General features: G+C 36.5%; 56 protein-coding genes (1 of these 56 running past the window's edge). 32 read left to right on the forward strand and 24 right to left on the reverse strand.

From position 1 onward, the window contains the following. Nucleotides 1-166: 166 nt before the first annotated feature. Nucleotides 167-865: a RadC family protein gene (gene radC / locus ACXAGS_RS14810; protein WP_474907858.1), complete on the reverse strand. Its 699-nt coding sequence runs from the start codon at nt 863-865 to the stop codon at nt 167-169. A gap of 83 nt (nt 866-948) precedes the next feature. Here radC and ACXAGS_RS14815 point away from each other — a divergent pair, with 83 nt between their 5' ends. The 11 genes from ACXAGS_RS14815 to ACXAGS_RS14865 all read left to right on the forward strand — a co-directional run bounded on the left by ACXAGS_RS14815 (nt 949) and on the right by ACXAGS_RS14865 (nt 7,943). Then, a complete protein-coding gene (locus ACXAGS_RS14815) occupies nt 949-1,395 on the forward strand; it encodes a DUF1569 domain-containing protein (RefSeq protein WP_474907860.1) in 447 nt (148 codons plus the stop codon). Further along, a complete protein-coding gene (locus ACXAGS_RS14820; RefSeq protein WP_474907862.1) occupies nt 1,396-1,977 on the forward strand; it encodes a Crp/Fnr family transcriptional regulator in 582 nt (193 codons plus the stop codon). It begins immediately after the preceding gene. A gap of 2 nt (nt 1,978-1,979) precedes the next feature. After that, entirely contained in the window at nt 1,980-2,666 is a 687-nt protein-coding gene (locus tag ACXAGS_RS14825) for a hypothetical protein (RefSeq protein WP_474907863.1), read from the forward strand. 148 nt (nt 2,667-2,814) lie between these two features. Then, nucleotides 2,815-3,909, forward strand: a complete 1,095-nt coding sequence (locus ACXAGS_RS14830) for a DUF695 domain-containing protein (RefSeq protein WP_474907864.1) — start codon at nt 2,815-2,817, stop codon at nt 3,907-3,909. 94 nt (nt 3,910-4,003) lie between these two features. Further along, entirely contained in the window at nt 4,004-4,540 is a 537-nt protein-coding gene (locus ACXAGS_RS14835; protein ID WP_474907866.1) for a hypothetical protein, read from the forward strand. 318 nt (nt 4,541-4,858) lie between these two features. Next, the gene (locus ACXAGS_RS14840) at nt 4,859-5,197 is read left to right on the forward strand and encodes a hypothetical protein (RefSeq protein ID WP_474907867.1); all 339 of its coding nucleotides are present in this window, start codon (nt 4,859-4,861) and stop codon (nt 5,195-5,197) included. A 182-nt stretch (nt 5,198-5,379) separates the two neighbouring features. Further along, nucleotides 5,380-5,706: a hypothetical protein gene (locus ACXAGS_RS14845; RefSeq protein WP_474907869.1), complete on the forward strand. Its 327-nt coding sequence runs from the start codon at nt 5,380-5,382 to the stop codon at nt 5,704-5,706. Between the two features lie 196 nt (nt 5,707-5,902). Next, nucleotides 5,903-6,331: a cbb3-type cytochrome c oxidase subunit I gene (locus ACXAGS_RS14850; RefSeq protein ID WP_474907871.1), complete on the forward strand. Its 429-nt coding sequence runs from the start codon at nt 5,903-5,905 to the stop codon at nt 6,329-6,331. 216 nt (nt 6,332-6,547) lie between these two features. Further along, nucleotides 6,548-6,889, forward strand: coding sequence for a YciI family protein (locus tag ACXAGS_RS14855; protein WP_474907872.1), 342 nt, complete (start codon nt 6,548-6,550; stop codon nt 6,887-6,889). A gap of 11 nt (nt 6,890-6,900) precedes the next feature. Continuing rightward, nucleotides 6,901-7,422 carry an SRPBCC family protein gene (locus tag ACXAGS_RS14860; RefSeq protein WP_474907874.1) on the forward strand — a complete coding sequence of 174 codons (522 nt, stop codon included), beginning with the start codon at nt 6,901-6,903 and terminating at the stop codon, nt 7,420-7,422. A gap of 119 nt (nt 7,423-7,541) precedes the next feature. Continuing rightward, nucleotides 7,542-7,943: a DoxX family protein gene (locus tag ACXAGS_RS14865; RefSeq protein ID WP_474907876.1), complete on the forward strand. Its 402-nt coding sequence runs from the start codon at nt 7,542-7,544 to the stop codon at nt 7,941-7,943. A 63-nt stretch (nt 7,944-8,006) separates the two neighbouring features. Here the strand turns inward: ACXAGS_RS14865 and ACXAGS_RS14870 are convergent, their stop codons facing one another. Further along, on the reverse strand, nt 8,007-9,359 hold the full coding sequence (locus ACXAGS_RS14870) for a UDP-N-acetylmuramate--L-alanine ligase (RefSeq protein WP_474907877.1): 1,353 nt from the start codon (nt 9,357-9,359) through the stop codon (nt 8,007-8,009). A gap of 76 nt (nt 9,360-9,435) precedes the next feature. Between ACXAGS_RS14870 and ACXAGS_RS14875 the strand changes: the two genes are divergently transcribed. Together ACXAGS_RS14875 and ACXAGS_RS14880 are read left to right on the forward strand one after the other, a co-directional pair. Next, the gene (locus ACXAGS_RS14875) at nt 9,436-9,747 is read left to right on the forward strand and encodes a cupin domain-containing protein (RefSeq protein ID WP_474907879.1); all 312 of its coding nucleotides are present in this window, start codon (nt 9,436-9,438) and stop codon (nt 9,745-9,747) included. Between the two features lie 4 nt (nt 9,748-9,751). Further along, nucleotides 9,752-10,537, forward strand: a complete 786-nt coding sequence (locus tag ACXAGS_RS14880) for an SDR family oxidoreductase (protein WP_474907880.1) — start codon at nt 9,752-9,754, stop codon at nt 10,535-10,537. On the opposite strand, the gene ACXAGS_RS14885 is transcribed toward ACXAGS_RS14880, so the two are convergent. The 8 genes from ACXAGS_RS14885 to ACXAGS_RS14920 form a co-directional block, all read right to left on the reverse strand. Continuing rightward, on the reverse strand, nt 10,538-11,272 hold the full coding sequence (locus ACXAGS_RS14885) for a LytR/AlgR family response regulator transcription factor (RefSeq protein ID WP_474907882.1): 735 nt from the start codon (nt 11,270-11,272) through the stop codon (nt 10,538-10,540). Then, on the reverse strand, nt 11,269-12,342 hold the full coding sequence (locus ACXAGS_RS14890) for a sensor histidine kinase (protein WP_474907883.1): 1,074 nt from the start codon (nt 12,340-12,342) through the stop codon (nt 11,269-11,271). Before ACXAGS_RS14890 ends, ACXAGS_RS14885 begins: the two co-directional genes overlap by 4 nt. Nucleotides 12,343-12,365: 23 nt before the next feature. Next, complete coding sequence (locus ACXAGS_RS14895; RefSeq protein ID WP_474907884.1) at nt 12,366-12,650, reverse strand: hypothetical protein; 285 nt, start codon at nt 12,648-12,650, stop codon at nt 12,366-12,368. Nucleotides 12,651-12,653: 3 nt separating this feature from the next. Further along, complete coding sequence (locus tag ACXAGS_RS14900; RefSeq protein ID WP_474907885.1) at nt 12,654-12,842, reverse strand: hypothetical protein; 189 nt, start codon at nt 12,840-12,842, stop codon at nt 12,654-12,656. Nucleotides 12,843-13,145: 303 nt separating this feature from the next. Then, nucleotides 13,146-15,455, reverse strand: a complete 2,310-nt coding sequence (locus tag ACXAGS_RS14905) for a S9 family peptidase (protein WP_474907886.1) — start codon at nt 15,453-15,455, stop codon at nt 13,146-13,148. A 143-nt stretch (nt 15,456-15,598) separates the two neighbouring features. Beyond that, nucleotides 15,599-16,123 (reverse strand): DUF4136 domain-containing protein, encoded by a 525-nt coding sequence (locus ACXAGS_RS14910; RefSeq protein ID WP_474907888.1) that lies wholly within the window; start codon nt 16,121-16,123, stop codon nt 15,599-15,601. A 60-nt stretch (nt 16,124-16,183) separates the two neighbouring features. Then, the gene (gene obgE / locus ACXAGS_RS14915; protein WP_474907890.1) at nt 16,184-17,185 is read right to left on the reverse strand and encodes a GTPase ObgE; all 1,002 of its coding nucleotides are present in this window, start codon (nt 17,183-17,185) and stop codon (nt 16,184-16,186) included. A gap of 22 nt (nt 17,186-17,207) precedes the next feature. Beyond that, a complete protein-coding gene (locus ACXAGS_RS14920; protein ID WP_474907892.1) occupies nt 17,208-18,314 on the reverse strand; it encodes an adenylate kinase in 1,107 nt (368 codons plus the stop codon). Between the two features lie 119 nt (nt 18,315-18,433). On the opposite strand from ACXAGS_RS14920, the gene ACXAGS_RS14925 reads away from it, so the two are divergent. The 7 genes from ACXAGS_RS14925 (at nt 18,434) to ACXAGS_RS14955 (ending at nt 28,026) form a co-directional block, all read left to right on the forward strand. Beyond that, nucleotides 18,434-19,588 (forward strand): 5-(carboxyamino)imidazole ribonucleotide synthase, encoded by a 1,155-nt coding sequence (locus ACXAGS_RS14925; RefSeq protein WP_474907945.1) that lies wholly within the window; start codon nt 18,434-18,436, stop codon nt 19,586-19,588. A gap of 201 nt (nt 19,589-19,789) precedes the next feature. Beyond that, nucleotides 19,790-19,927: a RhuM family protein gene (gene rhuM / locus ACXAGS_RS14930; RefSeq protein ID WP_474907946.1), complete on the forward strand. Its 138-nt coding sequence runs from the start codon at nt 19,790-19,792 to the stop codon at nt 19,925-19,927. An 18-nt stretch (nt 19,928-19,945) separates the two neighbouring features. Then, nucleotides 19,946-21,415, forward strand: coding sequence for a hypothetical protein (locus tag ACXAGS_RS14935; protein WP_474907893.1), 1,470 nt, complete (start codon nt 19,946-19,948; stop codon nt 21,413-21,415). Beyond that, on the forward strand, nt 21,416-21,907 hold the full coding sequence (gene purE / locus ACXAGS_RS14940; protein ID WP_474907895.1) for a 5-(carboxyamino)imidazole ribonucleotide mutase: 492 nt from the start codon (nt 21,416-21,418) through the stop codon (nt 21,905-21,907). It abuts the gene before it with no gap. Between the two features lie 87 nt (nt 21,908-21,994). Beyond that, nucleotides 21,995-24,025 (forward strand): M3 family metallopeptidase, encoded by a 2,031-nt coding sequence (locus ACXAGS_RS14945; protein WP_474907897.1) that lies wholly within the window; start codon nt 21,995-21,997, stop codon nt 24,023-24,025. Nucleotides 24,026-24,227: 202 nt separating this feature from the next. Then, nucleotides 24,228-27,623: a PAS domain-containing protein gene (locus tag ACXAGS_RS14950; protein ID WP_474907898.1), complete on the forward strand. Its 3,396-nt coding sequence runs from the start codon at nt 24,228-24,230 to the stop codon at nt 27,621-27,623. Beyond that, nucleotides 27,616-28,026 carry a response regulator gene (locus ACXAGS_RS14955; RefSeq protein WP_474907899.1) on the forward strand — a complete coding sequence of 137 codons (411 nt, stop codon included), beginning with the start codon at nt 27,616-27,618 and terminating at the stop codon, nt 28,024-28,026. The genes ACXAGS_RS14950 and ACXAGS_RS14955 overlap by 8 nt, the downstream gene beginning before the upstream one ends. A gap of 14 nt (nt 28,027-28,040) precedes the next feature. Here the strand turns inward: ACXAGS_RS14955 and ACXAGS_RS14960 are convergent, their stop codons facing one another. Together ACXAGS_RS14960 and ACXAGS_RS14965 are read right to left on the reverse strand one after the other, a co-directional pair. Further along, nucleotides 28,041-28,949, reverse strand: a complete 909-nt coding sequence (locus ACXAGS_RS14960; RefSeq protein WP_474907900.1) for a hypothetical protein — start codon at nt 28,947-28,949, stop codon at nt 28,041-28,043. Next, complete coding sequence (locus ACXAGS_RS14965; protein WP_474907901.1) at nt 28,930-31,494, reverse strand: toxin-antitoxin system YwqK family antitoxin; 2,565 nt, start codon at nt 31,492-31,494, stop codon at nt 28,930-28,932. The genes ACXAGS_RS14960 and ACXAGS_RS14965 overlap by 20 nt, the downstream gene beginning before the upstream one ends. Before the next feature lie 215 nt (nt 31,495-31,709). Here ACXAGS_RS14965 and ACXAGS_RS14970 point away from each other — a divergent pair, with 215 nt between their 5' ends. Next, nucleotides 31,710-33,215: a PAS domain-containing sensor histidine kinase gene (locus tag ACXAGS_RS14970; RefSeq protein WP_474907902.1), complete on the forward strand. Its 1,506-nt coding sequence runs from the start codon at nt 31,710-31,712 to the stop codon at nt 33,213-33,215. After that, on the forward strand, nt 33,208-33,621 hold the full coding sequence (locus ACXAGS_RS14975; RefSeq protein ID WP_474907904.1) for a response regulator: 414 nt from the start codon (nt 33,208-33,210) through the stop codon (nt 33,619-33,621). The genes ACXAGS_RS14970 and ACXAGS_RS14975 overlap by 8 nt, the downstream gene beginning before the upstream one ends. A 199-nt stretch (nt 33,622-33,820) precedes the next feature. On the opposite strand, the gene ACXAGS_RS14980 is transcribed toward ACXAGS_RS14975, so the two are convergent. Further along, nucleotides 33,821-34,246 (reverse strand): hypothetical protein, encoded by a 426-nt coding sequence (locus ACXAGS_RS14980; RefSeq protein ID WP_474907906.1) that lies wholly within the window; start codon nt 34,244-34,246, stop codon nt 33,821-33,823. Nucleotides 34,247-34,451: 205 nt separating this feature from the next. On the opposite strand from ACXAGS_RS14980, the gene ACXAGS_RS14985 reads away from it, so the two are divergent. Together ACXAGS_RS14985 and ACXAGS_RS14990 are read left to right on the forward strand one after the other, a co-directional pair. Next, the gene (locus ACXAGS_RS14985; protein ID WP_474907908.1) at nt 34,452-35,003 is read left to right on the forward strand and encodes a sigma-70 family RNA polymerase sigma factor; all 552 of its coding nucleotides are present in this window, start codon (nt 34,452-34,454) and stop codon (nt 35,001-35,003) included. Further along, nucleotides 34,994-35,242, forward strand: coding sequence for a hypothetical protein (locus tag ACXAGS_RS14990; RefSeq protein WP_474907910.1), 249 nt, complete (start codon nt 34,994-34,996; stop codon nt 35,240-35,242). The genes ACXAGS_RS14985 and ACXAGS_RS14990 overlap by 10 nt, the downstream gene beginning before the upstream one ends. On the opposite strand, the gene ACXAGS_RS14995 is transcribed toward ACXAGS_RS14990, so the two are convergent. Next, nucleotides 35,239-35,961 carry a UbiA prenyltransferase family protein gene (locus tag ACXAGS_RS14995; RefSeq protein WP_474907911.1) on the reverse strand — a complete coding sequence of 241 codons (723 nt, stop codon included), beginning with the start codon at nt 35,959-35,961 and terminating at the stop codon, nt 35,239-35,241. The two genes, ACXAGS_RS14990 and ACXAGS_RS14995, sit on opposite strands and share 4 nt — an antisense overlap. Before the next feature lie 220 nt (nt 35,962-36,181). On the opposite strand from ACXAGS_RS14995, the gene gcvP reads away from it, so the two are divergent. The 4 genes from gcvP to ACXAGS_RS15015 all read left to right on the forward strand — a co-directional run bounded on the left by gcvP (nt 36,182) and on the right by ACXAGS_RS15015 (nt 41,697). Further along, nucleotides 36,182-39,022 (forward strand): aminomethyl-transferring glycine dehydrogenase, encoded by a 2,841-nt coding sequence (gene gcvP / locus ACXAGS_RS15000; RefSeq protein ID WP_474907912.1) that lies wholly within the window; start codon nt 36,182-36,184, stop codon nt 39,020-39,022. A gap of 164 nt (nt 39,023-39,186) precedes the next feature. Beyond that, the gene (locus ACXAGS_RS15005) at nt 39,187-40,245 is read left to right on the forward strand and encodes a 3-oxoacyl-ACP synthase III family protein (RefSeq protein ID WP_474907913.1); all 1,059 of its coding nucleotides are present in this window, start codon (nt 39,187-39,189) and stop codon (nt 40,243-40,245) included. Nucleotides 40,246-40,302: 57 nt separating this feature from the next. After that, nucleotides 40,303-40,830 (forward strand): class I SAM-dependent methyltransferase, encoded by a 528-nt coding sequence (locus tag ACXAGS_RS15010; RefSeq protein ID WP_474907947.1) that lies wholly within the window; start codon nt 40,303-40,305, stop codon nt 40,828-40,830. 15 nt (nt 40,831-40,845) lie between these two features. Beyond that, the gene (locus ACXAGS_RS15015; protein WP_474907914.1) at nt 40,846-41,697 is read left to right on the forward strand and encodes a glycosyltransferase family 2 protein; all 852 of its coding nucleotides are present in this window, start codon (nt 40,846-40,848) and stop codon (nt 41,695-41,697) included. A 46-nt stretch (nt 41,698-41,743) separates the two neighbouring features. Here the strand turns inward: ACXAGS_RS15015 and pafA are convergent, their stop codons facing one another. After that, the gene (gene pafA, locus ACXAGS_RS15020) at nt 41,744-43,420 is read right to left on the reverse strand and encodes an alkaline phosphatase PafA (RefSeq protein WP_474907915.1); all 1,677 of its coding nucleotides are present in this window, start codon (nt 43,418-43,420) and stop codon (nt 41,744-41,746) included. A 115-nt stretch (nt 43,421-43,535) separates the two neighbouring features. Between pafA and ACXAGS_RS15025 the strand changes: the two genes are divergently transcribed. Continuing rightward, complete coding sequence (locus ACXAGS_RS15025; protein WP_474907916.1) at nt 43,536-44,273, forward strand: MlaE family ABC transporter permease; 738 nt, start codon at nt 43,536-43,538, stop codon at nt 44,271-44,273. Continuing rightward, nucleotides 44,273-45,040: an ABC transporter ATP-binding protein gene (locus tag ACXAGS_RS15030; protein ID WP_474907917.1), complete on the forward strand. Its 768-nt coding sequence runs from the start codon at nt 44,273-44,275 to the stop codon at nt 45,038-45,040. Before ACXAGS_RS15025 ends, ACXAGS_RS15030 begins: the two co-directional genes overlap by 1 nt. Before the next feature lie 29 nt (nt 45,041-45,069). Here ACXAGS_RS15030 and ACXAGS_RS15035 read toward each other — a convergent pair whose 3' ends face one another. Genes ACXAGS_RS15035 through ACXAGS_RS15045 form a run of 3 tightly spaced genes read right to left on the reverse strand, consistent with a single transcriptional unit; the run spans nt 45,070 to nt 48,219 of the window. Then, complete coding sequence (locus ACXAGS_RS15035) at nt 45,070-46,518, reverse strand: DUF389 domain-containing protein (RefSeq protein WP_474907919.1); 1,449 nt, start codon at nt 46,516-46,518, stop codon at nt 45,070-45,072. A 3-nt stretch (nt 46,519-46,521) separates the two neighbouring features. After that, entirely contained in the window at nt 46,522-47,604 is a 1,083-nt protein-coding gene (locus tag ACXAGS_RS15040; RefSeq protein WP_474907920.1) for a mannose-1-phosphate guanylyltransferase, read from the reverse strand. Between the two features lie 9 nt (nt 47,605-47,613). Then, nucleotides 47,614-48,219 (reverse strand): SprT-like domain-containing protein, encoded by a 606-nt coding sequence (locus tag ACXAGS_RS15045; protein WP_474907921.1) that lies wholly within the window; start codon nt 48,217-48,219, stop codon nt 47,614-47,616. 97 nt (nt 48,220-48,316) lie between these two features. On the opposite strand from ACXAGS_RS15045, the gene ACXAGS_RS15050 reads away from it, so the two are divergent. Both ACXAGS_RS15050 and ACXAGS_RS15055 read left to right on the forward strand, forming a co-directional pair. Next, complete coding sequence (locus tag ACXAGS_RS15050) at nt 48,317-49,165, forward strand: metallophosphoesterase (protein WP_474907923.1); 849 nt, start codon at nt 48,317-48,319, stop codon at nt 49,163-49,165. Between the two features lie 73 nt (nt 49,166-49,238). Beyond that, entirely contained in the window at nt 49,239-51,641 is a 2,403-nt protein-coding gene (locus ACXAGS_RS15055) for an alpha-L-rhamnosidase-related protein (protein WP_474907924.1), read from the forward strand. Between the two features lies 1 nt (nt 51,642). Here ACXAGS_RS15055 and ACXAGS_RS15060 read toward each other — a convergent pair whose 3' ends face one another. The 6 genes from ACXAGS_RS15060 to porV all read right to left on the reverse strand — a co-directional run. Further along, complete coding sequence (locus ACXAGS_RS15060) at nt 51,643-52,323, reverse strand: SDR family NAD(P)-dependent oxidoreductase (RefSeq protein ID WP_474907925.1); 681 nt, start codon at nt 52,321-52,323, stop codon at nt 51,643-51,645. After that, nucleotides 52,323-53,375, reverse strand: a complete 1,053-nt coding sequence (locus tag ACXAGS_RS15065) for a M28 family metallopeptidase (protein ID WP_474907926.1) — start codon at nt 53,373-53,375, stop codon at nt 52,323-52,325. Before ACXAGS_RS15065 ends, ACXAGS_RS15060 begins: the two co-directional genes overlap by 1 nt. A gap of 78 nt (nt 53,376-53,453) precedes the next feature. Beyond that, nucleotides 53,454-55,091, reverse strand: coding sequence for a pyruvate dehydrogenase complex dihydrolipoamide acetyltransferase (locus tag ACXAGS_RS15070; RefSeq protein WP_474907928.1), 1,638 nt, complete (start codon nt 55,089-55,091; stop codon nt 53,454-53,456). 4 nt (nt 55,092-55,095) lie between these two features. Then, nucleotides 55,096-56,094, reverse strand: a complete 999-nt coding sequence (gene pdhA, locus ACXAGS_RS15075; protein WP_474907929.1) for a pyruvate dehydrogenase (acetyl-transferring) E1 component subunit alpha — start codon at nt 56,092-56,094, stop codon at nt 55,096-55,098. Nucleotides 56,095-56,175: 81 nt separating this feature from the next. Then, complete coding sequence (locus ACXAGS_RS15080) at nt 56,176-56,667, reverse strand: cytidine deaminase (protein WP_474907930.1); 492 nt, start codon at nt 56,665-56,667, stop codon at nt 56,176-56,178. A 76-nt stretch (nt 56,668-56,743) separates the two neighbouring features. Then, on the reverse strand, nt 56,744-57,671 hold the 3' portion of the coding sequence (gene porV, locus ACXAGS_RS15085; RefSeq protein ID WP_474907931.1) for a type IX secretion system outer membrane channel protein PorV. Its footprint extends 218 nt past the window's final position; the window shows 928 of its 1,146 coding nt (coding positions 219-1,146); its start codon lies beyond the right edge, outside the window; its stop codon occupies nt 56,744-56,746.

Consider the following 57,671-nt stretch of genomic DNA (forward strand, 5'->3'; position numbering starts at 1 on the left):
TGGTTGATGGTTGATGGTTGATGGTTGATGGTTGATGGTTGATGGTTGATGGTTGATGGTTGATGGTTGATGGTTGATGGTTGATGGTAAGCTGTATTTTTTTAGCTAATTAGCAAAACATCCTCCATTTATTATTCAATAAACCCATAAGCCACCCCAATCCAAACTACAACACCCCTTCATCTGCAAAGCTAAAATAAGCGGTTTGGGTTATAATTAAGTGGTCCAATACTTTTATGTCCAACACCTCAGCAGCTGTTTTTAATTTTTGGGTAATTTGTTTATCTGCCGTGCTGGCTTTTAGTGTACCAGAGGGGTGATTGTGGGCTAGAATAAGCCCCAAGGCTCCTTGCTCCAAAGCATTTTTCATGACCAACCGTACATCTACCAAGGTTCCCGTAATACCACCTTTACTCAGTTGTTCTTTAAATAGCACTTTATTGCTGTTGTTTAGGTAAACAATCCAGAATTCCTCATGGTGTAAATCGCCCAGCAAAGGTTGTAACAAATCAAAAACATCTTTGCTGCAGGTAATCTTGGTAATTTTTGCCGCCGCTTCTCCCCTACGCCTACGGCCAATTTCCAAGGCCGCAGCTATGCTAATAGCCTTAGCTTCACCAATACCTTTAAATTGCATTAATTGTTTTATACTTAGTTTTCCAAGTTCGTTTAAATTGTTATCCGCGGCAGCCAATATACGTTTAGACAATTCTACGGCAGACTCTTCCCTATTGCCAGAACCAATAAGTATGGCAATAAGTTCCGCATCTGAAAGGGCCGTTCTACCTTTTGCTACTAATTTTTCTCTAGGCTTATCATCGTCTGACCAGTGTTTTATGGAAAACGATTGTGCTTTTTCTTGCATAGGCTAAATATAACCGAAATTTAATTTTTGCCCAGATAATTTATCGCTATTTTGTAATTTGAAGCACTAAATACCAGCACCTTATGAAATCTATTTTTGATACCGAAGCTTACGAAGAACTAATGGCAAGAGCCAACCAACTTACCCCAGATTCTCCACGCGGTTGGGGCAAAATGAGTGCCGCACAAATGGCTTGGCATTGCCAATACCCGTTACAACTAGCGGTAACGAATAAAAAAACAAAGGTGAACGGTAAGTTTTTTTTGGCAAGGTGGTTTTTTAAAAAATCGTTATATAATGATAAACCCTGGCGTAAAAACCTGCCAACCGCACCCCAATTGGTTGCTAGGGAAGAAAAAGATTTTACTACCGAAATTGAAAAACTGAAAGCACTTATAACCGATTGCCACGAGGTAAAAACAAGAGAAACATGGAATCCGCACCCATTCTTTGGCACTTTTACCAAAGACCAATGGGGACAATTAGAGTACAAACATTTAGACCACCATTTTAAACAATTTGGCGTGTAAATGGATAGCACCTGTTTCTTGCATCAAATTTTTAAACCAGAAAACTTTTCGGAGTCAGATTTACAACTGATTACAGCACAATTTACGGAAGTCGACTTTGCTAAAAATGACACCTTGATTGAAAGTGGCAAAACCGCCAATTACTATTATTTCTTGGAAAGCGGTTATTTACGGTCTTCCATTTACGATACACACGGCAATGATATTACCACCAAATTTTTCTGCCCACTGGATATTGTAATCGACTGGAATGCCTATTTTTTAAAAAAGCCATGTAAAGAGCGCATAGTAGCGCTCACAGAAGGCAAAGCGTGGCGTATTACCTTCGCCAACTTTATGAAGTTATTTCATATTGAAGCCTTTAGAGAAGTGGGCCGCACCCGATTAGTTAACAGCTATTTTGAGCTAAAAAGCCATTCCCTAGCAGTAATTGCAGAACCCGCAAAGGATAGGTATTTGCGTTTAATGCAGCAGCAACCAGCGTTGCTGCAACATGCCCCCTTAAAACATTTGGCAACCTATCTAGGTATTACGGATACGTCTTTAAGTAGAATTAGAAAAGAAATAGCAAAATCACCTTAACCATGATTACAGACCAAGTGCCGTTAGGGCTAAACATTTTATTTTTAATAGCGTTTTTGGCTCCGCTATTCCTAATTGTGCAGCTGGTACGCCAGTATAGCAGTAACACCTATGGCGTATTGGTTCTGTTGTTTTATCTCTTTTTTCTATTGGGCGTGCTCCTACTACAATACAACGGGTATTTTAATGAGTTAAGCTTACCTCCCAGAATCATTGTATTAACCACGCTACCGCTTTTAGCTTTTTACCTTGTAATAATCCATCAAACTACATTTTATAAAAAACTAGTACAGAACACGCCCCTAACAGCTTGGGTACAATTGCATCTATTTAGATTAATTGGAGGTTTTTTTATAGTGCTTTGGGTGTTAGATACCCTACCCAAGACGTTTGCGCTTATTGCTGGCACGGGAGATATTATCACCGCATTGAGTTCCCTATTTGTAGCTAGCGCAATTAGGCAAAATAAAAGCTATGCCAAACGCTTAACTTGGATTTGGAACACCTTTGGTTTGTTAGATATACTTGCCACCTCTTTTACCGCAGTGTTATTGACCAAATGGAATATAGAAACGGGCACCATGGGAGTGGATATTCTTACCACCTTCCCCTACTGTTTTATCCCCGCATTTGCCCCAGCTACAATTATTTTTCTGCATGTTACTATTTACAAAAAGCTATTGAAGTAAGAGACTACTTTTGATGTATCAAAACCGTAGCTAAAAAAAGGAGCGTTTGCCAACTTAAATTTTAGTAGTTTTATACAAAACAGATATGCGTTTTATGACGGATATCTGATTGTTATTTGCAAGACTAAAAGAAAACGAACTAATAAATATGAGTTTTTTAAAATCACTATTTAACACCAAAAAGCAACCAATAAACTCATACGCCGATTTCTGGAATTGGTTTGAACAAAACGAACAAAAATTTCATAAGGTTTTAAAAAACCAAGGCAACATAAACAAAGTTTTCTTCGATAAGTTAGCTCCAAAACTAAATGAATTAAAAGATGGATTCTGGTATCTGGCTGGAATGTATGACGAGAATACTTCTGAATTAGTCATTACACCAGATGGAGCAATTAAAAATATTGTTTTCGTCGAAGAACTTATTCAAAAGGCACCTAAAATTACCAATTGGAAATTCACCGCGTTAAAACCAGCACTTGATATAGAAAATGTAAGAATTGATATGGCGGGTTATACTTTTGACAGCGAAAATTTATCATTTTATTCTATTGACCATAAAAATTATCCTGATGAAATTGATATTGTAATTGCTCATAATGAATACAATAAACAAAATGAATCAACTATAGTAAATGGTACGTATATTTTTCTGGATAATTATCTTGGAGAATTAAACTCGGTAACTACTATTGATAACTTGAAAGTAATTTCAAAGAATCAAGCAGAAAAAGAACTTATCCCAATTTCAAAATTAAAAGATTTTCTAATCTGGAGAGAGAAAGAGTTCGTGGAGAAATATAAAGGACTAAGACACAATACAAACGATGATAATTACTCAAGCCTAGAAGCTACATTAAAAAATGGGCTGCCATTACTTGCGACAGTAAATTCAGATTTATTGAACTGGGACAGTAAAGCTTCACATCCTTGGGTCTCAGTATTGGAAATTAAATATGACGGGGGAAATAATAATGGAATGCCAAATGATTCCGATTATCAACTTTTAAATGAAATAGAAGAAAAGATAATGCTTGAATTAAAAGATTCTGACGGATATCTAAATATTGGGAGACAAACAGCGAATTCTATAAGAGAAGTTTATTTTGCTTGTATTGACTTTAGAAAACCATCTAAAGTACTTCACAACATCAAAAACGAATATAAAAATAGAATTGAGATAGACTTTGATGTTTATAAAGACAAATATTGGCAATCATTTAATAGATTCATAACCAATTAAAAAAGCACATAACAATTTGTTTATTGCACATGCCACCTTCGGCAGGCAAACGCAACATAAAAGAAACGTTGTGTAATATTTGAGAAAAAATATAATGAGGAAAAATATACTTTTTTTACTATTGTTAAGCATTTTTTATTCTTGTGAATCTGACAACAGCTCTATAAATCAAGAATTTTCTGCTTCTGAAAAAATTATTGGAGAATGGACTTTGAAATACTACTATAGTGACTCGTTTTCATCAATTGAACAAACGGGACGAATAGAAGAAATTGTTCCCGAAGAAACCGATTATGGAATTGAATTCACAATAAATCCACAAAAAATAATTCTTTCTGGTTTTTTGAGATATTCTGTTCAAGAATATGAAATTGTCAATAATGATAAGGTTATTACATCTGAACACACCAATTTTATGGACTCAGAACATGGAGAGGGATACCATGTAAATGAATGGCGCATTGAAAATGACCTTCTAATTACAGAAGATCCAACTGGAGACGGAGGTGAACCTTATATTTCTATCTCGGAAATTGAATTTTCAGGAAATCTCTTAAAACTAACGTTAGAGAATTCTCAGTTCAACATTAATCGATCAGGTCAAACTTTTCTGGAATACGAAAGAAAGTAAAAACGTTTTACAACAAGATGTGTAGCTAATTACGGTTTAATTTCCTATATTTATTCCCAACCGTGATTTCCTATCTTTATTCCCAACCGTATGGTGCGCGCTCTTTTGGGCGCATCTCGCCATACATTTAACCTTATGGGTAGGTTTAAAACGGCATAGTGGACACAAACAGACGGAAGCAATGACAATTAGGAATGTAAGTCCTTATCTGATATGACTGACAATTACCTAAATATAAAAATTGGAGACTAGAGACCACTTGACAAAAACCGGGGCGACACCGAAAAGATAAACGAGTTGGTAACTTAAATCAAAAATATGGCTGAAATTAAGAACATTGAAGGTCTTTCTGTAGCAGACATTAATAGAGAATTGAGTAATGGGGCAAAATTTGTTGTTTTCAAATACTGTTTTTCTATAATCGTAATGACATTTAAAAGGGGAAGTGATATTTATTTTATTAAAGCAGGAGAATCAACGGTAAGCTATAGTTTTGGCTTTACTTTAATAACTTTTTTCTTTGGCTGGTGGGGGATACCTTGGGGACCTATTTATAGTATTGGTTCATTATACACTAACTTAACAGGCGGTAAGGACATTACGCAGCAAGTTTTAAACTCAATGAATTCTAATAACAAACGAAAAACTAGCATATAACGTTTTGTATATACAGGGCGAGCTAAAGTGTATATTTCAGCGTTGGTAAACCGCCCAGGCAGTAGCTCGGTCTGACAGAAAAGCACCACGCAACCCGCCCCGAAAATATACAATTTACCGTTCTCTATAATTAGATTAAATCAAATAAAAACAAAGAAATGAAAAAAGCGATTAACTTGTTAATGACTGGATTAGCTGTATTGGTATTCAACTCTTGCGGTAAAAAAATGACTTTTGAAGAACAAATTCGGAAAGATGTTTACGAAAAAATAGCTGCGGGGTACTGCGAAAGTGACTCAATTGCACGTGATGCTGAAATTAAGAACTTTCAAATAGGCGAAATTACTCCAATCGGTGAAACTGGAATGATAGATGTTTCATTAGAATTCGATGTGGTTTCGGACGGTACCGAAAAACATGTGAAAGACGCAATGCTCTATTTAGACAATGGAAGGGGCAAAAAAATGTTAGCCATTTTTGGTGATTATGACTACAGAGAAAACAAGTAACTTATTTATAAATAACAGAATTTCAATCTGGCGTTCAGGATTTTGAACATCAAATTGAATGTATAACACTTTCAACATATCAAAACGAACAGAAAAAAGTTAAGACCACTTTATATAACAAATAGGGTGTTAGGTGGGTTAGAAAAGTTCAGTGGTTATTTGTAACCCCGCCAAATCGTTGATTTACCTTTCAAGAATGAAAAAATTAATTGAAAAACCATATCTAATTTTTATACTCTCAATTCCCATAATAATGCTCATTGGAGTTTTGAGTGGAGACTCAGTTTTTGACATAAACTTTCATGACACTTATTTTGTGATTGCTCATTTGCATTTTGCTATACTGATTTCAATACTTTTTGGAATAATTGGTTTTGGATATTGGATTATGCAAAAAACGGAAAGGAAATTATTAAAGTGGTTAAACTGGACTCATATTGCACTAACCTTTGGCGGAGGCATAATCGTGTGGATTTTGACTAAATTTTACCGGCCTGAAATAATGGAATATGAATTTAACAACAACCTGACAATAACAATCTTGTTAATTATACTGCTTATTATTATTGGACAAATATTTTTCCTAGTAAATATCATTTACGGACTTATAAAAGAAAAAGATTAATAACAAGATTCATAAAAGAACTGAGTTAAAAAAGTTCTTTTTCGCAAGGTAGCCCTCCCTTAAACCTAAACCTTCCTTTTTCAATAGTTACACTAAAACGTTTAGCGACCCTTTAGCTTAGCTACCACAATATCTAATTGCCTTTCTTGTCTTATGACAAGTTTTTTCTGTTAACGCTCTTCTAGTTTTGGCTCGTAATCATTTAAAAACAATCAAATGAAAAACGAGACTTTATTTATGATGCTTTTTAAGTATCAACCAGATGCCGTAAAACTATCTGCGGAAGAAGAAGAAACAGTAGCTAATGCTTGGGGGAAATTTATTGGCAACATCGCCCTTAAAGAAAAATTAGTGAGCACTTATCAATTGGGCCAACATAAACAATTGGTAGGCCACCAGACTAAAAGCAGTACACCAACATCCAAAGAAATAATTGGTGGCAACATGGTCATCAGTGCCAATTCTATGGAAGAAGCCTGCGCTTTAGCCCAAAACTCACCCATACTACAACTGGGGGGTTATGTAGAAGTAAGAACTATAATACCAATGCAAGATTAAAGATGAAAAAGATGATGTATATAATACTATCCGTTGTACTGGCAGCTATTGTGGTGGTGCTAATAGCCTCTAACAATACCAAACAAATCTACTTAGAAAACAGCATCACTGTTAACGCACCGATAGAACGTGTTTTTAATCAGGTACGGTATTTAGAAAAATTCCCAGAGTGGAGTCCTTTTTTAGAAATAGACCCAACCCAAAAGATAACCGTAACCGGTACAGATGGTACTATTGGGGCACAATACCACTGGGTTGGCAACCAAGGTAAAGATGTAGGCTACCAAGAATTAGTAGCTATTGAAGAACAAGCCAAGCTGGTATTTAAATGTACTATAGAAAAACCCTATACGGCAGCACCCCAATTTACCTACCTATTTGTACCCTTAGGTAATACCACCAAGGTTATTCAAAAATTTGAGCTAAAATCAGGAACCGTGAACGCCATTTTTATGTGGGTATTTGGCACTAAAAAGCAAATGCAACAATTAAATGCCAGGGGTTTGCAACTTTTAAAAAAAACATTGGAATAGAAAAAACACGGTTTACCCTACCTATTTTACACTTGAACGTTACATACCTAAATCACAACTATATTGGGCAATATATAAGCGTTTAGCATTGTAATTTAAGAGCACCAAATCGTATTGTTATGAATAGTAATAAAACAATGTATCGAATTAGTCTAGGAATATTTTGTTTGGCCATATTAGGTGCGGTAGCAAACTCAATAGTAAACTATAGTGCTGTGGCAGAAACGTTCTTAAAACTGGGTTACCCGTCTTATTTAATAGAAATTTTAGGGGTGGCACAAGTTATTGGGGTAATTCTTTTAATCCTAAACAAAGGACGATGGTTTATAGAATGGGTCTATGCCGGCTTCTTTTTAAACCTTATCCTAGGTTTTATTGCGCACCTAGTATCTAATTACGGTAACGGGGCCTCTGCAGTACTTTGTCTAATTCCGCTTCTGGTGAGTTATATTTTATACAAACGCATGGAACAGACGGAGGTTGCTAAAAATAAAATTGGCGATATTACTTATAACGTTTAAAATGCAGTTCTTTAAACGTTAAAACCCGTTCCTAAAGAGTCATCAGGAACGGGTTTTATTTTTTTAAAATAGTTTAGCTACCTCTTTAAAATCCAAACCGCCGTAATTTCCAGAACTCATGAGCAATAACGCCATATTTTCCATGGAATGGGAAAATAGAAATTCTTTAAAATCCGCTGGATCGGTATAGATAGCCAAATCTTCGCGCTCAAAAGCAGCTGCAATATCTTGTTCAGAAACTTCTTCTAACTGTTTTATTTTTACCGCTTCCGGTGAATAAAAAACCACCGCTTCGTCTGCCGCTTGTAAGGCTCCTTTGTATTCCTTTAAAAATTCAGAATTTAAACTGCTATAGGTATGCAATTCTAGGCAAGCTAATACCTTTTTATTGGGGTACTGTTCTTTTACCGCATTGGTAGTGGCCTTTACCTTACTGGGCGAATGTGCAAAGTCTTTAAAAGCTACCGCATTCTTATTTTCTCCTATTTTTTCCAGACGCTTGCTGGCTCCTTTAAATGTTGAAATAGCCTCATAGAAATCTACCTCATCTACACCCATTTGTTGGCAAATCCATTTGGCGCCCGCAAGATTGTTTAAATTATGCTGCCCAAATATTTCTAACGGCATGGGGCCATCTTCTGTTTCTAAATAGGTTATACCATTGTCCAAGGTATATTCTGGCGTTTGGTACGGAAATTTACGAATGGTATTTTCAGAAGCTTCTACCACCTCTTTTACTGCTGTATCTTCCGTATTGTACGTAATACTACCACCACTTACAATGCCATCTACAAAAATTTTGAATTGCTCTACATAGTTTTCGTAAGTAGGAAAAACATTAATGTGGTCCCAAGCTATGCCAGACAGTAGGGCAATATTGGGTTGATATAAATGAAATTTAGGGCGCCTATCTATGGGGGAAGACAAATATTCATCGCCCTCTAAAACTATAAAATCGTTTTCCGTAGTTAAGTGTACCATTCTATCAAAACCTTCTAACTGCGCTCCCACCATATAATCTACCGCTATGTTATTATAGGCCAATACGTGCAAAATCATAGAAGTGATGGTGGTTTTACCATGGCTACCGCCTATTACCACACGGGTTTTGTCCTTAGACTGTTCGTATAAAAATTCGGGATAAGAATAAATGGTAATCCCCAACTCCTTGGCTCGCAACAACTCTGGATTATCTGGTTTGGCATGCATCCCGAGGATTACCGCGTCTAAAGATTCGTTTATTTTTTCTGGGTACCATCCAAATTCTAAGGGTAGCAATCCCTTGTTTTCTAACCTACTTTTAGAGGGTTCGTAGATGATATCGTCACTTCCTGTTATTTGGTATCCTTTATGCTGTAGGGCCAAAGCTAGATTGTGCATAGCACTGCCCCCTATAGCGATAAAATGTATTTTCATTGCCTTGTAATTATAGCCCAAAGATAACCAATGCGTCTTAGGATTATTTTTATCTTGATGGCTAAATAACACCAAAATGAACTTAAAAGACATAACAGCTAAAGAAATACTACCGGGCCTACATGGTAAATTAATTCATGGCGATGCGTTGAGCTGGGCCTTCTGGGAGGTAGAAGCCGGTGCAATAGTGCCAGAACACCATCATATTCACGAACAAATTATGCATGTGGTAGCAGGCAAATTTGAATTTAGCTTAAACGGTGAAAGCAAAACCTATGTTGCAGGAGATGTAGTGGTTATCCCTTCTAATGTACCGCATGGGGGCAAAGCTATAACCCATTGCAAACTCATGGATGTATTTACCCCAGTTAGGGAAGATTATAAATAAGCGTATGGAAGTATCAGTTAAAGGAAAAAAAGCATTGGTAGGTGGTAGCTCTAACGGTATTGGTTTGGCTATTGCCAAAGAGTTAGCCGCAAGTGGTGCTAGTGTAACCCTAATGTCTCATCGTGTAGAGAAACTCCTAGCTATATTAAAAGAGCTGCCTACGGACCAAGGACAACAACACCAATATCTTTTAGTAGATTTTACGGATTTTGAGAATTACCAACGAATCATAAATGCCTATTTTGAACAAAACACCGTAGACATTCTGGTAAACAATACACAGGGCCCTGCTGCAGGCGGTGCGTTAGAAAAAACGGTAGCCGATTACCAACAGGCGTTTGATTTGCTATTTAAAACCGTAGTCTACACCACGGAGAAGGCGTTACCCAAAATGCAAGAAAATGGTTGGGGGCGTATTATTAATGTAGCTTCTATCTCTGTTAAAGAGCCTTTAAACTATTTGGCCTTGAGCAATACGGTACGCGCGGCAGTGACCACTTGGGCCAAAGGTTTATCTTTAGATGTTGGCCAGTTTGGCATAACCGTAAATAACATCCTTACCGGATATTTTGATACGGACCGTATAGCACAATTAAATGCTAAAAAAGCAGAAAAGATGAACGTTTCCCAAGAAGAAGTACGCAGTACCATGGAGAACATGGTTCCTGTAAAGCGTATTGGCAGGCCAGAAGAGTATGGATATTTGGTTACTTTTTTAGCTTCTGATAAGGCCGCTTTTTTAACGGGCACCAACATTCCGTTAGACGGCGGACTATTAAAAAGTATGTAGTTACAAGCTTAACTTGTCTTTAAACAAATACGATTGGCGGCGAGATACTTCTATCTCGTCTCCATTTTGCATGCTTAGCTTTAGTTTGCCATTAAACCACGGAATTACCTCTTTTATAAAACCAATATTTACAATTTGCTGCCTGCTTACCCTAAAAAATTGTTCTTGTGGTAGCTTATCTTCCACTTGTTGCAAAGATTTATACAGCATTGGTTTTTGGTCCTGAAAAAACACGCGGGTATAATTGCCCACTATTTCAAAATGCGATATTTCCCCAATCTTTAGCAACCAGCATTTTTCGCCATCTTTTATAAAAATCTGACTTTGTAGATTTAAGCGAACAGTAGGCGCATTGGTTTTTGCTTCTATCTGTGTTTCTTGCAAAATGCCCTTTACTTTTTCTATGCTCTTATCAAACCGTTTTTGATTTATGGGTTTTAAAAGATAATCTAGTGCATTGTATTCAAAAGATTTAATAGCATACTCATCAAAGGCAGTCGTAAAAATGGTGATGGGCACTTCATCCAACATTTCCAACAACTCAAACCCATCTTTTTCTGGCATATTAATGTCCAAAAACAGCAAATCTGGGTTGGTTTCTCTTATCAATTCAAAACCTTGGTCCACATTTTCTGCTTCGCCTAAAAGCTCAATATCCGTGTGTTTCTTCAATAGCTCTTTAAGCTCATTACGCGCCAAACGAGAATCTTCTACAATGACCGCTTTTATCATCATACCAAAGGAATTTTTATTAAAGCCACTACCTCATCTCCTGCTTCCGTAAGTGAAAAACTGGCCTTTGCACCATAGAGCAATTGCAAGCGTTGCCTAATATTTTTAAGTCCCAAATGAGTGCCATCTTTTGCTAGTTGTAGCTTTCCAGAATTACGCACCTCTATAAGCAAATCGCCAGCTTCTTTTTTAGTGTTTAGAGCGATGGTACCGCCGTTTTTTAAATTAGAAATACCGTGTTTTGCCGCATTCTCTACCAGCAATTGAATAATCATAGGCGGTATTTGCAAACCCTTGGTCTCTGGCGCTATGTTAGTCACGAATTGCAAACGTTCTTCAAACTGGATTTTGGACAAATCGATGTAATTAGCCACCATTTCTAGTTCTTCTTCTAATGCAATTGAGTTTTTGGCATTTTGGGTCAAAGAATACCGAAGCATCTCGGACAATTTGGTAATCATATCCCTAGAACGTTCTACATCTTCTAGCATTAATCCCCTTATGTTATTTAAACTATTGAACATAAAATGCGGATTAATTTGTCCTTTAAGGGTATTTAACTGCGCTTGTTTTAAATTGCTGTTAAGCTCTGTACGTTCTAAATGGTCTTGGTTAGATTTGAGCATCAACTTAATAGCAAAGTAGAGCATGGTCCAACCTAAAATGGTGATAAAAGAATTGGCAATAATTACGCCCCAACCGGCATTTTTGTAGATATCCGGAACTTTAGTAACGTCAGATTCAAAAAATTGATGTGATAAATAACCCGCAGCGTAAGAAAGTAACGCATAAGCGGCAGCACAAACCACAACACTAACAAATATCCAGAGCCAATAGCGCTTTTTAAAATCGTTCAATTGAATTTTTCGCTTTAAATAAGCTCTAAGCAATCCGGTACAAAACAGACCAATAACAAAGCTGGTTGCTAAAGAAAATTTTAAAAAACCAGAAGATTTAAACCCGTCTACATCTGGTGTAAACACATAGGCAAAACCTAAAATAGCACCCCAAGAAATTACTTGAATGCTCCAAAACAAAAGGTTTCTATACCTATCCCAAACGCTTTTTGCCATGTATATGAGTTACCGTTTTCTAATTATCCTATCCAAAGATAGGCAACTTTACCTACTGCCGTACCAACGCCAAAGCACAAGGCCGCCAAAGCGATTAGCACTAAAATCTTACGAAAGATATTCCCTTTTGTGAATAGACAATGTAACGCCCTTTTGTCTTTAAAAAAAGTATAAACCAGCGTACCTATACCTCCTAAAAGCATTACAGAACTAATAATAAGTTCATTGTTAGCTACATTAGAAAGTAAAACAGCTGCCAACAGAATGGCAGCTGCTAGTAATAATGATTGGTTGATGGTTAATTTCATAAACTACGCTTTTGTAAAATTAGTTGTACTTTCTTTATGCAACACTACGCTGCCAATAAGTATAAAACCAGTGTAAATAGCAAACGCAACTGTCATTGTTGCCACACCGGCAAAAATTCCGAAAGTTCCTGAAAGGATAGCTAAACTACCTATGCCTAATACTGTTTTCTTTGTGATGTCCATTGTTTTCATGATTGTTGTTTTTTGATGATTGATAATTGATTTTTGATTGATAATTGAATTGTGATTGATGCTTTACATAAATATGCCCACTAAAAGGCTTACTATTAATTTGATAACTGTTACCATGCTGTTCGTTTTTATTTATACAGCTAAACTACTACCCCAATGGGGGTTTTGAAACTAAATTATGACGAATGGTAAGTTCCCTTGCCCGAACGGTAAACATAGATTACCCAATTGAAAATCAAATACTTTACAAAACAAAAAAAGGGAGCCGAAGCTCCCTTAAATTCTTTAAAACGACTGTGTTTACTAGCCTTTTACCGCTTTCTTAACCGGTTGTGAGGTATTTAAATGTTCTGCAAAAAAGCCCATCATAGCCTTGTACAACTCAATACGGTTTTCTTCTTTGCCAAACCCATGGCCTTCATCATACTTTACCATATAAGGTACTGCTTGGCCTTTAGCCCGTAAGCCCTCTACAATTTGGTCAGATTCGTTAATATTAACCCTTGGGTCATTGGCCCCTTGTACAACAAATAAGGGCTTCTTGATTTTATCTATATGATTAACGGGTGAAACCTCTTCCATAATTTTCTTTTCTTCTGGAACATTGGGGTCGTACCAAATCTCCTGTACAATTTCTAAATAAGGTTTCCAGTACTCTGGGAAAGAATCCATAAACGTAAACAGATTAGACACCCCAACATAATCCACACCACAGGCATATAAGTCTGGTGTTTTGGTTAACCCACGTAATACCGCATAACCACCATGGCTACCGCCATAGATTGCTGCCTTATCCTTATCTACCCAACCTTGGTCTACCACATACTGTAAGCCATCTTCTACATCGTCCATAGCTTTTCTTCCAATTTGCTTAAAGCCAGACTCTAAAAATTCTCTACCGTAGCCTCCAGAAATTCTAAAATTAACCTGTAAGGTTGCGTAACCTCTGCTGGCAAATAATTGTGCTTCTGGATTAAAGCCCCAACTATCTCTAATACCTTGTGGGCCACCATGTGGGTTTACTATAACCGGTACTTTTTGGCCTTCTAAAGCCGCTTTAGGCAAGGTAATATAACCGTGTATGGTTTTACCGTCCCTACTTTTAAACGTTATTGGCCGCATTTCTGCCATATCTTCTTCCTTGAGCTGCGGCATTAAATCGAACAGAAAAGTAAACTCGTCTTTGGCTACATTGTAAGAATAATATTCACCATACAACTTATCACTTGTAATGTACAGCAACACCTGGTTTTCATCTTCTGTAGCATCTGTAAGGTAGAATTGTTGATTTGGAAATTTTTGAGCAATGCGTTTGTGCAGTTTTTTAAAAGAGGCACTAACTGGTACGATCTGGTATTTATCTCCCTCATAGGCAACATAATCTAACTCGTAACCGCGCTTTTTAGAAATAGATAAACTAGACACATCATAATCTGGATGTAGGTACACCTCTTCCAAGGTTTTTCCCGTCTTAAAATCGAACTTTATAATTTTGGTCTTATCGCTCTCCAAATTGGTAAGTACATAGGCATCATCTGGGTTGTCCGTAGCATAGTCAAAAGCCAAAACAGAAAAAGTATCTTTCCAGTTAAGCTCTTTAAATAGGGTATAACCGCCGTTACCATCTGTATAGTAATACTGCATATCTACGCCATTTACCATTTTAGTATAGCCTTTTAAGTTGCCATCCTTATCAAAATCGTACCCCATTATTGGGTTTTGTGGGTCTTCGTTCTTAAATAATTGCTCCAAAGCCCCTGTTTCTATATTTACCTTAAATGGCTCAAAAACTTGTGGATTGTTTTTGTTCATAGAAACGATTATGTGGTTTTTGTCTTCTTTCAACAAATTAGAAAACTCTGCTTTTACCCCATCAAACGGCGTTAAATCCATAGTATTACTGCCATCCAGATTAGCGGCATACACATGATAATTTTCATCCCCACCTTGATCCATTAAATAAGCCAAACGATTGTTGTTTAACCACGCATAACCCCTAATTAGTTCTTCCTTTTCCTCCACGGCCATCTTAACATCACCGGTGGCTACATTTTTAACCATTACATGGCGTTTGCCTTTGTCGTCCTTTTCCATGTAAGACATATACTTGCCATCTGGAGAAAAACGAAAAGAGGAAGCTTTGGGTCTTGCAAAATAATCTTCTACACTGTATTTGTAATCGCCCTTATCCAAGGCCTGTAATTTTTGTAAATCGGCCTCCGAGCTCACCAAAGCCGGATTGCCAGGAATTGTTTTTTCTGTTTTCATAAGTGTTAAAGGAAGTTCCATACCACCTTGGTAAAAAGTACCGGCAATGCTGTCTGCATTCCATACGCCTACATACTTTATGCCTCCTTGTTTAAATTCTATTGTTAGTTCTTTTTCATTTAAAGTGGTTACATCCATTGGGATGCCCGTTGCGCCCTGTTTAGGACTATCCATGGTACTGGATAATTCGCCAGAAGCATTTGTGATGTTAAAAATTAAAGGTAATTCCGTACCCTGTACATCTAAATTTCCCTTCCAGCTACCTGCAATGTCTTGTGCGGTTACGCTAAACGCGGTAAGCATACAAAACAGTGCCATTACTGCTTGCTTTTTGATTGTGTTCATAGTTTTACTTTTAATTGATTGTGAATATGAGTAGGTAAAATGATTGATTCGTTACCAACTATCTAAAATTAAAAGTACTAGAAAATTAAAATTAACCCTATGGAATTATGGGCAGCGGTAATTTTAAACTAGTGAACGGAAATTTATTTACTTTCTGGTGGAAACTTTTTAAAAACCTTGTCTACCACCGCTCTTAGTTGTTGTTCTCTTACGGAAGGTGAAGCATTATCCCTGAACGATTGTTCTGCAATAGCCTGCCAAAAGAGCTGGTCTTTGGCTACGTCCACAAAATCAAATTGTATGCTGCGTTGCATTCCAGAATTGCCTATGGGTAAACCAATAGATATACCGCCACCTACGTTTCTACCCGTACCCCCAACACCAACTCCAACGTTGTTTTGTGGTTGAGACCTGTACGCATTACTTGTAATATTTACGTAAAAATCAGGTTCTTCGTCCAGGATAAACCCTTTTGTTAGTAAGGTAGAATCCAACACCCTTAGAAGTCTTTTTTCATCTAATTGGGTAAGTCCGGTGTTTAATTCTGGATAATAGCTATACTTTACATAGTTATTAAAATTCACGGCTTTATCGTAATCATAAACCACCCGTGTACCCATACAAGAAGCAAAAGCAACCAAAAACAAAAGTAGAAGTAACCGTTTCATAACTTACTTTTAGAGACAAATTACGAATAAAGTAGCTGTTTAAATACTAGGAAGATGTTATTAATTGTTAAGCATGGCCCACAATTTATCTTTGAGCTCTTGTATCCCCTTCTGCGCCACAGATGATATAAAAATATATTCCACATCTTTAAAATCATCCTTCATTAAAGAGTCCATTTCGGCAATTAATTCGTCATCTAACATGTCTGACTTAGAGATAGCCACCAAACGTTGTTTATCTAGCATTTCTGGATTGTATCGCCTTAATTCGTCTAGCAGAATTTGGTACTCTTTAGAAACGTCTTTACTATCTGCAGGAATCAAAAATAACAAAGTAGCATTGCGTTCTATGTGTCTTAAAAAGTAGTGTCCCAAACCTTTGCCTTCTGCAGCGCCCTCTATTATTCCTGGGATATCTGCCATAACAAAACTTTGAAAGTCACGATACTCTACTATACCTAAATTGGGTTTAAGCGTGGTGAACTCATAGTCTGCTATTTTTGGTTTAGCCGAAGTTATTACGGAAAGTAAGGTAGATTTACCCGCATTAGGAAACCCTACCAAACCAACATCCGCCAATACTTTTAACTCTAAGGTCAACTGCTTTTCTTCTCCTGGCAAGCCGGGCTGGGCATAACGCGGCGTTTGGTTGGTTGCACTTTTAAAATGCCAATTACCACGACCACCTAAACCGCCTTTGGCAAGGATTTTTTCTTCTCCGTCTTCCGTAATCTCAAAAAGAATGGCATTAGTCTCCGTATCTCTAACAACGGTACCTAACGGTACTTCTAAATACACATCTGCACCATCTGCACCGGTACTACGCTGCCTACTACCATGTTCCCCGTGCCCTGCCTTAAAATGCTTCTTAAATTTATAATGCACAAGGGTCCAAAGGTTTTTGTTCCCTTTGATTATTACATGACCTCCACGACCACCATCACCACCATCCGGGCCACCCTTGGCCACGAACTTTTCCCTACGTAAATGCGTAGAACCCTGACCACCTTTGCCAGAGTTAACGTGCACTTTTACGTAATCAACAAAATTCCCTTCGGTCATATCTTAAGCTGTTGCGCTTTTTTTAAAGCGATTCTATTACTGATTTAATTCGTTCTGTAATAGCCTCTATTTCTCCAATTCCGTTTACGGAATGGAATTTACCTTGCGCCTCATAATAAGCCTTTAATGGCGCTGTTTTTTCATTATACTCGTCAAATCGGTTACGGATTTTAGACTCGTCTTGGTCATCCGTTCTACCGCTAACCTTACCACGCTCCAATAAACGTTGTACCAGAATATCATCCTCTGCTTCCAAAGCTATTGTAGCATCTACTTTCATGTCTTTAGACTCCAAAAAGTTATCCAAAGCTTCTGCTTGTGCCGTAGTTCTTGGAAAACCATCAAAGATAAACCCAGCAGCATCTGGATTTTTTTCTACCTCGTCCTTAAGCATATTAATGGTAACCTCATCTGGCACCAACTCGCCCTTATCTATAAAAGACTTAGCTAGTGTGCCTAATTCAGTTGCATTTTTAATGTTGTATCTAAAAACGTCTCCTGTAGAAATGTGTTTTAGATTATACTTTTCCTTTAAAAATCCTGCTTGTGTACCCTTACCTGCACCAGGTTTTCCAAAAAGTACTAAGTTGATCATATCAGTTTGGTTTAATGTGTATACTTCTCTTAAGTTTCTGCCCAGTTCGTTATAATCCAACCCATAACCAACAATAAAATTATTGGGTATATCCATTCCAAAATAATCTATCGCATATTCGCCATTATAGATTTCGGACTTATAAAACAAAGAGGCAATCTTAAATTCCTTTACGTTGGTATTAGAAAATAAATGCACCAGTTGCTGTAACGTACGGCCTGTATCAATTATATCTTCCAAGATAATTACGCTCTTACCCGCTATATCTTCAGAAACATCCAACAAAGTTTCCACTATCCCTGTAGAAGTTAACCCTTGGTAAGAACTCAGCTTAACAAAAGAGACCTCGCACGGATAGGGATAAGCCTTTAAAAAATCTGAAACAAACATGAAAGAACCGTTGAGCACACCTACGAACAAAGGCACTTCGTCTTTATAATCTTCCGCAATGGCAAGAGCCATTTTTTCTACGGCATTGAGTATCTGAGCCTCGCTCAAATACGGCTTAAAAAACTTATCGTGCAATTGTATCACTTGTGTCCCCTGTTTTTGCAGTGGGCAAATATACTATTTTTTAACGGCCCTTAACGCCTAAAACTTCTTGCTTTAAAGGAATACCCGTATTTTTGCGAGCATTAAAATTAGATATGACCATGCACTTCTTTTCTTCGGATTTTAAACTGGGTATTTTAGGCGGTGGCCAATTGGGTAAAATGATGCTTTATGAAACTCGTAAGTGGGACATTGCCACCAAAGTTATGGATGCCTCCAAAGAGGCACCATGCGCTATTGCCTGCAATGAGTTTGTTCTTGGCAAACTCTTGGATTATGATGCCGTAATGGATTTTGGAAAAGATGTAGACGTGCTAACCATAGAGATAGAAAATGTAAACGTAGATGCGCTAGAAGCTTTAGAAGAACAGGGTAAAACCGTTTATCCACAACCCAAAGTTTTGCGCACCATCCAGAACAAGGCTACACAAAAATTATTTTATAGGGACAACAACATACCCACATCTGAATTTACCAGATACGCTTATACTTCTGAAATTAAAGAAAGTGTACAAAACGGCGGATTGGAATTGCCTTTTGTTTGGAAAAGTGCGCAATTTGGTTATGACGGCCAAGGGGTTAAAATTGTTCGTGAGTTAGCCGATTTAGAGGGGTTGCCAAATGTTGAGTGTATTGCTGAAGATATGGTAAACTTTAAAAACGAATTGGCTGTAATTGTAGCGCGAAACAGTAAGGGCGAAACCAAAACTTATCCTGTGGTAGAAATGGAGTTTCACCCAGAAGCCAACCAAGTAGAATATGTAATTTGCCCAGCACGTATTCCAGAAGAAGTAGCCCAAAAGGCGCAGGCCGTTGCAAAAAAAGTGAGCGAAGGTTTTGGACAAGTAGGTTTGTTGGCCGTTGAACTTTTTCAGACACAAGACGATGATATTTTAGTAAACGAAGTAGCCCCAAGACCGCATAATAGTGGGCATTACAGCATAGAGGGCAGCTTTACCAACCAATTTGAACAACACATAAGATGCATTCTTGGTTTACCTTTAGGAAAAACCGAAAGTAAAGTAGCGGGTGTCATGGTAAACCTTGTAGGGGCAGAAGGCCATACAGGAGATGTAGTTTATGAAAACATAGAAGAGGTATTGGCCATGGATGGCGTTACCCCACATATTTACGGTAAAAAAATGACGCGCCCGTTTAGAAAAATGGGACACGTAACCATAGTAGATGCCAACATGGCTAAAGCCAGACAGGTAGCACAAGAAGTAAAAGAAAAAATAAAAGTGGTTTCGAAATAAAACATTCAAATTCAAATATTGCCATTTTCATCTCAAAAGAAACAGGGCTTCAATTAGAAGTTCCTGTTCAAAACTAAACGGTTAGGCTGTCTTAGCATGAGATGACGGATTTATTTGGACAAACCAAAAAAAATATGTTTTACACATTAAAAATTGCTCAGGGAGAAAGAATTATATAAATCTTCAACTGTCAAGGAATACTTGACCGTTCAAAAAGAAGGAAACAGAAGTGACAAAAGAAGGATAAAAGTATATAACCTCGATGTAATTATTTCAGTTGGTTATGGGGCAAAATCAAAACGTGGCATACAATGTCGGCAAATGGCAAAAAGTAATTGAAAAAAACTCAAATAAAATATGAATATTAAAGCAGCATATGGTTTTTCATTAATTACAATTCTTCTAATATTTAATTTCAGTTTTGGACAAGAAATTGTGTTTTCAACATCAGATCTTAAAGAAAAAAAAGGAAACATCTTTGAAAATTTACGCAATCCTTCTGCAAGCAACGGACTAAAAGTTTCTGAAATTGATGGCCACCTGATTATTGACTATACGAAGAGATATTATTTATACAGTTTCGTGTTTAATTCTGACTTCCAACTTAAACAAGAACTAAGCCGAAGAATGGAATCTTCCTCTTATATCAATTTTTTAGAAAGTTTTGGACCTATTGAGAATCGACATTTTGTTTTTAGGGGATTTAATAAAGATGAACTTTTTTTCTACAACATTGAAAAGGAAGAAGAGGGAACTTTTGTGAAAATTAAAAAAAGTGAATTTATTGGTGCTTTTACAGCTCAAAATAAGTTCTTTCACATTGGATACGATAAACGTAAAGCAAGCTTAATTTTTACATCATTTGATCAAAACCTCAATAGTAAATCTGATGAAATCCTCCTGAGAGATTTTATGAATGTTTCGGATCAATCAGTTTTGAAATCATTCGAAAAAATATTTTCGAACGAACGATTCGAAGAAATAAACAATTATCAATTGAATACAATCGAAGAGATTAGCAGGAGAAATAAATTTTTTGTTTCGGGTAAAAAATTAATTTTCTTAATAAATCCTCAACTAGATAAGTCTGAAAGACTAGATAATTATGCTGTTACTGTAGACCTAGAAACTTTCAAATTAGAAACCAAAAAATTAATAGATACTCTATCAAAAGAGAATTATGATAAAAAACAACAGTCCAACTCCTACTATTTTGATGATAAGGTATTTTGTGTCAATGGAAATAGAAATGAATTCACTATTTCAGTTTTTGAACTAAATTCTAAGAAAGTCTTTTATTCCAAAAAATTTGATTCAGCTTCCTTCTTCGATTTGAATTCTAATAATCTATTTGACATAGACCTAAAGAATATTTTTAGAAACCCAAATAAAATGTCAATAGAGCAAAAACTAAAACAGATTTTTAAATTGAATGTTGGAATTAAAGTAAATCAAACTAAAAATGATTATTATATTATAGTTGGCGGAATTGAGAAAAAAAGTGGCTTTTCAACAAGTACTTTAGGTGGCTCTCCATTTTCAGATAAAACAATTTTTCTTCATGGATTCTACAGCTTTGAATTCGAAAAATCTATAAAACTAACATTGGATAAATCTAGCTCTAAAATAAGTAAGTCAAACGAAGTACATCCTTATCAAAAAATAGAAACTTTTAGAAAAGATAATTTTTTTAAGGGAATCGGTATGTTAAATGGACCAACAAAAAAACTACCAAGAACAGAGGTCCAGTTTAAATATGGTGATGCCTATTATTTGGCATATTACAGTGATTATGAGGAAAAATATATCATTAGAAAATTTAATTAAATGAGCAAAGTAGCAGTAGTAATGGGCAGCACAAGCGACCTTCCGGTTATGCAAGATGCTGTAGATATTTTAAAAGAATTTGATATTGAGGTAGCTGTAGACATTGTCTCTGCCCACAGAACCCCAGAAAAACTATTTGATTTTAGTACCAATGCGCACAAAAACGGATATACCGTAATTATTGCTGGTGCAGGCGGTGCGGCACACCTACCAGGTATGGTTGCCTCCATGTCTCCCCTACCCGTGATTGGTGTACCGGTTAAAAGTTCTAATTCTATAGATGGCTGGGATAGTGTTTTATCTATTCTACAAATGCCGGGTGGTGTACCTGTAGCTACTGTTGCCCTAAACGGTGCCAAGAATGCCGGTATTTTGGCGGCACAGATAATTGGCGCAAGTGATCAATGTGTACTGGATAAAATAATAGTTTATAAAGAAGGATTAAAGGAAAAAGTAACCAAGGGCGCAGAAGAAGTAAGAAAAAAGTATTAGTTATTGGTTGATGGTTGATGGTTGATGGTTGATGGTTGATGGTTGATGGTAAGTAACTGAAGTAATTAAAATTTGAAAAAGAAAACAATGAAAAATCCTTTATTAGAACCGTTTGATATGGCTCCGTTTTCCCAGATAAAAAACGAGCATTTTAAACCTGCAATAGAAGAAAGTATCGCATTGGCAAAAGCAGAAATTGATGCTATTGCCACCAACAAAGAAGCTCCAACCTTTGAAAATACCATTGCGGCATTAGATTATGCGGGCTATCAGTTGGATCGGGTTACCAGTGTTTTCTTTAATTTAAATTCAGCAGAAACCAATGAGCACATCCAAAAAACCGCTCAAGAAGTTTCGCCTTTATTATCTGCTTTCCAGAACGACATCACCTTGAATGAAGTCTTGTTTAAACGCGTAAAAAGCGTATACGAGCAAAAAGACAGCCTAGACCTCAACGGTGAGCAACAACAATTGCTAGACAAGCGCTACAAAGCCTTTAGCAGAAACGGCGCTAACTTGCCAGAAGACAAAAAAGAGCGGTTACGAGAAATTGATGCGGAACTAGCTAAATTAAAACTTACGTTTGGCGAAAATGTGTTGGCAGAAACCAACAAATTCCAAATGCATTTAACAGATGAGACAGCCTTGGCTGGGCTACCCGAAGGTGCTAAAGAGGCGGCTGCACAATTAGCAAAATCCAAAGATTTAGAAGGCTGGTTAATTACCCTAGATTACCCAAGCTACATTCCTTTTATGAAGTATGCAGAAAACAGGGAATTACGCAAAAAACTTTCTTTGGCATTTGGCAGCAAAGGATTTCATGGGGACGAATTAGACAACCAAGAAAACGTTTTAAAAATTGCTAATTTACGTTTTGAACGTGCCCAACTATTGGGCTATGCTACACATGCACACTATGTGTTGGAGGAGCGTATGGCAGAAACGCCAGAAAAGGTAAATAGTTTTCTACAAGAACTATTGAGCAAAGCCAAACCTGCCGCAGAAGCCGAGTTTAAGCAATTGCAAGATTTTGCCAAAGAAGTAGATGGTATAGACCAATTACAAAAGTGGGACAGTGCTTTTTATAGTGAAAAACTAAAGCAAAAGCTTTTTAATTTAGATGATGAAAAGTTGAAACCCTACTTTAAGCTAGAAAATGTTATTGATGGTGTCTTTAAAGTGGCCGAAAAGCTATTTGGACTTTCGTTTAAGGAAGTAACCAACGTTGATAAATACCATGAAGATGTAAAAACCTTTGAAGTTTACGATGCTAACGGGGATTTTTTATCGCTTTTTTATGCCGATTTTCATCCTAGACCTGGCAAGCGTGGTGGCGCTTGGATGACTTCTTTTAAATCGCAATTTAGAAAGGAAGGCAAAAACGTAAGGCCACATGTTAGTAATGTGTGTAATTTTACCCCATCTACAGCTAGCAAGCCGTCCTTATTAACGTTTAACGAGGTTACTACCTTGTTCCATGAGTTTGGTCATGGCCTACACGGTATGTTGGCAGATACTACTTATCCTAGTCTTTCTGGCACCTCTGTGTATTGGGATTTTGTGGAACTACCAAGTCAGGTACTAGAAAACTGGTGTTACGAGAAGGAAGCACTTGAGTTATTTGCGCATCATTATGAAACAGGGGAACTAATCCCTATGGAATTGGTGCAAAAAATAAAAGATTCCGCTACCTTTCAAGAAGGTATGCAAACGATACGCCAATTAAGTTTTGGCTTGTTAGACATGGCTTGGCATGGTCAAGACCCTACCCAAATTACCAATGTAAAAAGTTTTGAAAACAAAGCTTTTGCGGGTACCCAATTATACCCCAACACACCAGAAACTTGCATGAGCACTTCTTTTTCCCATATATTTCAGGGAGGTTATGCTTCTGGCTATTACAGTTACAAATGGGCAGAAGTTTTAGATGCGGATGCTTTTGCCTATTTCAAGGAAGAAGGTATTTTTAACAAAGAGGTAGCCACAAAATTTAAAGATTACGTGCTTTCTAAAGGAGGCACCGAAAACCCTATGGAATTGTACAAGAAATTCCGAGGTGCCGAACCTAAGATAGAGGCACTTTTAGAACGTGCCGGTCTGCTTAAAAAATCAGCTTAAAACTTACCCATAAGGCTCCCTTACATTACTGTTAGGGAGTCTCCTTTTCATATTACTTAGCTTAAACCACTATTAAGTTTACACAGGATTTACTTTTCTTAAGAGGCTCTTGTCGTTTTTTAACAAATAATACCTTACATTTATACAAGACTCCTTCTACCTAATAAAATAATTTATAGCACAATTAGCCGTTTATTATTACATGTTTAATTCACCTCAAATTCAGACCGATAAATTCAGCAAGGCTGGCAAAATTGCCAAAATTGGCATATTTGAATATGATATTACCAAAGACCAACTTTCTTGGAGTAATGGTATTCATGAAATAGCAGAAGCAGAACAAGGGTTTATTCCCAACCGTGAAAATACCTTTGCCTTATTTCAAGATGCTAGAAATAAGGCCATAATACGTAAGGCATTCAATAGCGCTGTTGCCTTTGGAGAAATAATCAATATAGACGTTGAAATACGGAGCCTAAAAGGAAATATAAAACATGTTTGGTGTATTGCAGAGGTAAATTTAAAAGATGGAAATCCGTATAAAATTTACGGCATTGCCCAAGATATTACCCATAGAAAAGGTTTAGAAAAAGACCTTAAAACACAAAATCAACAGTTACGATTTGCGGAGAAAACAGTGGCTATTGGTTATTGGAAATGGACTTTAGCTACCGATGAAGTTATTTGGTCCCAGAACCTATATTCCATTTTTGGGGTAGCATCAGGTAAGCCCCTTACGTTTAATGATGCCATTACAAAAGTACACCCAGAGGATTTAGCTTACGTTGAAAAATGTACCAGTACAATTTTAAGAACAGGTGAATTCAATAAATTCAATTACAGGATTGTTTTAGAAAATGGCATAACCAAACATATACAACTGCAAGGACAAACCAGCTTAGACTCCAACAATACCATTGTTGAAATTGTAGGAACAGCCCAGGATATAACGGAACAGGTACAGAAAGAAATACAACTAAAACAAAAAAACTATCAGCTTAAAAAAGCTGAAAAAATGGCAAGCATAGGTCACTGGACCTTGAATTTAGAGGAAGACATCGCCTTATGGTCAGACAATCTTTATGACATTTATGGAGTAGAAAAAAATACCGTTATAACGTTAGATAAATTTACAAGCTTTATTGTTGACACTGATAAAGAAAGGGTAGCCAAGAATATAGAAAATGCTATTAAAACAAAGGTTTTCAACGATATAGTTTATCAAATTCAATTACCCGAAGGGAGAACTAAAACCATAAAAACAGTTGGCGAAATAAAGGTTGTGGCTAATGACCAGGTAGTTGAAATGATTGGTACCTGCCAAGACATTACCGAACAGGAGAAAAAAGAACAGCTCTTAATCCAGAAAAACCATCAGTTAAATTTAGCAGAAGAAATGGCGATAGTAGGCCATTGGAGTTGGTTTCCGCAAACCAACGAGGTTACTTGGTCCGATAATTTGTATAAGATTTATGAACATGAATATGATGCCCCAATTAGTTACGATACTTACATTGGCTATGTCCATAAAGATGACAAAAAATTTGTTTCAGACAAAATAAAAAAAGCATTTGAAACCGGGGTTTTTGATAAACAATCCTACCGAATACAGCTAAAAAGTGGTGTTGTAAAAAATATTAGGTCTGTTGGTAAGGTAATTAAGGACAAGGAGGGCAATGTAATTAAAATGCTAGGTACCTGCCAAGATATTACCGAACAAGTAGGCCAAGAACAGGAATTAATTAGAAAGAACAACCATTTAAGCATTGCAGAAAAACTAGCTAAAATTGGTTATTACCAGTGGAATACGGTTACCCATGATATTATATGGTCTGATAACCTTTATGAAATTTTTGAACATGAAAAAGGCGCGCCAATTACTTTTGACACCTACTATAATTACATATATGAAGGGGATAGGGATTATGTACAAAAACAAGTTGAAGCTGCTTATGCAGGTAAAAAACATCATGATATATTCCATAGGATACAATTACAAAATGGTACCGTAAAAAACATTCATTTGGTGGCTGAAGGGCATTACAATAAAGACAATGAACTTATTGAAGTTATTGGAACGCTACAAGATGTAACCGAACAAGAAGAGAAGACCCTGCAACTTAGAAAACAGTACCACCTTTTAAATACCGCAGAACAACTAAATAACCTAGGGCATTGGCGTTTAAGACCCAATGAAAATGATGAAGGTGAATGGTCCGATAATCATTATAGAATCTTTGGAGCTCCCTTTGGCAAAAAAATGACGTTTGAGGATGTAATGGAATATGTACTGCCAGAAGACCATAAAATTCTTTTGGATGCCTACCAAGTAATATTTAAAAATAAAAGCTTTCCAAAACACACCTTCAAGATTAAGACCCCAGAAGGCCAAATTAAAATTATTGAGGCCAAAGGAGAAGTAATCTTGGATGCCAAAAACGAAATTACAGAGATTCTTGGAACGGTTAAAGATATTAGTACGGAACACGCAGCCGAAATTAGATTTAGAGATTTGTTTGCCGCAACCCCAGACGCAATACTTATTGCCAATGAAGATGGCGAAATACAACTGGTAAACAAGAAGGCAGAACAATTCTTTGGGTACACAGCGCAAGAATTAAAAGAATTTATAGTTGTAAACTTGGTTGCAAAAGGGTATCGTAAAAAAAGTGTAGCCTATTATGAAGCATTCTTTAAAAATCCAAGGAATATAACCTTAACAGATTTTGACGACTTGCATTTGGTACACAAAGATGGACGGCGCATTCCGGCCACCGTGACTCTTGGCCCCTTTAAGGTAAATAACCAAACTTTGGCAATTATAGCCCTTAAAGATATAACCATTCTAAAACAACAAGAGGAAGACCTACTTTTAGCAAATTCTGAACTTAAAGAAAGTTCTGAGAAACTAAGAATACAAAATAGGCAATTAGAAGATTTTACCCATATTACCTCTCACAACCTTAGGTCTCCAGTAAACAACTTAAAAACGTTAATTAATTTCTATAAAGAAACCCCAGATAAGGAGAGCAAGGACCTTATTTTTGAAAAACTGGAAACAGTTTCCGATCATCTAAATGAAACATTAAACACACTCATAGAAAGTTTAATGATTAAGAATGAAACAAATCCAGAGAAGGAGCAACTGGAATTAGATGTGGTTTTGCGTAAAACTACTGAACTTTTGGCCGCTCAAATCAAAGAAAAAGATATTGAAATAGTATCGGATTTCTCAGCGAAGAATGTTGTTTGCTACAATAAAATTTATTTAGAAAGTATTTTCTTAAATCTAATTAGTAACGGCATAAAATACAGCTCTTCTGATAGAAAGCCCAAGATTAAGGTTAAAAGTATGATAAGAGACAATAAGATACTCTTACAATTTACGGATAATGGTTTAGGTATTGATTTAAAGAAACATGGCCATAAGGTTTTTGGATTGCACAAAGTTTTTCATAGAAATCCGGAAGCCCGTGGTATTGGGCTGTTTATGACAAAAGCCCAAATTGAAGCAATGGGAGGCACAATAGGCGTGGTAAGCGAAGTGGACAAAGGAACCACATTTGAAATCAATTTAAATAATGTTACAGATGCGTAAAGGTCTTATAGCTTGCATAATTGATGATGATACTATCTATCAATTTACCATGAAAGCCATTTTAACCAAAATGGCTTGTTTTGAAGGTATTTATATTTTTAATGATGGAGAAGAGGCCTTTGACTATTTTGCTAGCAATACACAAGAACCAGATAAATTACCGGACCTAGTATTCTTGGATATTGACATGCCGGTGTTGGACGGTTTTCAATTTATGGAGCAATATGAAATGCTTTTACCGCAACTAAAAAAAATAGCTGCAATTTATATGTGTTCTTCCTCTTTAGATCCCAAGGATATTGTAAAGGCCAATAAAATTGAAAACATAAAAGAGTATCTTATAAAACCCATTAAAGAAACTAAATTAGCTGCTATTCTTAAGCAGTTAGAAAACCCTAGTTAACACCCCTAACCTTTTTATTTTAAACTAACTTTTCCTATAACATTTAAACTGGCGCCACTATTTTTATCCCACACCTTTACTTTCCAATCTACTGGGTTACTAACGTTTCCATTTGGGATTTGCACGTAATTATAAATAATCTCTTGCGGGTGTATTTGGGAATAATTTTGCCCTTTTAAGACATCTTCTTCACTAATAATAAGCCTTCCTCTGGCGTCTTGAACAGTTACGGACATACCTAAACTGATACCGTTACTGCCTTTTGTATAGCCTTCTAAAAATTGTAGGTTAAGAGATACTTGTTCATCAAAGGGAATTTTACCATCAGTAATAATGGTATTTTTCTTTGTGTTTAGACAATAGACCTCGCCTACGCTAAGCCCCTCTTCTATTATTTGAAAATGTGGATCTGCTTCAATTTTAAATGGCATTTGATGGGTTAAGCGCGCATTAGATTTTAAATCTGACAATATATATGTTGCCAAATAAGGGTGACCAGAACGCATAGGGTTTGCCAAAGTTAAAATTCCCGAAAGTTCGGCATCCTTTGGTTGGGACAAGCCATCTAATAACTCTGGCTCGTATAACAAGGTATCTCCTTGCATATTAGTTACTGTAACACTTAAAATAGGATGTATCTCATCTTTAGTTTCTTTAAACCCTTCTACAGCCTTAAATTTGGTAACCACTGTTTGTCCGTAGGTAAAAGAATTTGGCCCAGGTTGCGGACTTTTTGGCAAAATAGATACCGTACCTACCTGCAAACCGTTTTCCTCTACCGTGGTCTCATTTTTATAAGTAACGGTAGGCTCTTCTTTGTTTCCTTTACAACCACTTGTAAAAAATGTAAGCGCAACCAGAAAAGAAAGTGAACATTTTAATAATAGTTTAATCAACTTAAACTTAGTACAAATTATACTCATATACTTGATTGGTGTTAACATCTAACTTTTGCGAAAAAATAGCATTGTTAAATTGTAATTGTTCTATAGACGAAAAAATCTTCTCATCTTTTTCGTTATAGATGTTAATCTCAATTTCCTTATCATTTTTCTTTATCTTATAGTAAGCAGCACCGTTATCTGAATATTGTGGTTTTAGAAATAGTATTCCAGATTTATAGGTACTTCTTTCAATATTTGCGGTTGCTATAATTTTACCTTCTTTGTTATAACGTATCACCTTTCCGTTAATAACGCCCCCAGACAGGCTGTAAACTAGCTTTTTCTTCTCCGTATTTAAATAAAATAATTCGCAAAGTACCGTATCATCATCTTTAAAAGTTTTTACCAAACGTCCATTATCAGATACCGAGGTTTCTTTGGTTAGGCTCCCTGCCTTATAGACTTGTGTTCTTTTTTCTTTTTTGTAAGAAGAATCTAAAGTTCTAATACCTTCATAAGGATTCCCCTCTTTATATTCCATTTTTCCAACAACATCACCATGTTCATCATAATAAGTAGAAACACCATGCAAAACATCTGCTTTGTAGTTTTCTTCTGAGATAATTGCACCAGCATAGGTGTATTTTCTAAACGTTCCTTCCTTTTTGTCCGCCACGTAATTACCTTCTTCCAAAACTTGAAAATTATAGTCCAACTTTTGATATAATCCAGATTTCACCCCATTTTCTATGGTGAATTTTTCTCTTGTTTTAGAATCGTAATATTCTCCAGACCACGGAACCCCATTTTTGAATTCGGTTTTCGCAATTAATCCTCCTTCTCTTTTATAAAACATAGCGCAACAAGCTACATCAACATCTTCCATTAAAACAGGATTAATAACTCCGCTAGTGGTATACGGGCCATAATCGTAACGCTTAAATTTAAGTTGTTTTCCGTTTTTAGACTCTTCAAATTCCTTTACTTCGTCACTACTAGAGAAAAATTCATAGCGCTTGCCGTCTTCTGCTAGATAATCATACTCACCTATTAAATTGCCATTTTGGTCATAAAAAAGCCCCCTTTGTTCTTTGTATTTTTTGTAGGTTATATCACTTTGTTTTTCACCGTTACTATAAAATTTTACGGTTCTTTCTTTATCGTATCCATTTGGGGCATATTCATTAACCTCTTTAAATGTTACGGTTTTATTGTTACCAATTGTTTTTTCTCTCCAGTCCGTAGCTTTTACAATTACCCCTTCTTCATATACTTCTATGCGCTCTACCGTATTCTTCTTATAATGATAAGAAAAACGCAATCCGTCTACAGGTTTTGGATAGGTTTCATCCCCGTTTAAAGAAAGCTCTCCTAGTTTCTTTCCATTAAAATCAAAATAAACTTCCTTAAGCGGTGTTTTTGTAGATTTTACCACCTTGGAATTTGGAAAATAATTAGTCTCTACAATTAATTTTCCATCTTTATAGGTGGATTTTGTATCCCTAACTATTTGCGTACCGTTCAAGGGTCTATAATTATCGTACTCCATACGGGATAATTCCTCACCGTTTTCTAAATAGCTAATTTGCAGATACTTTTTGCCGTCTTTGTATTTATTTACTGTTTTTAAGACACCACATTCCCCATAATAGGTTTCGTCTTCGGAAATCTTACCATTTGCATAGGTTCTACTAGATTTTATGCAATAGGCATCCTCTCCTTTTGCTCCATAATAACCAAAAGAATATTCTTTTCCATTAAAGGGCTTACTCCCGTATTGATCTAAAACGTAGGTTATTTTACCTATTTGTTCACCGTTACGGTCAAAATAAATAGTAGCAAGTTCTGGCTCCTTTTTAAATTGCGCTTGGAGTTTACCATTTGGATAATAAGACGTTTTACCCAAATACGTTCCCTGATCATAATAGGTAATACTAGCTACACGCATTGGGTCATAGTTATAATAAACATCTACTCCATCTATTTTACCATTTTGCAGCTTGTTTTTCTTGCCTATGTACACACCACCTTTGCCGTAATATCTAGCATAAACCTCATAAGTTTTATCGGTACCAATCCGTTCTGATCTAATACCATCAATACTATTTTGATAAATAATTTCCTTTATGGTATCCGCCTTTTTCTCCATGTAGTATTTTCTACCGGAAGCATATACCATGTTTCTTTTTCCAGAAACCCATCTGTTCTTTTTATAAAGGGCCGTTAGCTTTTCTCCGTTTAAGAAAGAAATAAATTCTCCTTCTAAATAGCCATCAACATAATTGGCTTCTTGCTGTAGGGAACCATCTTTATAATACCAACTTACCTTTCCGGTCCAAATATCTTTAGTGTCTGATATAGAATAACCATCCATTTGCAATTGGCCGTTAATGTGGTAATCCTGATTGTGGAATAAATCACCTACTTTTTTAATAGGTGGCCTATAAAAACTAGCACTATCTTTGTTGGTTATAACCTTCCACTGTGCATCATAAAAGATTGTATCTTTTTGTGCGTTTATAGCGATAGAAAAAAAACATAGTAGGAGAAATATATTAAGGTACTTTGCATTATTTATCATCATGTCTTTATTAAGTTATACTATACAATTACAAAACTATTATTAGGCAATTATTTGTACACCCCTGTTTTCAGGGAAAAACAAATCTTTGCAACTATACTAAAAACAAACCCTTTATCGGTTTTTTTAGTATAAACATGATTTATTTTTTATTTTTGTACGCTATTTCTTACCTTCTTAGTAAGTAAGTATTCGAATTGGTTTACAAGTAGTTGCAGATGAGTTTATCCCCCACAATTAAAACCAATATTATCGACGAAATCCATAGCCATGCAAAAATTGGCATTTGGCATTTTGACTATGAACTGAATGAATTAAAATGGAATTCAGTAATAAAGGAAATTGCAGAACTCCCTGCCAATTTTATCCCTACAAAAGAAAATGGTTTTAATTTTTACAGAGAAGGGTTAAACCGAAAGTTATTTGAGCAGGCTTACCAGGTATTATTAGAAACAGGCAATTCGTTTGATTTAGACTTAGAAATAGTAACCTCCAAAGGAAATATTAAGTTTGTTAGAACTACTGGAAGCGCTGAATTTAAAAATGGAATTTGCCAAAGAACCTATGGTATTTTTGAGGACATTACCGAAAGAAAAGAGAACGAACTTGAACTCCATCGTAAAAACAACCAATTAAACTTAGCAGAAAAACTAAGTATGATTGGTTACTGGAATTGGAATCTAGAAAGAGACCGCTTAACCTTTTCTGACAATTTATACCGTATTTACGGCTTGCCGCAAACCAAGAATTTAGCCATAAAACACCCTTATGGTAGAGTACACCCAGAAGATCGGGAAAAAGTGAATAAGCATTTGATCAAAGTGCTCAAAACCCGTTTTTTTGAGAAGTATATCCATCGTATTAAGTTACCCAACGGAAAGATTAGATATCTAGAATTAATTGGTAAAGCTATAACGGACGAACGTAATAGGGTTGTTGAAATGGTGGGCTCTTGCCAAGATATTACCGAACAAAAAGAAGCAGAATATAGTTTAAAAGCTTCTAACAAAAGCTTAGTTAAGACAACCAAGAAACTTAAAAAACAAAACTCGGTCCTAGAAGATTTCACCCACATAACCTCACACAATCTAAGAGCTCCCGTAAGTAACCTTAATACTCTAGTGGGTTTTTATAAAGAAACAGCTGACATTGAAGAAAAGGAGGAGATTTTTGACAAATTAGAAACAGTAACCAATCACCTTAATGGTACATTAAACAACTTGATAGATTGTTTAATGATCAAACAAGGTTCTCACGACACTAGACAAGCTACCAACCTAAATGAAGTTCTTAAAAAAACCACAGAAATATTAGCTGCAGAAATTAAAGCCACAAAGGCGACTATAACTGTTGATTTTGAGCCCCTAGCCATTGTTGAATACAATGCAATTTATTTGGAGAGCATATTTCTTAATTTAATAAGCAATTCCCTAAAATATAAATCTCCTGACAGGGCACCCAAATTACGGATTAGCTCTTATTTAAAAAACAATAAAGTCTTTTTAAAATTTACCGATAACGGTTTAGGTATAGATTTGAAAAAACACGGCCATAAGGTATTTGGCCTAAATAAAGTATTCCATAGAAACCCGCAAGCTAGAGGCGTTGGACTATTTATGACCAAAGCGCAAATAGAAGCTATGGGCGGAAGTATTAAAATTAAGAGTAAAGTTGACCAAGGAACCACATTTGATATTGACTTAAACCAAACAAATTATGTGTAAAAATTTAAGCGTTTGTATAATTGATGATGATCCCATCTATCAATTTACCATGAAATCTGTTTTGAAAAAACAAAACACTTTTCAGCAGATTTTAGCTTTCAAAGACGGTGAACAGGCTTTAGACTTTTTTATTTCTAACCTAGATAAAGATAACGAATTACCAGATGTGATTTTTCTAGACATAGATATGCCTATAATGGATGGTTTTCAGTTTATGGAACAATATATAGAACTTAAGCCCAAAGTAGGTAAAAGAATTATTATCTACATGGTATCTTCCTCCGTAGACCCTAGAGATATTGATAGAGCTAAAAAAATTAGTGAAATCTCTGATTATATAGTAAAACCGGTAGAACCTGGTAAATTAAAAGCTATTGTTGCTGCACTTAAAAACGAGTTTAATTAAATAACTTAGTTAACACTAGTACAACTCCCAACTAAAACAATAGATAAACAAAGCCTTATTGAAATCTTTTATTTTTCAAAATTCTTTTAGTTTACCTAGACTTCCCCTATACCAACACGCCACATTCTAAACAAAATAAAAATCGTAACCAACGTAGCTATTAGCCCTATAATTACCTTTCTATACTTAAAAACCATAATTATTTAACTTCATTATTGGTTAAAACCTTATCTACCAATAGCTTTAATGTTCCTTTTTCCTTTTTAACCTGATACACAATTTGATATTCAAACTTGTAATCAGCTATTTTTTCACCCTGTAGATTAAGGTGTAATTTTCCATTTTTTATGTTCCAAGACCCTATTTCTAATACAAAAACACCAACAGGGCATTCCCCAAAAGTCTCTGCTTTTAAGTGTTGAACAAAAGAACCATCCTCTTTAAATTCAAAAACATATTCACCATCTTCCGCTGTTTTCTCAAATAAAAGATCATCCGCAGGAAAAAAACCAGAAGCAATCCAGTTGAGTCTATATTTACCTATTACGTTTTTTTCAGTTTGGGTTTGACCAAAAACCAAGATTAGATTTAAAAACACGAGTAAACCAAATAAAAACTGCTTCATTATCCTATTGTTTTAAAAGCAAGTTATTGCTTAGTTAAGATTTAAAAGTACCTGAAAACCGTGAAATTGAATTACAACAAATAATTAGTTAAAAAATACCTGTGATAAAAGCGTGATTTTTTTGTGATGTTAGTATTGCACCTTTGGCTTGAGAAAATGGTGTAACTTTTAAAATTGATTACTTTTGATAACGTTAAAAAGAACAATGCCAACAAATGTATTACATCCGGAAACTTGGGTAGATAAATATGCAGACTACCTCTTTAACTATGCAGTAAGCCGGGTTAATAATTCAGAATTGGCCAAAGACTTAGTACAAGAAACTTTTTTTGCCGGCTTAAAATCTGCCCCAAACTTTAAAGGCGATGCTGCAGAACGAACCTGGTTAATTGCTATATTAAAAAGAAAGGTAATTGACCATTACAGAAAGATTAACTCCAAAAAGGGTAAGGCCGAGGTAAAAATAGACTTTGCCGCAGACGGTGAAGAAGGAGACTGGTTAGAAAAAAGAGTGGCAGATAACCAAGATAAAGATGGCGAGGCTTATCTAGAAAATGAAGAATTAGGTGTTGCCATATATGGCTGTATAGAAAAATTACCAGCCAAACAAGCGCAAGTTTTTAAAATGAAAACCATTCAAGGAATGGATACTGAAGATATTTGTAATGTATTAGGAATAAACCCGTCTAACCTTTGGGTTATGATACATAGGGCCAGAACGGCGCTTATGGGTTGTTTAAACGATAATTGGTTTTAGAACTTATGATTTCTTGTGATACAGCTTCAGAAATTTGCAATAAAAGTCAGTACAAAGAGGCGGGCTTCTGGGATATTTTGAAACTACGTTTTCATATCTTATTCTGCAAACATTGTGCTAGCCACACCAAGAAAAACACCTATTTAACCGGGTTATGCGAAAAAGCTAACCTGCATACTTTAAGCTCCAAAGAAAAAGAGGCGTTAAAACAGCGCTTAAAGGAACAAGCAAACTCTTAGGCCTTAAAAACCCATAAGGCAATTGCCATTAATATAGGAACAGCTTCTACCCAGAAAGAAGCAAAATATTTAGGCTGATCAACCTTACTATTATAAATAAAGTAAGTTATTAGCAACACCCAAATTAAATCTAAAAATAAAACTTTTAGCACATTTTGATGCAGCAATAAGGCGCTAGCCAAAAATAGCAGCAACATAAAATAAGCAACATATTTGGTATTGAGCACACCTATTTGCTGTGGTATTGTCCTTAACTCGGGCTGATCATATTTAAGGTCTCTAATTTCAAAAGGAACCATTAGCAATAAAACTAGAACAAATTGCTGTAGCATTAAAATTACATGGTCTAGTCCAATTACTTTTCCTGCGCCATACACAGGCAGCCATAGGGTAACCCCTGTCCATACCAAAGCCACCAAGAATACTTTTAATCCGCCTAAGCTCCTCAAATTCTTAGCCTTTGGTAGAAAAGGAACAGCATACAAGGCAGAAATAACAGTTAAAACGAAAAGCGGAAAATATAGACTAGAATGGAGCCTAGTACCATAAAATAAGGCGCCCAAGCCTGCTAAAATGCTAAATAATTGAATTGGTTTGTGGCGCTGTTTCGTTACAATCCAATATTTTTTTGCCTCTACCCCGTATTTTACAAAATTGTAGCCTACAATAGTCGCAAAAAACAAAAAAAAAGCATAATCCTTGTCAAAGATAATGTTCAACTTAACGCAGGTTGCATAGTATAAGCAAAATACCGCTAATGATACGTGAACACTAGCATCCAAATAAAATTTAAAAAGCGATTGTATCCAGCGCATTAAACAAAATTAAACATTAAGCAGAAAAGGTTAATTCTTGGTTAACAACTTTAATTCTTAGCATTTTTAAAATGCGGTAATTAAGTGAATTAATGCCTAATTTTGCGACTTTATTTTTGCCTTTATGAACACAGAATTATTTGCATCGCGCCACATTGGCGTTAGGGAAGAAGACCTTTCTAAAATGCTAGAAACCGTAGGAGTAAAAGATTTGGAAGAGTTAATGTACCAAACCATTCCTGATGATATTCGGTTAAAGAAAGAACTAGAATTGCCTAAAGCCATGAGCGAACATGAGTTCTTAGGGCATGTTCAGCAATTAGCAGAAAAAAACAAAATATTCAAGACCTATATTGGCCTTGGGTACCATAACACCTTAACACCTTCTGTAATAAAAAGAAATATCCTAGAAAATCCAGGATGGTATACCGCTTACACCCCATACCAAGCAGAAATTGCACAAGGGCGTTTAGAAGCGTTGCTCAATTTTCAAACCATGGTTACGGATCTTACCGGTATGGAAATAGCCAACGCATCACTTTTAGATGAAAGTACTGCGGCAGCGGAAGCAATGACTATGCTTTATGACTTGCGCAGTAGACAACAGAAAAAAGATGGAGTTCTTAAGTTTTTTGTGGATGAAAATGTATTGCCACAAACCTTAAGCCTATTAGAAACCAGGGCAAACCCATTAGAGATAGAATTGGTAATTGATAATCCAGACCACTTTACATTCACTACAGACTTTTTTGGAAGCCTTTTACAATATCCTGGAAAACACGGGCAAGTAAAAGATTTTAAAGAATTTACCCAACAGGCAACCGCTAATGAAATCAAAGTGGCTGTTGCGGCAGATTTACTTAGCTTGGTGTTATTAAAAGCTCCTGGAGAATGGGGTGTAGACGTAGTGGTGGGTACCACCCAACGTTTTGGAATTCCGCTAGGATATGGTGGGCCACATGCTGCATTTTTTGCTACTAAAGAAGCTTACAAAAGAAACATTCCAGGAAGAATTATTGGTTTAACCAAAGACACGGACGGTAACCCAGCACTACGTATGGCCCTACAAACTAGGGAACAACATATTAAAAGAGATAAAGCTACCTCTAACATTTGTACTGCTCAGGTTTTGTTAGCCGTAATGGCCGGTATGTATGCCGTGTATCATGGCCCTAAAGGTTTACAGTTTATTGCAAATAGCATACACGAAAAAACCAAACAATTAACAGGTATGTTGGCAGAGGTAGGTTTTGCGCAAACCAACACGATATTTTTTGACACCATTAAAGTTAAAGTTGCAGACGCCGAAGCCTTAAAAGAAGTTGCCCTTAAAAATGAAATTAACCTAAACTACGTAGATAATAACACGGTTACCATTTCCTTAAACGAAGCAACCTCATTTGAAGATGTAAAAGATATATTGGCCACCTTCTCTGAAGTAGCAAACACCTCAGAAACGGGAGCCAATTTTGAGCAAATTCCGGATGGTTTAAAAAGAGATACGGAATTTTTAACCCATGAGGTATTCAACAGTTATCATTCAGAAACGGATTTAATGCGTTACATCAAGAAACTTGAACGTAAAGATTTGGCATTAAACCATTCTATGATTTCTTTAGGAAGTTGTACCATGAAGTTGAATGCTGCTTCTGAAATGTTGCCTTTAAGCTGGGCCAACTGGGGCAACCTGCATCCTTTTGTTCCGCTAAACCAAGCAGAGGGTTACCAGATAATGCTGAAGCAATTAGAAGACTATTTAACCGAAATTACTGGTTTTGCGGCCACGTCCTTACAGCCTAATTCTGGAGCACAAGGAGAATTTGCAGGGCTCATGACCATTAGGGCCTACCATGAGGCAAACGGCCAAGGGCATAGAAATATATGTATTATACCGGCTTCCGCTCATGGTACCAACCCTGCCTCTGCGGTCATGGCAGGCATGAAAGTAGTAGTTACCAAAACAGATGAAAAGGGAAACATAGACCTATTAGATTTGGAAGAGAAGGTTAAATTACACGCAGACAACCTATCTTCTTTAATGGTTACCTATCCCTCCACCCATGGTGTCTTTGAATCTAGCATTAAACAAATTACCCAATTAATTCATGACCATGGTGGTCAAGTTTACATGGACGGTGCTAATATGAACGCCCAAGTAGGTTTAACCAACCCAGCCACTATTGGCGCAGACGTTTGCCATTTAAATCTACATAAGACGTTTGCCATACCTCACGGTGGTGGTGGGCCCGGTGTTGGGCCAATCTGTGTTGCGGAACAATTAAAACCTTTTTTACCATCTAATCCTGTAGTAGCTACTGGTGGCACTAGTGCCATTACCGCTATATCTGCAGCTCCATGGGGTAGCGCTTTGGTGTGTTTAATTTCTTATGGATATATAAGAATGTTAGGCGCCAAAGGTGTTACTAATGCCACAAAGTACGCTATTCTTAACGCAAATTACATCAAAGAAAGATTAGCGGGTGGTTACGAGGTATTGTATACAGGAGAAAGAGGTCGTGCAGCACATGAAATGATTATTGATTGTAGACCATTTAAAGAAAACGGAATTGAGGTTACGGACATTGCCAAAAGACTTATTGACTATGGTTTTCATGCACCAACCGTTTCCTTTCCAGTGGCGGGCACTATGATGATAGAACCTACGGAAAGTGAGAGCAAACAAGAATTGGATAGATTCTGTGATGCCATGCTTTCAATAAGGGAAGAAATAAAGCAAGCTAATGCGGCAGAACCTAATAATGTTCTAAAAAACGCTCCACATACCATGGCTATGGTTACGGCGGACCAATGGAATTTTCCATACAGTAGAAAGGAAGCTGCTTACCCGTTAGAATTTGTATTCGACAATAAATTTTGGCCATCCGTTAGACGTACGGACGAAGCATTTGGGGATCGTAATTTAATTTGTACATGCGCACCTATTGAAGCCTATGCGGAAGCATAGTAACACTACTATTTATTAGTGGTTTACCAAAATATACTAGTTGCCAAACGCTGTTCTGATTTTATTTAGAACAGCGTTATTCTTTTTGGACATTGGATTATTTATTATGCGTGCATAATAAATTAAGTTGTTTGCGCGTATCTTTCTACAAACGCAAACTAAAAATGAATATAACTATAACCGGAACTGGGTCTTACATTCCAGAAGTAATTGTTCCCAATTCCCATTTTTTAACTGCCCAATTTAAGGCGGCGGACGGCCTTGCTATTCCAAACACTAATGAAGAAATAATCCAAAAATTTGAAGCTATTACGGGTATTTCCGAAAGAAGGTATGCCTTGGCAGACCATAAAGCTTCGGATTTAGGATTTTTTGCATCCGAAAAAGCCATAGAAGATGCACAGATAGATAAAGAAACCATAGACTACATTATTTATGCCCATAATTTTGGAGACCTTTCCGCTGATAAAAATCAAGGCGACACGCTACCTAGTCTTGCAACGCGTGTTAAAAATCTTTTAGGTATAAAAAACCCTAAATGTGTAGCTTATGATATGATTTTTGGTTGTCCCGGCTGGGTAGAAGCATTAATTCAAGCTAAAGCTTTTATACAGTCTAGTATGGCAAAAACATGTTTGGTAATTGGTGGGGAAACACTTTCACGCATCACAGATGAACATGATAGGGATAGCATGATATTTGCGGATGGCGCCGGTGCTACCATACTTCAACAGACAGAAAAAGGCGGAAACATTTTAGCCCATGCCTCAGAAACACATGCTTTAGACGAAGCCTATTACCTTTATTTTGATAGAAGTTTTGAATCTAACAAAACGGACAAGCAACGGTACATAAAAATGCTTGGAAGAAAAGTGTATGAATTCGCCTGTATACATGTACCAAAAGCCATGAAAAGCTGCCTGGATGAAGCCGATGTAGAAATAGATGATATTCAAAAAATTTTTATACACCAGGCCAATGAAAAAATGGATGAGGCAATCGTAAAACGTTTTTACAAATTATATGGCAAATCCGTTCCAGAGAACATTATGCCAATGAACATAAACTTTCACGGTAATAGCTCTGTGGCCACCATCCCAACATTGCTAGATATGGTAAAAAAAGACAATTTAAAAAATCATCATGTAAAAAAAGGAGACCTTGTGCTTTTTGCCAGTGTTGGTGCCGGTATGAATATAAATGCTATGGTATATAGGTTTTAATCTGCGAAATCTTGGTTAGATTTGGTGGATTAAAAAGGATTTTTGAATCTTTACCATATGTACGAAGGTAAATTTCCGCACAAACGTTATAAGCACACGCTAGCGTTTTTACAAAAGCATATAAACACCAACGAAACCATTTTAGACCTTGGCGTAACCAACCCCTTTACCAAGGTAATGGAACAAGCCGGTTATAAAATAGAAAATACTAAGGGAGAGGATTTAGATGATGATTATACCAGTGTAAAAAATAGCCATGCAGATGTGGTCACCGCTTTTGAAATATTTGAACATTTGTTAGCCCCGTACAATATTCTTAAAGAAATTAAGGCAGATAAATTAGTGGCCAGTATTCCCTTAAAGCTATGGTTTTCTAATGCATACAAAAGTAAAACAGACCCATGGGATAGACATTATCATGAGTTTGAAGACTGGCAATTTGATTGGTTACTAGACAAGGCTGGTTGGGAAATAAAAGACCGTAATAAATGGACCAATCCTGTAAAAAAAATCGGGATTCGCCCTTTACTACGTAGGTTTACCAATAGATATTACATTGTATATGCCGAGCGAAAAAAAGATTAATCCTTTTTTACCATCATGGTTGTAAGCATTGTAATACCAGCCCATAACGAAGCTCAATATTTATCTTTATGTATTGCTTCGTTTGTAAACCAAACGCATCCTCCTGATGAACTTATTATAATAGATGACAATTCTACGGACAACACCTTTAAAATTGCCAGGGAATTTGCAGACAACCACGATTGGATTTCCGTTTACCAACGCCAAAGTAATACGGCCCATGTGCCCGGCAAAAAAGTAATAGACACCTTTAATTTTGGGCTATCTAAATGCAATTTAGATTATGATTTGATTGGTAAGTTTGATGCGGACATTATTTTGCCCACCAATTATTTTGAGACTATGCGTAACCATTTTAAATCTAATTGGTTATTGGGTATGTGCTCTGGTTTATTGTATGTAGAAGTAAATGGGAAATGGGTATACGAGGCAATAGCAGACAAAAACCATGTAAGAGGGCCCATAAAACTTTATTACCGACAGGTATTTGAGTTAATGAATGGACTTAAGCCTGCAGTTGGGTGGGACACTGTAGATGTACTGCTTTGTAAGTTTCATGACTTTGAAGTTTATACGGATAAAAATTTGCGGGTAAAACACCTAAGACCTACTGGCCATGGATACTCCTCAAAAAATTATAAAGAAAAAGGTATAGCACTCTATAAAATGCGATATGGTATGGCCTTAGCCAAAATTGCACTTATAAAAATGGCAATGCAGGCTAAATCGCCATGGTTATACTTACAAGCAATGTTTGCTTACATAAGCTGTTATTTTACCAATACCGTACCTTTTGTAACCAAAGAAGAAGGCCAATTTATACGAAAGTACAGATGGAAGGGAATTATTAAAAAATTGAATCTATAAAAAAAGCATCCAATATTGGATGCTTTTTTTATATGCCATATAGTTCTTATTTCAAAACCGTGCTTATTGGCGTTCCAGTGGCACCATTGGGAAACGCTATACCCAGTAAAACCGCCAATGTAGGTGCAATATCAGTGATTTCAGTACGGGACGTAACGTCTCCTTTTTTAATACCATTACCATAAAAAAGTAATGGCGTGTGGGTATCATAGATAAAAGGAGAACCATGTGTAGAACCTGTGGGATTATAAGATATATGTGCAGGTTTTGGCACAAATAATACATCTCCAGACCGTTTTTGGTGCCAACCATTTTGTAATATATAAGGGAGGCCCCTTGTATAATTACCAGACCACATTTGACTACCGGTATAAACCTTATCCATACCTTCATAGGACAGTACTTCCATGGCAATTTCTTCTTGAACCTCAGCAAGTTCCATATCTAAATTACTTACAACCTTATGGTCTAGAAAAATTTGATTATTACTGATGCTCTTAACTACATCGGTAGTTCCAAATCTATATTTCAAGTATTCTTCTAACTGTTCATCAAATTGCTTCATGTTCAAATATCCCGCTGCAACTTTAACGTCTTTTAAATAGGTTGGCACAGGAATGGCAGCATGGTCTGCCGTTAAGAACAACGTATAATTACCAGCTCCTACTTCTTGATCCAGCTCTGTCAACAATTTTTCCAATTCTAAATCCAATCTTAAATAAGTATCCTGTACTTCTTTGGAATCTACGCCAAAGTTGTGTCCAACTTTATCCGTACTAGAATAGCTAATAGCCAAGAAATCGGTATCATTGTCCTTACCTAAGTTCTCATTTTTTAAAGCAGCTAGTGCAAAATCTGTAGTTAGTGAATTTCCATATGGCGTTTCTGCCAACAAAGTGTATTTACCATTTTGATCCCACAATGCGGGTAAATCATACGGAAAAGTAGCTGTTGCCTTTCCTGTAAAACCGCCCTCGTAGTTGTTGGCATCGGCAACGCTTTCTTTATAAGACGCTATAGGTTTAAGGGTTTCCCAAGGTTTTTTATAAGCCTCTACCACATCTGAAGCATTAAAATCTTGTACCCATTTCGGCAAGGTTTGCATATAATAAGAACTCGTAATAAAATTACCGGTTTCACCTCCTTCATACCAATACGCCGCGTTGGCCGTATGGCCTCCCGGTAAAACTGCGCCTCTATCTTTAATACTTACGGCTATAGTTTTACCCCTCATTTGCGTATGCAATCGCATTTGATCGGTAATAGTAGTGGTTAGCATTCTATGCGGAGACATTTTTCCTTTATAACCGGTTGTACCCACAGACTCATAACTATCATCAGAAGCACAATACACGGATTTATCAGACTCCTTGTCATACCAATTATTACCAATAACACCATGCACCGCCGGATAAGTACCCGTGTAGACCGATGTGTGTCCCGGCCCTGTACTGGTTGGCGCATAATTAAAATGATTGTTCTTACAATTTGCGCCTTGCGTTACCAATTTCTTAAAACCGTTATCTCCATAATGGTTCCAGAAACGGGTTATATAGTCATAACGCATTTGATCTACAATTATACCAACCACCAGTTTTGGTTTTGTGGCAACTTTTACCTGCGTTTCTTGTTGTTCTTTATTCTTTTTTCTTCTTTGTGCAGAAGCGGTTAGCGAAAATAATAGCACTAACAGCAAGGCCAATGGCCGTGTTTTTTTTATCATCGGTATCTAGTTATGCATCACAAATTTATTGAATAAAGACCTTTAAAGTTTTAATTGAAGGTTAAAAGCAATTCAATATGCTTATTTTTACCAAAGCATATAGACAATCTACTGCATGAATTATATTGCTTCTATTGGCAAGTATTTTATTATGGTTTGGGAAGTGTTTAAAAAACCTACCAAATGGCGTATAATGAAATCTTTGATTTTTAAGGAAATAGATGAGTTAATTTATAACTCGTTGGGCATAATAATTTTTATTGCCTTTTTTATTGGTGGCGTAGTTACTATACAAACGGCGCTAAACCTAACCAACCCGTTAATACCCAAAAGTTTAATTGGTTTTGCCACCAGACAGTCTGTTATTCTAGAATTCGCTCCTACCTTTACCTCTATTATTATGGTTGGTAAAGTAGGGTCTTACATTACTTCAAGTATTGGAACCATGCGGGTAACAGAACAAATAGATGCATTAGAAGTTATGGGGGTAAACTCCTTAAATTATTTAGTTTTTCCTAAAATAATAGCCATGCTGTTTTATCCGTTCGCAGTTGCCATTGCCATGTACATGGGCGTACTTGGAGGATGGATTGCAGCTGTGTTTGGCGATTATGCCCCAAGTGGCGATTTTATTCAAGGACTACAGACAGATTTTATTCCTTTTCATGTTACCTATGCATTTATAAAAACCTTAGTTTTTGCATTCGTCATAGCTACCATACCCTCGTATTTTGGTTATTATATGAAAGGAGGCGCTCTAGAGGTAGGCAAAGCAAGTACCACAGCCTTTGTTTGGACCAGTGTGGTAATCATTATTATAAATTATGTGTTAACCCAATTAATGCTTGGCTAATGATAGAGGTAGACGACATACACAAAACCTTTGGAGACAACCATGTATTAAAAGGTATTAGTACCACTTTTGATAAAGGAAAGACCAATTTAATTATTGGTCAAAGTGGTTCTGGCAAAACTGTTTTTCTTAAATGTTTATTAGGCTTGTTTTCTCCTGAAAAAGGACATATAAGATACAGCGGTAAAAATTATGCTGATTTAACTAATGCAGAAAAGAGGGATTTGAGACAGGATATGGGAATGGTTTTTCAAGGCAGCGCCTTGTTCGATTCTATGACCGTAGAAGAAAACGTAAGTTTTCCATTAGATATGTTTACCAAACAAAGTAAAAGTGAAATGCAAGACCGTGTGGACTTTGTGTTAAAACGGGTAAACCTTATAGATGCTCATAAAAAGTACCCTTCTGAAATTTCTGGTGGTATGCAAAAAAGAGTAGCCATTGCCCGGGCAATTGTAATGAAACCAAGTTACTTATTTTGCGATGAACCAAACTCTGGTTTAGATCCTAAAACTGCCATTCTTATAGACAACCTTATACAGGAGATTACAGAGGAATATGATATTACTACGGTGATTAATACCCATGACATGAATTCTGTAATGGAAATAGGTAAAAAAATAATCTTTCTTAAAAACGGTTATTTAGAATGGGAAGGCACCAACAAAGAAATTTTTAAAACGGATAATGAAGCGGTAACAGACTTTGTTTATTCTTCTGAATTATTTAAAAAAGTAAGACAGATGTATATAGAAGAAAGGAATTGATAAAATCAATTCCTTTCGTTATTATTTAGCTACATCTTTTTAACCTGAATGGTAGAATCTAGCAATCTTTGTTTTAACCATTTGGTTAATTTTTGCTCTTCTTTGGCAATATAATCGTCTTTTAACTTTTTATTCCATTCTACCTCAAAGACCGGTATAGTATCCGTCTTTTTAAAATCGGTTTTTATTTGGTAGGCAAAATTTATGGCATTGATATCCTCATAATTAATTTTAGCCTCTGTGGTAACTTCTTTAAAAGGTATTTGTTTACCCACGTTTTGACTTAACCTAGCCACTTCTGCCTCCAAAAAATGTATACGTTCTTCACGGGTTAGCAGTTCTGCTTTTTTAGATTCGTACAACTCTGTTACATAATTAAACTTCTCCTCAGAATCATCCCTTCCCCCTTGTATTATGTTCAATTCGGCATCCTTTAACTTGTTAAAGGAATTCTTCTGTGTTCTCCAGGAGTTGATTATATTCTCCGGAATTTCTTCCGTACCCATACAAACGATCTCAATAAGCCCTCCATTTTTATCATACTCCAATTTGGTGAGGTTATCTACATACCTACCATTTTTGGTAAACTCATATTGTTCTATGGTATCTGATAGAAATTCTTGCGCTTCTTTTTTGAACATAGATTCATTAAAAGCCATATAAAAAGTATAACCAGCGGGCAACATTACTAAAAAGCCTACTGTTGATGCAATTCTTGCAATAAACCTTCTACGTTGACTATTGGCATATTTTACCATTGGAAACTTCAGATATTTAATAACCAAAAAAGTTGCCAAGCCAATAAAAATGGTATTGATAATAAATAAGTACATTGCTCCCAATGCGTAACCCCATTTACCAATTGCCAAGCCAAAACCAACAGTACATAGTGGTGGCATTAAAGCTGTTGCAATAGCAACACCAAAAATAACGCTAGCAATTGTACCTCTTTTAGCTCTTGCAATTACTAAGGCCAATCCACCAAAAAAAGCGATCAATACATCACGAATATCCGGTTTGGTCCTAGCCAATAACTCAGAAGATTCATCTTGAATCGGAAAAATGTAAAAGAACAAAAAAGCCGTAATAACACTTAAAACCACCATAACCACAAAGTTCTTGAGTGATTTTCTCAGCGTTTCTACATCATTAATTGCTAATGACAATCCCATTCCTAAGATGGGTCCCATTAAAGGAGAAATTAACATGGCACCGATTACAACGGCTGTAGAATTGGCATTAAGACCTATAGAGGCAATAAATATGGAACAAATTAGAATCCAAGAGGTATGCCCTTTAAACGGAATATCCTGAATAATAGATTCTTTGGTAGCTACCGCATCTGTATTACTTCTAATCTCAAGAAGCTCAGACAGAAACTTTTTAACGCTACCCAAAAGACCTTTAAAGTCCTTTTTTACTTCTTCCGAATTTGCTTCGGTATGGTCTTGTTCTTCTTGAAAAAGATGTTTACTCATAAATTATGCAAATTGATCCCCAAAGGTATCACTTACCTGGTTACGAATTGATTTTATGTCTTGTTGTTTAGATTTTGGATAAATCAATAACACATCGTCTTTATCTACAATAATGTAATCCTCTAATCCATCTACCACAACAATTTTACCTTTTTTGGCGCTAATCATATTTCCTTTAGCATCCTCAAGAACTGTTCCTGCATTAACTACGGCATTTTCAGATGCATCTTTATCCAATTTATCATAAAGTGCACCCCAAGTACCTAAATCGTTCCAATCAAAAGTTGCTGGCAAAGTGTATATGGTTTCCGCTCTTTCTAAAATAGCATAATCAATAGAAATATTTTCTGCTTTAGGGTAATTTTCCGCTATAAACGCCTGTTCCTCATTGGTATTATAACAAGACATTCCTTTTTCAAACAAATCATACTGTTCTGATTGGTGCTTTTTAAATGCGGTTACAATAGTGCTAACACTCCACATAAAAATACCGGCGTTCCATAAAAAATTGCCTTGTTCTAAAAATGATTTGGCCGTTTCTAAATCTGGTTTTTCTCTAAATTGGGTAACCGGCTTTAAAGATGTGGTTGCCGTTTTTTCAAACTCAATATATCCAAAACCAGTGTTAGGAAATGTTGGCTGTATACCTAAAGTACAAAGCGCAGCCTCTTCTTCACATTTGGCAAAACATGCTTTTACATCGTTTTCAAATGCCGCTTCGTCTTCTATCCAATGGTCACTTGGTGCTACGATCATCACCGCATCCGGATTCATTTTCTGAATTTTTAAGGAGGCATAAAGTATACAGGGTGCAGTATTACGCATAGCTGGCTCTAGTACAACTTGCTCTTGTTTTACGGCCGGCAATTGTTTCAGTACCAAATCATTATAACGTTCATTGGTCAAAATCAGAATATTCTCTGTTGGAATAAATTTGTTTAAACGGGCAAACGTTTTTTGAATTAACGTTTCTCCCGTGCCCAACATATCATGAAATTGCTTTGGGTTGTTTGTGGTGCTTACTGGCCAAAACCTAGAGCCCACGCCTCCTGCCATTAATACTGCATAATAGTTTTTATTGCTCATATGTTTTTTTTAGTCGTTTATTAATTCTACTTCAGCATTGGGCTGAAAAAGATATAACCTGCCGGTTGCCACTTCAAGGCACTCGTAGCGTTTGGTTCGTTTATTTCCCTTTTTAAAAATTTTGCCATTATATATTCTAAATATACTTCCGTACGGCAATTCAAAAACGTAAGAATTTTCTTTATGTTGTGTTTCGCCGTACGCTTTCAATGCTATGGCCAATTGAGTATCGGTACTGCTACTTGCTTTAGGATTCTTAAAATGATTAGCAATTACCGGTAATAATTTAGATGGAAAAATTTCTGGTCGTATAAAAGGAACCATTAATATCTTGAATGTTTTTTTCCACTCTTGACCATGCGGCTTTATGTACTTACCATATTTTTGAAAAGCTACCAAATGGGCAATTTCATGTATTAAGGTAATCAAGAATTGGTATTTATTACTGGTAGCATTCATTGTTATTAAATGTTCGCCAGTGGGTAATCGCCTGTAATCTCCATGTCTGGTAACCCGTTTGTTCACTATTTTTAGATGAACCGCATATTCCTTTATCAGCTCAAAACAGGGAGCAACAGCCCTTTCCGGTAAGTACTTAGCCAATACTTGATTCATAATTCAAAAATAGACAATCCGATAGCATTAAATAATCTAGCTTCCATAAAATAATCAGAACTTTACATTCGTTTGGATTGAAGCTTAAAAAACAAAAATGGGCAACCCATATTGGAATAGACGTAAATTTTTAAAAGGAGCTGCCGCCCTAACTGGCTCTGGCTTACTTATGGGGTTATACAGCTGGCAAATTGAACCGCATTGGCTAGAGTTTGTACACCTAAATATGCCCATAACTAATTTACCCAACAACCTAAAAGGTAAAAAGCTCATGCAATTGAGCGATATACACGTAGGACCTTTGGTTGACCAAAAGTTTCTACTCAATGCCATGGAATTGGCCAAAAGAGAGCGTCCAGATTATGTGGTGTATACAGGAGACTTTATTCATTTTGAAAACTACAGCACATTTGAGCAATTAGAAGAGGTTATGAATTTTGCTCCAAAGGGAGCCCTAGGCACCTATGCCATTTTAGGCAATCATGATTATGGGGAAGAGTGGTTAGACGATACAATTGCCTCAAAGATTATTGAAATTTTAGCAGCCAATAAGATTACAGTTTTGAGAAATGAAATTGCTAAGAATAATGGACTAACCTTTATTGGTTTAGATGATTATTGGGGCACCAATTTTGCTCCTGATAAGGCTATGGTAAATTACGAACAAAATAAACCCACTGTTGTTTTGTGCCACAACCCGGATGTTTGTGACCTAAATGTTTGGAATAATTACAAAGGCTGGATTTTATCTGGCCATACCCATGGAGGCCAATGCAAACCTCCCTTTTTAAAACCGCCTATCCTACCGGTACAAAATCCTAACTATGATGCCGGAATCAAAGATTTACAAGATGGTAGAACCTTATATATAAATAGGGCACTAGGGCATTTGTATCAAATACGTTTTAACGTAAGACCAGAAATAACCATTTTTACGCTTACTTAACCAAAAACCTTTTCGATAGTTTTCTGCTTAAAGATATGTACCTAAATCAGTAACTTTATATAAAACTGATTTTATGTTGCGAAACCTATCTGCACCGTTTCTACTGCTCTGGCTTTTTCTTTCCTGTACCAATACAAATAAAAATGAAACAGTTTTACAACAACCTTTTGATGAAATTGGAATAGAAGGAAAACCGGAATATTTAAATTCACCATTTGTAACCGCTGGCAATCGCACCTATTTGGTTGGCCATCAAAACGGAAGTTTCCCAGAATTAGGTTGGCACATCAAAGGAGAAATGGGAGGATTATGGAACCATCCAATTAAGCTGGCAGATGGCTTTGAAATAATAGCCAAGGCAAATGGCCATGAGCAAAACCTAAACAATGCAGAGCGTTTTATTAATTACCCGTTTTATAACGAACATTTTTTTAAGTGGACCAAGGAAAACCTGAAGTTTAAAAGAAAACAATTTGTACCTGATAATATTGAGGGTTTAGTTGTAATCCTAGAGGTTGAAAACACCAGTTCTAAACATCAAAACATAGAATTGGCATTTAATACCATGTCCGATTTACGCCCCACTTGGTTAGGTGAACGCACCAATATGCAAGACGGTAAAGATGTTGCTATTTTTACTGAAGATTTAGACGGATTTATAATTAAGGACGATAAAAATCCGTGGTTTTTAGCTGTTAAGAGTGATTTGAAATCAATAACCAATTCTATAGCACAAAACACTTATTCGGGCAATGGCACCAATGTTAGCTTAACTTATAAAGTTCCATTACAACCATTGGAAAAAAAAGAAGTTCATTTTTTTCTTGCTGGTTCTTACACGCATCAAAAAAATGCAATAGCTACCTTAGATTCCCTTGAAACAAATTGGAAAAAGCTGTTTGCAACCAAAAAAGACAGGTATCAAAAATTAGCCAACCATTCTAAATTAAACATTCCAGATACCAGTCTGCAAAAAACATTTGAATGGTTAAAATATAATTGTGATTGGTTGGTAAGAACCGTTCCAGAAATTGGTAGCGGTATTACTGCCGGTATTCCAGATTATCCATGGTGGTTTGGCGTGGATAGCGAATATGCCTTACAGGGCTACATGGCCATTGGTCAAAAAGATGTTGTTTATAACACCATAAAGTTATTAGACAGTGTTTCTAGAGTAACCAATGATAATGGCAATATAATACATGAAATGTCTACCAACGGGGCAGTTTTCAACCCTGGCAATATTAACGAAACCCCACAGTTTGCCACCTTAATATGGCGAATTTATCAATGGAATGGCGATAAAGAGTTTTTAACCAAATACTTTCCAACAGTCCAGAAAGGATTGCAATGGTTGTTAGAGGAAAATGATTATAATGATAATGGCTTTCCGGAAGGCTTTGGTATGATGGAAATTCATGGGTTAGATAGTGAAATGATAGATGTTGCAGCTTACACCCAACAAGCGTTTACGGCAGCGGCAAAAATGGCAAAAGAACTAAATAAACCAGAATTGGTAGTGTTGTACCAACAAAAAGCCCAATTCTTAAAAGATAAAATAAACAACGAATTCTGGTCTGATGAATTTAATAGTTATGCAGATTTTATTGGCACCGATAAACAAGCCCAACATTTAATTGAAGATGCCATTGTACGAGCAGACACGTTAAATAAACCTTGGTCTGTAAAAGAACTTCAAAAGTTAGCAGAATATATAAAGAATAATCCTTCTAAAAAGGCCAGGCCTTTTGTTCTACACCATAATTGGGTAGTTAACACCCCAATGGAAGTAGGCCTAGCAGATAGTACAAAGGCCCTAAAAGCACTAGAAACAGCTAAAAAATATAGAAACCCTTTTGGCCTATTTGTAACTGGTATAGATAGGGACGATTCTGCCGGAGCCAATGAAAATAACTTTGTGCCGCCAAAATTGTTTTCCTATACCGGAGCGGTTATGACATTACCAACCGGTGTGCAGGCCATTGCAGAAAATAATTATGGAAGGCCAGATATTGCTTTGGATTATTTAAAAAGAATGACGAGGACATTTAGTTATGCCCTACCCGGCAGCATGTACGAGGTATCTCCTGATTATGGGATGATTGTGCAAGCTTGGAATATTTACAGTTTTGCCTACCCAATTGTACATCAATTCTTTGGCGTAAAACCGCAGGCACAAAATAATCAGGTACTAATACAACCTCAAATGCCAAACGCTTGGGAAAATGCATCTTTGGAACAGATAATTATGGGTGATGGCGCCAATGAGGTTTCAGTTTACTACGAAAAAAAAGAAAATCAAATAACGGTTAGGGTAACCCAAACAAACCCGGAGTGGGAAATTGTACTATTCCCCTCAAATAAAATGGAAACAATTGACAAAATATCTGAGCATTCAAAATGGGATAAAACTAAAAAAAGACTAACCTCAAATGAAACAGAAGTTAGCCTTACCTATACTGAGAAACAATTATAATTTAAGGGGTACTGCTGCTTACTTGTAGTACCTTACCGTTGTAATATTTATGCCCGTTTAGTGAAAAATCTAGTATATAATCTGCCATTTCTATAGCTGACAAAGGTGCTTTATAACCCGGAAAAGCTTCTTCTAGCATTTCGGTTTGTACGGCACCCAAAGCCAAAACGTTAAATGCCGGGCCAGTTTCTTTATACTCTTCGGCCAATAACTCAGAAAGGGTTATTACCGCTCCTTTACTACTGCTATATGCTGCTAAACCAGGAAATTTCATACTGCCTTGAATACCCCCCATGGAACTGACCGTAACAACATGTCCATTTGGGTTCATTTTAGGTAGAACCGTTTTTATCATTTCGGCAACCCCAAAAACATTAACCCTATAAACCTTTTCAAAATCTTGCCAGGTTAATTCTTCAAATGGTTTGTTTACAAGACTACCTGCATTATTTATAAGAACATCAACTCTATCCCAATCATTAATAAAATCGGTAACCTTTTTGTAATCATCGGCAGCATTCAAATCAAATTGAAAAGTAGCAATATTTGAATGTCCTAAATCTAAAATTGGTCTTGGGTTTCGGGATAACGCCAATACCTTATGACCGTTATCTGCATATAACTTGGCCAATTCCAATCCTATACCTCTACTCGTTCCTGTTATTACAATATTTTTAGACATCAATCTTCATTCATTTTTAATTCATCTTTAGCACCATTGGCTATACCCTCTACCACTGGTGTAAGCATATTTATCATATTACTCATATGGGTCATATCCATCAAAGCTATTTCATCCCCGGGCTTATGGTAAAAATCAAAATTGGTAAAATCGAACGTACAGTAAGTATGGCTTGGCACTTTAAATACGTTATAAAAAGGATAATTATCAGATCTTCCAAAAAGCCCATATTTTTTAGCTGTAGGCAAATAACCTATTAAATTGCCTCCGGCATAGGCATTGCTAACCTCTGCCAAATTACTTTTATCAAATCCTGTAATATAAAGCTCATAGCGTTTGTTCTGAAGGGCAACGCCAATCATCTCAAAATTTAACATGGCATATAAATTTACATTCTCAGCTTTCATTCTCTTAGCCAAATGCTCAGAGCCTAGCAACCCTTTCTCTTCCGCACTGAAAAGTGCAAAAATTAACGTACGCATATTGGTTTTATTTTTACCAAAGTATTTGGCCATTTCTAAAACCGCCGTAGTTCCAGAAGCATTATCATTGGCTCCATTTGCAATTGCATCACCTTTAACAGCATTTGCCCTGCCAATGTGATCATAATGTGCTCCAATTATTACTACTTCATCTTTTAGACCAGAGTCATTACCGGGTACTACACCAACTACATTAAAAGCAGGCTCTTTATAGTTAGATAATTTATCCCTATAGCTTTTATAATAAGGAACAACACCATTATTCTTAAAATGATTTTCAATAAAAACCGCGGCCTCTTCAATTCCTTCAGAACCAGTATCCCTACCCCCCAATTCGTCTGATGCTAAAAAGCCAATAATCTTATTTACTTCTGCTTCTGTTGTAACAGCATACTTCTTTAGATTATTGGATGCAATTACTTCTGGATTTGCCTTTAATCCTTCTGGACCATCCTTTACAACAGCATCGCTTGAATTATTGTTGCTGTTTTCTGGACTGGTAACTACCAGTTTTGGGGTTCCGCAAGCCAGAACACCCAATGATGCAAATACTATAATTATTTTTTTCATATAATTTATGCTTAGGTATAAAGATAAAAAAAGCACCCGCTACAGGGTGCTTTTATATTTATTTATGCTGAACTAAAACTAGGCCAACATGGTAACTGGATTTTCTAGATATGCTCTTAATGTTTGTAAAAACTGTGCACCTGTAGCACCATCAACTGTTCTGTGATCACAGGCTAAAGTAACTTTCATAGTACTTCCAGGAACTACCGCACCATTTTTAACCACTGGCTTTTCTACAATTGCACCAACACTTAATATTGCTGAATTTGGCTGATTAATAATAGAAGTAAATTCTTGTATCCCAAACATACCCAAGTTTGAAACGGTAAAGGTACTACCTTCCATTTCGTTTGGTTTTATTTTCTTATCCCTAGCCCTACCGGCCAAATCCCTAACGGAAGCACCTATTTGTGTAAGGCTCATCTGATCTGAAAATTTAAGTACTGGAACAACCAAACCTTCATCTACCGCTACGGCAACCCCCATATGTACATGGTGGTTGTAGATTGTAGTATCTCCATTCCAAGAGGTGTTTACCTGCGGATGTTTCTTCAATGCCATAGAACAAGCTTTAAGAACCATATCATTAAAAGACACTTTAGTATCTGGCAAACTATTTATTTGTGCCCTAGACGCCTTGGCATTGTCCATATCTACCTCTATAGTTAGGTAGTAATGCGGAGCAGTAAATTTAGACTCACCTAAACGTTTGGCAATAACCTTACGCATGGTAGAGTTTTTAACCTCTTCTTTGTGCTCTTCTCCAACAGGCAAGTTCATAGGTGCCGGAGCAGTAGCATTAGTAGTTTCTTCTTTAGCACTGGAAGAAGCCGCTTGCGTTCCAGGAGTAAAGTTTTCTACATCTTTTCTTACTATACGCCCATTGTCTCCAGAACCCTTAACCTGTGCTAAATCTATACCTTTATCCTTGGCAATTTTTTTAGCCAATGGAGAAGCAAAAATGCGACCATCGTTATTGGTGTTTTCTGCCGCCGCTGAACTTGAAGTTGTTTTTTCTTTCTTTGGAGCTTCATCCTTTTTTGGCGCTTCGTCCTTAGACGCTGAACCGCCCGTCTTAGGCTTAGCATTTAGAATAGCATCTACATCGGTTCCTTCCGGACCAATAATTGCCAAAAGTGAATCTACAGGAGCACCTTCTCCTTCTTGAATACCTATATGCAATAACGTACCAGAGTAGAAAGATTCAAACTCCATTGTTGCCTTATCGGTCTCAATTTCTGCAAGAATATCACCTTCTTCAACAGCATCCCCTACTTTCTTTAACCAAGATGCAACCGTACCTTCTTCCATGGTATCGCTTAACCTTGGCATTGTAATAATCTCTACACCTTCTGGAACTTCTGCTGAAGCTTCATCATTACTATCCGCTGTATCTTCTTTGGCAGATGTTTCTTTCTTTTCATCAGATGATGAAGTGGCATTAGCACCACCGTTTAGCAACCCAGAAATATCTTCACCCTCTTCACCTATAATAGCCAACAATGAATCTACTGGAGCACCATCACCTTCTTGAATACCAATATGTAGCAAAGTACCCTCATGAAAGGATTCGAACTCCATAGTGGCTTTGTCTGTCTCAATTTCGGCCAAAATATCCCCTTCTTCAACCTTATCTCCTACTTGTTTTAACCATTTAGCGACTGTACCTTCTTCCATGGTGTCGCTTAATCTAGGCATATTGATTACTTCGGCCATTTGCTTATAATTTATGTTTTAAGAATGGATAATCTTCTTGTTCGTAAACTGTATCGTATAATTGGCTCAACGGAGGAAAATCTGATTCGTCCGCGAATTTTTCACATTCGCTTACCAAGGCTTTAACGCGTTTGTCTATTGCCTTTATTTCATCTTCAGACGCATACTTCTTTTCTAAAATGACATCCTTAACCTGTGTAATAGGATCAATCTTCTTGTACTCTTCTACTTCCTCTTTGGTTCTGTAGTGCTGCGCATCTGACATAGAATGCCCTCTATATCTGTATGTCTTCATTTCCAAGAAAGTTGGTCCACCACCACTCCTAGCTCTTTCTACAGCTTTAGAAACTTCTTTGGCTACGATTGCTGGATCCATTCCATCAACAGGCCCACAAGGCATCTCGTATCCTAAACCAAGTTTCCAGATATCTGTTGAATAAGACGTTCTGGCTACTGAAGTACCCATGGCATATCCATTATTCTCACAAATAAACACCACTGGTAATTGCCACAACATGGCTAAGTTAAAAGCCTCGTGTAAGGAGCCTTGTCTTACGGCACCATCTCCCATGTAACATAATGTTACTGCATCTCTTTTGAAATATTTGTCTGCAAATGCTAGACCAGCTCCCAAAGGAATTTGCCCTCCAACAATACCATGACCACCATAAAACCGGTGTTCTTTGGAGAAAATGTGCATGGAACCACCGTTACCTTTAGAGGTACCGGTAACCTTACCAAATAGTTCTGCCATTACTTTTTTGGGATCAACACCCATACCAATTGGCTGAACGTGGTTACGGTATGCAGTAATCATTTTATCCTTGGTTAAATCCATGGCATGTAATGAACCGGCCAATACCGCTTCCTGACCATTGTATAGGTGCAAGAAACCTCTAACTTTTTGCTGAATATAGACTGCGGCAAGTTTATCTTCGAACTTGCGCCAGAAAAGCATGTCTTCGTACCACTTTAGGTATACCTCTTTTGTGATTTTTTCCATCAATATGCGTTGTTTGATACAGCGCTCTCCGTGAGCGGGAAACAAAAATACATATATATCTGTTTTTGGGAAAAATTTGGATTAATAATCGCCTAAAAAAGAATCATCAAATGATATGGGCATAATATTTTGCAGTGAATTGCTTTTTAAAATAGCTCCTTCATCTCCTTGCATTATCAAAAAAATGGGTGTTTGCTGTTTTACCTCGTACTCCATTATAGATTGCCTACAATTACCACACGGACCAACCGGACGGTTTACTTTATGCAATTGGGAGGCAGCACTTATAGCTATACCTAATATTCTTTTTCCTGGATAATTGGCAGCAGCAGCATAAAGCGCAACCCGCTCAGCGCATAGCCCAGAAGGGTAACAAGCATTTTCTTGATTATTGCCCAATACCACTTCACCACCTTCTAACAGAACGGCCGCCCCTACGTTAAATTTAGAATAAGGTGCATACGAATTCTTACGAGCCGTAATTGCATTGGATAACAAATCGGCCTCGTTTGCCGGTAAATTTGAGGGAGCATCATACTCCTCCAATTCACATACCACCGTTCTTTTTTTCATTCGATTTTTACTTAATTAAAACTCTAAAATAAAAAACCCCGGACAATGCCGGGGTATCTTTATAACATCTTTTTTATTAATCGTTATAGAATTCTTCGCCCAAATTAAATGTCAAAGAAAAGCGCAGTGTATTCTCTAGAGGACTCTTTACTTGAGAGGTGGAAAATAAATAAGACAAGTCTACCTGTGCCGCTTTAAATTTAAATCCTGCACCTAAAGTCAAAAATCGTCTTGCTCCTTTATTTTCGTTCTCATTAAAATACCCTGTCCTAAGCATAAAAGCATCTTGGTAACGATATTCTGCCCCAAAGGCAATTGTGGTTTCCTGTAATTCTTCTTTAAATCCGTCTGGCGCGTCTCCAAAAGATTCAAACACTCCACTAAAAAAACCTATTTGCTCATATTCATCAGTGTCCGATTGATCTATTACTCCATCACCGTTAAAATCGCGAGGAGTTGGCACCAATAATTTATTAAACTCAGTATACAAACCCAATACGTTGTCTTGATCAAAAATAAAATCAAAACCACCGCCAAACTTTAAGTTAGTTGGTAAAAAGTTTTCCTGACCACCTTCATCATATTGCAGCTTACCTCCAAGATTAGAGATATTAAAACCAGCTCTCCAACGACCATCAAAAGAATTATATGCAATTTCTCTGGAACGGTAAAAACCTGACACGTCTACCGCAAATGCATTAGCTGCCTGTGAATCCTGCCCAGACTGTTGAAAACGTAAATTAGAACTTATAAAACGCCCACCAACGGCCATGGAAAAAGTTTCGCTTAATTTTAGCGCATAGGTACCATCTAATGCAAACTCATTTGGCTTTACCAATGTTCCTTCATCGCTTTGATTCTGTCTCAATTCTATTTCACCTAACCCAAAATACCTTAACCCAACGGCAAATGCACTTCTATCATTTAACTTGTTATAATAATTTGCGCTTAACAGAGAAATATCATTTACAATGCTTTCCAAATAGGGAGTATAACTTACCCCA

It is taken from the genome of Croceivirga sp. ABH4_376, assembly GCF_056160685.1.

Bases quoted from the DNA above. Each gene is read 5' to 3' on its own strand.
- radC (WP_474907858.1), bottom strand. From the start codon at position 865: ATGCAAGAAAAAGCACAATCGTTTTCCATAAAACACTGGTCAGACGAT.
- ACXAGS_RS14815 (WP_474907860.1), top strand. From the start codon at position 949: ATGAAATCTATTTTTGATACCGAAGCTTACGAAGAACTAATGGCAAGA.
- ACXAGS_RS14820 (WP_474907862.1), top strand. From the start codon at position 1,396: ATGGATAGCACCTGTTTCTTGCATCAAATTTTTAAACCAGAAAACTTT.
- ACXAGS_RS14825 (WP_474907863.1), top strand. From the start codon at position 1,980: ATGATTACAGACCAAGTGCCGTTAGGGCTAAACATTTTATTTTTAATA.
- ACXAGS_RS14830 (WP_474907864.1), top strand. From the start codon at position 2,815: ATGAGTTTTTTAAAATCACTATTTAACACCAAAAAGCAACCAATAAAC.
- ACXAGS_RS14835 (WP_474907866.1), top strand. From the start codon at position 4,004: ATGAGGAAAAATATACTTTTTTTACTATTGTTAAGCATTTTTTATTCT.
- ACXAGS_RS14840 (WP_474907867.1), top strand. From the start codon at position 4,859: ATGGCTGAAATTAAGAACATTGAAGGTCTTTCTGTAGCAGACATTAAT.
- ACXAGS_RS14845 (WP_474907869.1), top strand. From the start codon at position 5,380: ATGACTGGATTAGCTGTATTGGTATTCAACTCTTGCGGTAAAAAAATG.
- ACXAGS_RS14850 (WP_474907871.1), top strand. From the start codon at position 5,903: ATGAAAAAATTAATTGAAAAACCATATCTAATTTTTATACTCTCAATT.
- ACXAGS_RS14855 (WP_474907872.1), top strand. From the start codon at position 6,548: ATGAAAAACGAGACTTTATTTATGATGCTTTTTAAGTATCAACCAGAT.
- ACXAGS_RS14860 (WP_474907874.1), top strand. From the start codon at position 6,901: ATGATGTATATAATACTATCCGTTGTACTGGCAGCTATTGTGGTGGTG.
- ACXAGS_RS14865 (WP_474907876.1), top strand. From the start codon at position 7,542: ATGAATAGTAATAAAACAATGTATCGAATTAGTCTAGGAATATTTTGT.
- ACXAGS_RS14870 (WP_474907877.1), bottom strand. From the start codon at position 9,359: ATGAAAATACATTTTATCGCTATAGGGGGCAGTGCTATGCACAATCTA.
- ACXAGS_RS14875 (WP_474907879.1), top strand. From the start codon at position 9,436: ATGAACTTAAAAGACATAACAGCTAAAGAAATACTACCGGGCCTACAT.
- ACXAGS_RS14880 (WP_474907880.1), top strand. From the start codon at position 9,752: ATGGAAGTATCAGTTAAAGGAAAAAAAGCATTGGTAGGTGGTAGCTCT.
- ACXAGS_RS14885 (WP_474907882.1), bottom strand. From the start codon at position 11,272: ATGATGATAAAAGCGGTCATTGTAGAAGATTCTCGTTTGGCGCGTAAT.
- ACXAGS_RS14890 (WP_474907883.1), bottom strand. From the start codon at position 12,342: ATGGCAAAAAGCGTTTGGGATAGGTATAGAAACCTTTTGTTTTGGAGC.
- ACXAGS_RS14895 (WP_474907884.1), bottom strand. From the start codon at position 12,650: ATGAAATTAACCATCAACCAATCATTATTACTAGCAGCTGCCATTCTG.
- ACXAGS_RS14900 (WP_474907885.1), bottom strand. From the start codon at position 12,842: ATGAAAACAATGGACATCACAAAGAAAACAGTATTAGGCATAGGTAGT.
- ACXAGS_RS14905 (WP_474907886.1), bottom strand. From the start codon at position 15,455: ATGAACACAATCAAAAAGCAAGCAGTAATGGCACTGTTTTGTATGCTT.
- ACXAGS_RS14910 (WP_474907888.1), bottom strand. From the start codon at position 16,123: ATGAAACGGTTACTTCTACTTTTGTTTTTGGTTGCTTTTGCTTCTTGT.
- obgE (WP_474907890.1), bottom strand. From the start codon at position 17,185: ATGACCGAAGGGAATTTTGTTGATTACGTAAAAGTGCACGTTAACTCT.
- ACXAGS_RS14925 (WP_474907945.1), top strand. From the start codon at position 18,434: ATGCACTTCTTTTCTTCGGATTTTAAACTGGGTATTTTAGGCGGTGGC.
- ACXAGS_RS14935 (WP_474907893.1), top strand. From the start codon at position 19,946: ATGAATATTAAAGCAGCATATGGTTTTTCATTAATTACAATTCTTCTA.
- purE (WP_474907895.1), top strand. From the start codon at position 21,416: ATGAGCAAAGTAGCAGTAGTAATGGGCAGCACAAGCGACCTTCCGGTT.
- ACXAGS_RS14945 (WP_474907897.1), top strand. From the start codon at position 21,995: ATGAAAAATCCTTTATTAGAACCGTTTGATATGGCTCCGTTTTCCCAG.
- ACXAGS_RS14950 (WP_474907898.1), top strand. From the start codon at position 24,228: ATGTTTAATTCACCTCAAATTCAGACCGATAAATTCAGCAAGGCTGGC.
- ACXAGS_RS14955 (WP_474907899.1), top strand. From the start codon at position 27,616: ATGCGTAAAGGTCTTATAGCTTGCATAATTGATGATGATACTATCTAT.
- ACXAGS_RS14960 (WP_474907900.1), bottom strand. From the start codon at position 28,949: ATGAGTATAATTTGTACTAAGTTTAAGTTGATTAAACTATTATTAAAA.
- ACXAGS_RS14965 (WP_474907901.1), bottom strand. From the start codon at position 31,494: ATGATGATAAATAATGCAAAGTACCTTAATATATTTCTCCTACTATGT.
- ACXAGS_RS14970 (WP_474907902.1), top strand. From the start codon at position 31,710: ATGAGTTTATCCCCCACAATTAAAACCAATATTATCGACGAAATCCAT.
- ACXAGS_RS14975 (WP_474907904.1), top strand. From the start codon at position 33,208: ATGTGTAAAAATTTAAGCGTTTGTATAATTGATGATGATCCCATCTAT.
- ACXAGS_RS14980 (WP_474907906.1), bottom strand. From the start codon at position 34,246: ATGAAGCAGTTTTTATTTGGTTTACTCGTGTTTTTAAATCTAATCTTG.
- ACXAGS_RS14985 (WP_474907908.1), top strand. From the start codon at position 34,452: ATGCCAACAAATGTATTACATCCGGAAACTTGGGTAGATAAATATGCA.
- gcvP (WP_474907912.1), top strand. From the start codon at position 36,182: ATGAACACAGAATTATTTGCATCGCGCCACATTGGCGTTAGGGAAGAA.
- ACXAGS_RS15005 (WP_474907913.1), top strand. From the start codon at position 39,187: ATGAATATAACTATAACCGGAACTGGGTCTTACATTCCAGAAGTAATT.
- ACXAGS_RS15010 (WP_474907947.1), top strand. From the start codon at position 40,303: ATGTACGAAGGTAAATTTCCGCACAAACGTTATAAGCACACGCTAGCG.
- ACXAGS_RS15015 (WP_474907914.1), top strand. From the start codon at position 40,846: ATGGTTGTAAGCATTGTAATACCAGCCCATAACGAAGCTCAATATTTA.
- pafA (WP_474907915.1), bottom strand. From the start codon at position 43,420: ATGATAAAAAAAACACGGCCATTGGCCTTGCTGTTAGTGCTATTATTT.
- ACXAGS_RS15025 (WP_474907916.1), top strand. From the start codon at position 43,536: ATGAATTATATTGCTTCTATTGGCAAGTATTTTATTATGGTTTGGGAA.
- ACXAGS_RS15030 (WP_474907917.1), top strand. From the start codon at position 44,273: ATGATAGAGGTAGACGACATACACAAAACCTTTGGAGACAACCATGTA.
- ACXAGS_RS15035 (WP_474907919.1), bottom strand. From the start codon at position 46,518: ATGAGTAAACATCTTTTTCAAGAAGAACAAGACCATACCGAAGCAAAT.
- ACXAGS_RS15040 (WP_474907920.1), bottom strand. From the start codon at position 47,604: ATGAGCAATAAAAACTATTATGCAGTATTAATGGCAGGAGGCGTGGGC.
- ACXAGS_RS15045 (WP_474907921.1), bottom strand. From the start codon at position 48,219: ATGAATCAAGTATTGGCTAAGTACTTACCGGAAAGGGCTGTTGCTCCC.
- ACXAGS_RS15050 (WP_474907923.1), top strand. From the start codon at position 48,317: ATGGGCAACCCATATTGGAATAGACGTAAATTTTTAAAAGGAGCTGCC.
- ACXAGS_RS15055 (WP_474907924.1), top strand. From the start codon at position 49,239: ATGTTGCGAAACCTATCTGCACCGTTTCTACTGCTCTGGCTTTTTCTT.
- ACXAGS_RS15060 (WP_474907925.1), bottom strand. From the start codon at position 52,323: ATGTCTAAAAATATTGTAATAACAGGAACGAGTAGAGGTATAGGATTG.
- ACXAGS_RS15065 (WP_474907926.1), bottom strand. From the start codon at position 53,375: ATGAAAAAAATAATTATAGTATTTGCATCATTGGGTGTTCTGGCTTGC.
- ACXAGS_RS15070 (WP_474907928.1), bottom strand. From the start codon at position 55,091: ATGGCCGAAGTAATCAATATGCCTAGATTAAGCGACACCATGGAAGAA.
- pdhA (WP_474907929.1), bottom strand. From the start codon at position 56,094: ATGGAAAAAATCACAAAAGAGGTATACCTAAAGTGGTACGAAGACATG.
- ACXAGS_RS15080 (WP_474907930.1), bottom strand. From the start codon at position 56,667: ATGAAAAAAAGAACGGTGGTATGTGAATTGGAGGAGTATGATGCTCCC.